Here is a 57,671-nt window from a genome sequence, read left to right as displayed (position 1 = left end):
GAAATGTTTAATATGAGTGAATATACAGAAAATTGGTATAGCAGAACTTCGGGTTTCCCAAAGGAAGCTATTATTCAAGCACCTTTATCCAGACATACCGATCCTAATACAAGTGGAAGAGCTGGACAAGGATGGTTTTTACCCCAATTTGCTGGCGGATGGCTCATTGAAGGGCAACCAACACAGAACGCTGTGGACTGGTTTGAAACAGCTGATGGTTATGATATTAATGACCCAGAAGCAATTTCAAGTGGAAGTTTTGACCCCAACGCTCCATACGATAACCGTGATCCACGTTTAAGAACACTTATATCTGTACATGGAGACGATATGTTTGAAGGTTTACCAAATCCAGGTAATAATAACATTAGAATCTTCGATGCCAGACCTGGCGGATGGCACTACAATTTTGAAGTTAATAAGAATAAATTTTTTACAGGTTACTATCATAAAGGGAAACATAAATGGCCTGGAAACGATAAGTGGAACAGATCCAGAGGTTGGTACAGATATTTTCCTCACATAAGAGTCGCACAATTATACTTAGATTTTGCTGAAGCTGCTAATGAGGCCTATGGGCCAAACGGCGTTGTTCCAGGAAGTTCATTAACTGCCGTACAAGCTTTAAATATTGTACGAAACAGAGCAAATATGCCTAATGTCTTGGCAAAATATGCCACTGACAAGGACGAATTTAGAAAACGGATTTATAATGAAAGAGCTGTAGAGCTTTTCCAAGAATTTCATCGCTGGCACGATTTGAGAAGATGGAAATTATCTAAAGAAATCCTAGGTGAAGGCACCATTTACGGGGCAGACATCAAAGATATTGGAGGACAAACAGTTTATGAAAAAAAGGCCTTACAAGGTGCTGTTCGTGTTTTTGAAGATAAGCACTATTGGTACCCCATCCCAACATCAGTTATGGACATAATGAGTCAATTTGAACAAAATCCTGGTTGGTAAAAAAAATTAAAAACATGAAATACTACATATTATTATTTTTAACAGCCATTGTTAGCGCTGTTTCTGCTCAGCAGGAAAATGATACAATAAAAGTACAAATCGACAACAATAAAGTTATTCTTCCATTCGCAAAAATGAGCAAGGATAAGTTAGTAGGTGCTGTTGATATTATAAAAGGCGAAGCACTTTTGCATTCCTCAGACTATAATGTCGAGTCTATCTTGGCGGGTCAAGCACCAGGGCTTACCATTTTTGAAGGAAGTGGGTCTCCTGGTTTAGATAATACCTGGATGAAAATTAGAGGTTTATCTAGAGGTGGAGACAGTGACGAACCTTTAATCGTGATTGATGGTATAGCCAACAGGTCACTATCTAGTATAGCCATTGACGAAGTTGAAAGTATTCAAATATTAAAAGATGTCACAGCAAAAATGCTATACGGCAGTAAAGCTGCTAATGGTGTTATTATGTTAACAACCAAACGCGGGTATAACGGTAAACGGAAAGTGTCATTTTTTACCGAATATGGGATCAAGACCCCAACACGCCTGCCTGAGTATGTTAACTCTGCACAATATGCTCGTTTATATAATCAGGCCAGAATAAATGATGGTTTAGACCCAATTTATACGCCCGATGACATTAGCAATTACGAAAACAACCCATCTGTATTATACCCTAATGTAGATTTTTATGATGAATTGCTTAAAAAAAGCACGTCGTTTAGAAGATTCAACGCGCAACTCATTGGTGGAGATGAAGAAACTAAGTTTTTTCTAAACTTAGGTTATATTGGGGAAAACGGGTTAGAAAACCTTGGGAAAAACCAAAAATTTAATCGCTTAAACGTTAGAGGTAACTTAGATTATGATGTTAATAATACCGTGTCTATGTTTTTAGACATCGCTGGTAGAATGGATATCTGGGATCGAGCAGATATAACTAATGAAGATTTCTTTGACGCATTATCTTCCCATCGCCCTAATGATTACCCATTATGGGCAGGTGCCATTGGTGATACCGATAATTTGGGATTTAGCCCAAGAGTTGGCACCAACCTGGTTGGTGAATTGGCAAGATCTGGTTATGTAAATACAAAAAATTATTATGCACAAACCAATCTTGGAATTAATTTCAATCTAGAAAAACTTACCAAAGGCCTGTCTTTTGGCGGTTACATTACATTTGATGTATTTAATAACATTGCCATAGGTAAATCTTTAGATTATTCAAGAATACGATTTGATAATCCAGATGACTTGACCCAAACAACCAGAATTGGAACCGATGTTCTTGATGATAACGAAAGTAGAAGAGGTGACAACGTTACCCAAAACCTGGGGCTAGTAGCTAATATAGATTATGAAAGATCATGGAATAATCATGATTTACAAGTTAATTTAGTAAGTGTAAATCAAACTTTAACCAGAAAATCAACATTAGACGGACCAACTACGCAACAAGATGATAAAAATGTAAATTTTGGGGCTAGAATAAACTATACTTTTAAAAATAAGTATACCATAGAAGGGACTGCCTCTTATATGGGGTCTGATAAGTTCACCAAAGAAAACCGTTGGGAATTGTTTGGTGCTGGAGGGTTTGCATGGATCATATCCAATGAGGACTTCCTAAAAAACAGTAAAACCTTTAATTATCTGAAACTAAAAGGATCTTTTGGTGTTATGGGATACGACAGGTCTTTTGACTATCTTTTGTACAGGGACTTTTATATAGCAAACGGTAATTTAAGAACAGGCCCTCAAAATTCTACTCAAGAATTTGGTTGGAGAGCTGGTCAGATAGGCAATCCAGATTTAACTTTTGAAAAATCAAGAGAGTTTAATATTGGTATTGAAGCCAGTTTATTTAACAACAAAGTAGATTTAGAAGTCAACTATTTTAATGAACTTCGATATGATATTCCTGTCGTATTAAATAATGCCTTACCCAATTATACAGGAGATCTAAAACCAATTGGAAACTTCAATGAAATTTCAAACACAGGCGTCGATCTTTCTCTTGTATTCACAGATAACATTGGAGAATTCAATTATTCCTTAGGAACCAATCTAATCTATTCTAAAGCTGTAAACGATGTATTTGATGAAATTAATCAGTATCAACATTTAAATAAAACGGGACAAGTAACCGATGCTATCTGGGGATGGGAAGCCAATGGATTGTATCAAAACGATGCAGACATTGCTAGCCATGGTGTAACGTCTTCTTACGGAGATATCATTCCTGGTGATGTCAAATTAGTTGACATTACAAATGATAGAGGCGACAATATTATTGATCAATTTGATAAAAAAATAATAGGTAACAGCTTTCCGAGGCTTAACTATGCTCTAAATCTTAATTTAGAGTATAAAGGTATAGAACTCTATGTTTTAGGCCAAGGAACCTCAGGTTCAGACAAGTTGTTAAACAATAGATATTATTGGAATGTTGGTGAAAACAAATATTCTGTTCAAGCTTTAGGCTCGGCAGTTCCAGGTTCGGTAGCTAACGCTTCTTCACCGCGTTTAACTTCTCTATCGCAATCGCACAGTTATAGAAATTCAACATATTGGTTAACCAGTGGCGATTTTTTTAAGCTCAGAACAGCAGAGCTAAGCTATTCGTTCTCTCAAAATATTTGTGAAAAGTTTGCGGCAGATGGTTTAAAACTGTTTGTAAGAGGTAACGACCTTTTTACAATATCTAAAATTAAAAACTTAGATCCTGAAAGTCTAAACGCTGGTATAAAGAATTATCCAACGTTTACAACAATTTCATTAGGTTTAAAATTAACTTATTAACGAACGTACAAATGATGCAAAAGTTAAATAAAAGTAAAAACTATGAAACCATAGGAAATTTCAAAAAAAGACATACCATGAAAAATATATTATTCGCTTTAGTGGTTTTATGTATACTTTCTTCTTGTGAAGACTACTTTGACCCTAAGCTAACTAATGAAAGAACTTATGAGCAATTGCTGGAAAACCCAGATTATGTTAGGGGTTTACTAACATATGCTTATAGAGCCATTCCTGCCGCTTATGATACTTACGACGGTGATTTTCTGGATAACGCTACAGACAATTCGCTATCAAATAACCTAACAGGTAATATGAACAAAATGGTAGAAATTGATGGTTTTTGGACACCTGTTACAAATCCAATAAATAACTGGCAAGCCAGATATGACGATTTAAAAAATGTAAACCAGTTTATTGAAGTAGGCTTAGATGGCACCGTACTATATTTCAAATCTAACCCTACCAGAGATGAAGCCTATAGGGAGCGTTTAAAAGGCGAAGCTTATTTTTTAAGAGCATTCATTCATTTCGATTTATTAAAACGTTATGGTGGTGTTGACGAGAATGGTCAGTTAATGGGGATTCCGTTAATAACTTCAACACTAGATATTACAGATGGAGACGACCTTAATTTATCGCGAAATACATATGCTGAATGTATACAACAAATTATTGATGACCTAAATGTAGCCATTTCAGCGGGGTTACCAGAGGCTTACGATAATAGTACTACAGACCCCGATTTTGATTTAACAAATCTGGGTAGACCCACAACTGTTGCTTGTAGAGCACTTAAATCTCGAGTGTTTTTATATGCGGCGAGCCCTGCATTTGGAACTGCATCTTACACAGAAGCTGCACAAGCGGCAAGCGATGTTTTAGATGTTATTGGCAATTCATTACCCGAGGTATATAACATCAATAACATTTCTGATACATTTTATAACAATGATCTTAATGACGAGTTAATTATGCGCCGTGTTAGCGGTAATCAGAATGGAGATAATGGTTTAGAGCAAAGACACTTTCCTCCTGGTGCAAATCTTGAAGGAAATGGAAGGTGCAACCCCACTCAAAATTTAGTTGATGCATTTCCAATGGCCAATGGTTACCCCATAGCCAATGCAACAAGTGGCTACGTAGAAAACGACATGTATCTAAACAGAGACCCTCGATTTTATATGACGGTTATTCATAATAATCAATCGTTTAAGGGCATAACCATTGAAACCTTTCAAGGAGGCGCTCATATGACAGGAGCTCCAAATGTTACTGTTGAAAACTCAACCCGAACAGGATATTATCTACGTAAATGGATAAGCTCTAAAGCAAATCTGGTAGCAGGAAACAATGTTAATGACACACATTACAATGCCTTGTTTCGTAAGGTAGAAATCTTTTTGAATTTTGCAGAAGCCGCCAATGAAGTTAACGGTCCAGATGATGCAACTTATGGTATGTCTGCCAGAGAGGCCATAGCAGAAGTTAGAAGAAGAGCAGGTATAGCATCAGGAGGGTCTGACGATTACTTGGCTTCAATCACATCGAGAGAAGCCATGCGCGAGTTAATTAAAAACGAACGACGTATAGAATTATGTTTTGAAGGGCATCGGTTTTTTGATTTGAGAAGATGGAATGACAACCTGAATGAGGCCATCTCAGGAGTTACTATTACCGATAACGGCAACGGTACTTTTAGTTTTACAAGGAATAACATAACAACTCCTAATTATAGAAGTTATATGAATTATGGCCCACTCCCTTTCGATGAGTTGCTAAAAACACAAAACATAACTCAAAACCAAGGGTGGTAATTAAGTTAAAATTAATTTGAAAATATAAAGATTATGATTAAAAAAATAACGGCACTTATTGTACTTATAGGAACCTTTGTTTCATTACAGGGGTGCTACGATGATTATAAGGAAGATTACACACATACCACGACCTATTTTGCGCGACAGTTTCCTCTGCGTACTTTAGTGGATTCAGATGGCCAAGATATGACATTTGAAATTGGAGCCGTATTGGGCGGGAAGTATTCAAACAACAATAACGAGCAGGTAGATTTTATTGTTGACGATGCATTGTTGAGTGCTTATCCTTCATTAACAAAACTACCGGACAGTTATTATAGCATTAGCAGCAGTAGTATGACCATTCCTAGTGGTGAATTTTTGGGTAAAGCTTCAGTGACACTTAACAAAGAATTATTTATGAACGACCCCTTGGCGGTTGGTAATAATTATGCGCTACCACTTCAAATTGTAGACGCTACTACTGATTTTATTTTAGAGGATAAGCACTACTCTATTATTGTTGTTCGCTATTACAATCAATACCATGGTTGGTATTATGTTAAAGGTGAAGACACAAACACCACAGATAATACCAGTGTGATATATTCTGAAAATGATTTAGTAAACAATGAAGATATGCTACTTGAAACAACTTCTAAAAATGAATTATCAGTTCCTTATGTTGGAAACCCTGATGTTTCTGGTCGCGGAATGACTTTCAGCATTAATGCAGAGACTGTTTCCATTTCTGGAGGGGCTGGTATTACAAATCTTAGTGGTACGGGAACTTATAATCCCAACACAAGAAATTTCACCATAGAATATAATTACACAGATGGTGATGGTGATGCTCACTCAGTAAAAGAAACACTTATTTATAGAAATACAGAACTTATTTTAGAAGAATGGCAATAATCACATCGCTTTTAGGTCAAAAATTGATTAAAAATACAAGTCTTAAAAAACTAATAATGCCTTTTATTGGCATTATGGAAAGCATACCCAAATCAGTAATTTTGGTATTTTAGTTAGTTAGTTTAATTTTGTAAAAAGAGCCTCCTACAGGGCTCTTTTTCGTTTATGTTAAGACACAATGACATGGTTTTAGTACAGCATACTTTGCTATAGTATAGAATGAAAAGATGTATATCAAATTTTTTAAGACATCGTAATGCAAAAACAAACAGGCGTTTTATACGTTAGTGGCAATAAATAATTTCAAATTCATTAAAAATCTATTAGATTTGAAATAAATATATGGAATATAATAGCAATTGCTGTTATAACATTGTTGTATAGCATTGCCAAAAAATGATTTTGAAAACACTTAAAAATATATTCGGAAAGCGAAGAGGCTCATTTTTCAATGCGACAAACTATGAGTTACAAAACTTTTTCTGCGGATTTGGAACTTGTAGAATTAATGAAAATGAAATATCAATAAAAAAATACCCTTTTAAACCTTCTTTGGCTAGTCCTAATATTACTTTAAAAGCTAGAGAAATAAATTCCATTACTTTAAAATCATCGCCACCCCAACTGTTATATAAAAATGATTGGATTTTTATATCAGCTAATAAAATAGATGAATTGACTGAATTTGCAGATCGAAATAATATTATGATTTCTGAGAAAAACTGGACTTGGGATAATATTTTAGAGCCATTTCTTGATACTGAGTTTACAAAAGAAGAAGCTGAAAACACTATAAATTCACTAGTCAAAAACGGAATAAGCAAAGATGTTGTGATAAAGCTTCGAGAAGAAGTTTCTAAGCAAATGTATAAATATAATTTTGACACAATGCTTTGGGAATGGGTTAGTCTTGGGCTTTCTGATGTTTTACAGGCTATGAGAGTTAAATATTCAGACAAAGAATTTCAAGAATTCTATAAGAAGGCAATGTCAATAGAAAATATAAACGCTACACAACACGCTGTATAATTAATACAGCCCTACGGGCTGCACTAACCATACAGCTGTACGTTGGTAGCAATATTGCCCCGTCCTGAATAAAGGCTACATAATTTTAAACATTATGTACAAAAATGACAAAGTAATCAGACGGTATTCAGAACCTTTCAAACTCAAAATTTTAGACGAACTTACAAAAGGAAAATTAAACAAGTATCAATTAGGTAAGGTTTACGGTATTGCTCCAACTACTATTAATGAATGGATTAAAAAGTACTACCGTAAAGACCTTATGAACACCAGAGTAACCGTGAAGACTAAAGACGAAATAACACGTATTAAAGAACTTCAAAAGGAAATTGAGCAACTTAAAAAACTCCTTTTAAAAAAGGATATGGATGCTCTTGTTGATGAATCTTATCTCGAAGTAGCTGCCATGAACTTGGCTATAAATCAGTCCTAGAACTAAAAAAAAAGCTAAATATAAAGCCTTAATCATAGCTAGAGAAAAGTCCAAAGGATTTGTGTCTTTAAAAACTATTACGGCTTGTTTTGGACTCAAACGTAATGCTTACTACAAATACAAACGTAGAGAGAACAAGCGTTTATTAATTGAAAACAAAATTCTAAACATAGTTAAACGAAGACGTAAACCCTTGCCTAGAGAAGGTGTGCGTAAACCCAAAATATCTTTGAAAGACGATTTTGATAAAGCGAATCTTAAAGTAGATAGAGACACCCTATTTAAAATCCTTAGAAAACACAATATGCTTATTCTTAGGAAAAAATATAGTTCAAGAACCACTAACTCAATGCATAGATTCTACAAGTATAAAACATTATTAAAGAGGTTCTAGTCAATAGACCCAACCAAGTCTGGGTAAGTGACATCACCTACATCAAAACTGTAAAAGGGTTTTGTTACTTAGCTCTGCTCCGTCCTGAAATAAGGCTACATAATTACTAAACTGGATGAAAATACTAAGTCTTTATGACAAACTTTTAGCCATTTTGAAAATATAATATCCTTGTGTATAAAATCACTATCGGAACATCGAAATTGAGAAATGATTTTTTTCCAGTTGAACAAGTTCAACTTTTTTGTCATTTTCATTCAAGTAATTTACATTATATAAAATTGTAAATAAAAATGACACATGGATTAGCAAACTCAACCATAAAAAACAAGAAATCCGTTAATTACATTTCTTCTCTTACTCCATTAAGAGGGATCGCTGCTTTGTTAGTTGTACTTTTCCATTTCGATATTTGGTTAATGTTACATGGATTCCCTCGGTTGATTAATACAAAACATTCATCTTTTATAACTAATGGGTATTTATGGGTAGACCTTTTTTTTATACTTAGCGGATTTGTAATTTGTCATGTATACGGTAAGAAATTAGAAAACAGAAATAGAACAGTTGTAAAAAAATATTTATGGGCAAGATTCACACGGCTTTACCCCTTACATGTCTTTATAATGCTACTTTTTGTATTGCAAACAATCGTGTTATTTCAGTTGTTCCCTGAGTATGCAGCCGAGAAATGGAAATGGACTAGATCCTTACCTGATTTCTTTATTCATTTATTTTTTTTACAAACTAGCGGAATTATTGATCGTCCTGTTTGGAACGTTGGGTCGTGGTCAATTGCTGCAGAATGGTGGACATACATTCTTGCAATTGGACTCATTCCCTTGTTAAATAAAAGTAAAAATCTAATAAGTATCATTTCTACAATACTGGCCTTATTAGGTTTCGTTTTTATTGCAAGTCAAAATTCAAAATTTAAACTTGACGAATTTTATGGATTAGGCACACTTCGTTGTGTTTTTGGTTTTACAATTGGTATTGGTGTATATCAAGTATATTCAACACTAGTTAATAAAGAAACAATATGGAGTAAAGATTGGTTATTCTACATAATGCTTTTATGCTCTTTGTCTGTTCTACATTTTAACCTATACGACATAATAGTAATTCCATTTTTTGGAGCTTTTATTCTTTGTACTTCGCTCAACAAAGGTTTGCCTTCTAAATTACTGAATTCAAGACCATTACTTTTTATAGGTAATATTTCTTACTCAATATATTTAATCCATCTATTTTGGATATACCTTTGGTTGATGTGGTTGGATTTATATTTTAAACCTATAAATCCTAATGTTACACCTGGTTTATTAGATAAAATTCTTTGGCTATCGATACTGTTAGTATTAATAATTGCCTCGTCATATTTGACCTATAAATATATTGAAATTCCAGCTCAAAAAAGACTAAGACAATGGCAGAAATTATAATGAAACATATAGAAAACGTAGTGTAACTTTATGACCTGTCCTGAATAAAGACTGCATCAATAAATAGAGGAAATTGGTGATAGGCCAAAATAAATATCCAGAGATAGAGTTATTAATAACATGAAACGATTACTTAAAACATTAAAGATTTTTCTGATTTCAATAGCTGGATTGTTAGGACTTATTTTATCAGGAATTTTTGTCTACAATAACTTTTTCTACGAGCGTGAGATGAATCAGATTAAAGATAATTTGGATAGGATAGAAAATGTCGAAGTTGTAAATATTTGGGGACATAAAGATATTACGCTTGAGGAAATAACTGCAAGACTGAAAATTGATAAAAAGGGAGAAATTGTTTTATATGGACTAAGCAAAGACGTATTCAACTATCCTAAAAGTGTATCTGTTTCTGAAATAGGAGGATATTCATTTACTCGGTTTTCTTGTAATGGTGGTATTAATTTAAATATTAACATTGGTCAAGAAAGTGAAATAGGCAGACAAATAGGAATTCCGTTTAATTCTGCAAGTGATGTCGTTGAAAACTATGACAAGATTCTAAATGTGATTGATCGCTTAAAACAAGCACCTCATTTGAATCATTTTACAAGTGCTAATTCAGAATCATACCTTTTGGTAGAACGTAAAAATTCAAAAGACCAAGATCCTATTTTTAATTTATTAGAAATTGAAAATAAATTCGAATTTGCGAAGACTTTGAAATGGACAAGAGAGGATTGTTATTATAATAATTAGAAAACAAAAAAGATTGTTAACAATGGTAATCGTTTTACAAGACACTAAAAAAACAAACTTAAGATTATAAATTAATTTAGTGTAAAGTCTAATCTTTAACTTGTGTAAACTATATCTCTTAACAAACATTTCAAAATGAGAAAATTTAGGCAAATAATCATATGTTTAATCCTTCTACATATTTTTAGTTGTAACATAAGTTATTCTAAATATGATGCTTTAAAACAGCCACATCATTTGTCTAAGTATTAAACATGAAATCGGAGTACTAACAAACAACAGAAACCCATATTTCTTCAAAATGGAAAAGAATTTCCAGGATAATGTTGAGTTTGACGTTTACGTTATTAATTCAATTAAAAGTATTTTTAATTGAATTAAGCAAAAGTACAAAGATTGGTGAGTCTTAATTAATGATTTAAAAAAAGAACATATGGACTCTAGGTTTTTTGATGCAACTCTCGTTTTTTTGGATATAGAAAAAGAACTAAAAATAAAAACTGATTCGCTTTTTAAGGGTTTAATAAATCGAAATAGTAATAAAAACCAAAGAAAAAGAATTAGCTCAAAATGTTCGAGACCTAACAGCTTGACTGGAAGTAGAAAAAGTTACTTATGAAAAAAAGAAGCTGACTTCCATAATGGAAATGGAATTAAGCAAACCGAAGTAGATTCCATAGTAAAACTGATTAAAAACTAACCCGTCCTGAAAAAAGACTACATAATTTTAAATTATTATGTAAAAAATCATAAAACTTTTTATACATTTGTACTGATTAGTACAGTAAGATGAAAAAACATGATAAAGAATCCGTAATTAAAGTTGGCCAAAACTTATTTAAAACCATAGGTTATTACAATACAGGCACGGAAGAAATATTGAAACAATCAGATTATCCAAGAAGTTCATTCTACTATAATTTTAAGAGTAAAGAAAAATTCGCCGAGCATGTTTTAGAGTATTACGGAAACAATTCTGTTAAATTCTATCGAAGTATCCTTGAAGATCAAAAGGTTAAAAGCCCCATGAAACGATTTGAATTATTTTCAATATTGATGGCAGATATGGCGAGTAAAAATGAGTTCAAATCTGAATGCCTAATTCAAAAATTTTCTGTTGAATGTGCTGGAAATAACGAAAACCTACGAGATATGACTCAAAAGCAACTAAATAAATTACTCCTTGTATTTAAAACATGTATAGATGCAGGTAAAAATGCGGGAGAAGTTAGAACAGATTTAGAATCGATTGAAATGGCTAAATTTTTACATGCTCAGCTTTATGGTGGCTTTTTATTATCTCGGCTACAAAATAATATTTCAATTTTAAAAAATAATATGGCATATGCTTTAGATTTTATGAGGGTATAAAAAATTTTAACAACAACTGTATAGATTGATACATTCAAAATAAAAACTTATGAAAAAAATAATATTAATAACTATTGCTTCTGTGTTACTGCAAAGCTGTATGGCAGACATGAGAACAAAAATGATTAAAAAAGATGGTATTTCAAGTTTAAATGTAGATAAAGGAAAGGCTTTAGTTGAAAGAACCTGGAGAAAACATGGCTTTTCAAAACTATCTAATCACAAAGTATACTCACTTACTGCAAAAGATACTTGGAGAGGACTCATGGGAAAGATGGGGAAACCATGGCCTGAGGCAAAATCCAAACTAAAATTTAAATATGCCATAAACACCTTCGATAGTCAAGTAGCGTTTTTAAATGGTAAGAGAGAAAACACCATTGCTGGTTTACAAAGTTGGCAGTATTATGAACAGGAGCAACAAAAAGATTTAGAATTTACCAAATATGATAAACGCATAGCATTTGGACTTTCTGCATATCAATATTTCTTTGAAATGATAGACCGTTTAAAAAGAGCTCCTATAATTTCTTATGCTGGTGAAAAAAAATTTAATAATATAAAATATGATTTAGTTTTTATTACTTGGGAGCATCCAAAACCCCACATGGAGCATGATCAATATCTTTTATGGATAGATAAAGAAACACAACTATTAAAATATGCCGTATACTCCTTAAGAGATAATTATCTTAAAATGCCAGGCTATAAAGCATTTTATGGTTCTATAAAATTTGATGACTACAAAAGCATTAACGGTATTTTAATTCCATATAAACAAACTATTTTTTTAAACCAACCTAGTAAGAAAGATAAAAGGCACATTCATCAATTAATTGTAGAAGATTTTAAGTTTGATGATTTCGATATAAGCGAATTATACCCAAACCCAGAAATAGAAAAAATTGGAGACAAAAAGATAAAAAAATAATATACGAACATGAATCAAAAAACAGCATTAGTTACAGGTGCCAATTCAGGGGTAGGATTAGAAACTGTAAAACAATTAAGCCAATTAGGTTACACAAAAATCATACTTGTATGCAGAACAATAGAGAAAGGTGAAGTAACGATTAAAAAACTACTGGATGAAGGCTTTAATAATGTTTATAGTGTGCTAGCGGCAAATTTGGCAGACAAAAAATCTTCTCATAATGCACTGAAAGAATTAATAGATAAAAATTATAGGATAAACTTACTCATACTTAATGCATGTATTGTTCCGAAGACTTTAGAGAGAAATGATGATGGCATGGAATTATCCTTTGCCTCGGCATTATTAGGCCACCATATTCTTACCGTGGGATTACTCGATGCTGATTTACTTACTACTGATGCTAGGATTGTCACTGCTGGATCTGAAGCCGCGAGGGGTGACATGCCTATGATGGGGCTTCCTAATATTGATAAAATTATTAATGAAGAATTTAATGGTGATAGTGAAGACACACTAAGATCTTTTATGTTTCCAAGTTCAAATAAAAAGTATCACCCGATGAAAAATTATTCTTTAACAAAATTATATGTGAGCTTATGGACACGTTCACTCGCTAGAAAACTTCCCAATCATATTATTGCAAATAGTATTTCTCCAGGAGCCACGCCTAACACTAATTTTGCTAGGCATCAATCTTGGGTCATGCAAAAAATAATGCTCCCCATAATGAAGACCTTTGGTCCCATGATGGGCATGTCTGGAACCTTAAAAGACGCTGCAAAACGTTATCTTAAAATATTAGATTTTGACGAGACAACAAATGGAAAGTTCTGGGTTTCAAAAAAAGGAAAAATGATTGGCCCTTTAGTCATTTTCTCATCTCCCTATTTAGAAAATGTTAACTTTCAAAATGCCGTTTGGAATGTGATAGAAAATACATCAAGCAATAAAGCTTAAAGCATTCGTTTTACATAAACACATCATTTAAATCGTATATGAAAAGAATTATTTGTTTTTTATCATGTTTGTTTTTTATTTCAGCACTCAGTAATGCTCAAAAAAATGAAAACTTAAAAATCTTAGAAAAAAATGGTAAATATGGACTTGTAAATAAAAATGGTACTGTTGTGGTTCCTATTATCTATGACTGTTTAAGTCCATTTAAAGAAAGCCTGGCGGTAGTATGCCTTAATGGTAAATACGGATTTATAGATAAAAAAGGTACTGCCGTAATCCCTATTATTTATGATAGAGCTTATCTATTTAAAAAAGGCTTGGCTGCAGTTAGTCTTAATGGTAAAATTGGATTTATAAATAAGAAAGGTACTGTTGTAATCCCTATCATCTACAACGAAATTTCTGGTCTTAAAGAAAATATAATACGCCTTGGGTTATACAAAAAAGAGAGCATTTTTGGAAAAGAAGCTATATACGGGCTAATAAATAATGAAGGAAAAACGATTCTTCCTGTTGAATATAATCACTTAGAAATTTTTGGAAGTAACAGTTTTATTCTTGCTAAAGATAAAAAGTACGGAATCATGGGTTTCGAAAACAAAATAACCGTCCCATTAATTTATGATAAAATAATAAAACAAAATAAGAATACTGCTATTATTGAAAAAGATTTGAAGTGGGGTCTTATTGATGACAAAGGACATATTATAACACCTATCCAATACGAAAATAGCCATTTTTCACCTTACTACGAACATAAGTATGATTCCCTTATACCTGTAAAAACAGAAAAGAAATGGGGTTTCATCAACTTAAAAGGCGAAATTACAATACCCTTAAAATATACATCTGTAGATCATTTTGAAAATAAGCGTTTTAAAGTTTCATTAAACGGGAAATATGGACTTATAGATAAATCTGGCGGCATCATTATTCCCATTTCATATGACCATATATATGACTCTGATAAAGGTTTTTATAGAACTGTATTAAATGACAAGTGGCGTTTTTTTAACCAAAAAGGAGAAAATACAATTTCTACTGTTTACGATTACGCAGATAAATTTAAAGATGGCTTGGCAAGAGTTAGTATAAACAATAAATATGGTTTTATAGATACAGTAGGAAAGGAGGTCATTGCCATAAAACATGATTATGCAAAAGAATATAACGACGGTGTAGCCATCGTACAATTAAATAATAAGTGGGGAGCTCTTAATGGTAATGGAGAAGTAATTATTCCGATTATTTATGATGCAGTCATAGCAGAGGCTTATATAAAAGAATCCCCTCTAGCTTTTAAATTAGACGGAAATTGGGGCTTTGTTGATAAAAAAGGCAGCACTGTAATCCCTTTTGAATATGATGATGTATTGAATCCTTTTAGTGGCTCTAAAACAGCCATAGTCATAAAAAATGGAAAGCGTATTAAAATAGATTTACAAGGAAATCAAATATAAATAATTACCTGCTCTGTGCCAATGGCGCCAACTTTCCTGAGCACTGCTAGTGCCCGTTTTCAATTGGTACCGACCACTAGTCAATAATAGATAAACCTGTAAATAGTTTTATATTATAAGTAATTATAAAATGAGTATGAAGGAAAACGATAAAGCTATTGACTTTACATTAGAAGACTATTTGGGAAATGCTATAAGTTTGACTAAATATAAAGGTCAAAAAATCTTATTAAGTTTTTTCAGAGGAGCTAGTTGCCCATTTTGCAACTTAAGAATTCACCAGTTGATTAAAAGGTATCCAGATTTTGAAAACACGGGCATTCAAATAATTACAGTATTTGCTGCAACCAAAAAGGAAATCTTGTCATATGCTGGTCAACAAAACGCCCCTTTTCATATACTAGCTGACCCAACACTGAAATTATACAAAAAGTATGGTATCAAAGAATCTTTATTCGGAATGTTGAAAACAATGATTAGCCCTTTGAAAATGGTAAAGGTGATGTTTAGCGGTTTCTTCAATATGAAATCAATAAAAGACAAGCCAATAGTTCCTGCTGACTTTCTTATTGATGAAAACTTTATGATATTGCAAACATATTATGGAAAAGATTTTGGAGATCATATACCCATTGAAAAGGTTTTAGACTGGAAGTAAACTACTTACTTTTTCATAGATACCATAATGCATGTACTCCAAGAGTTAGCTCTAGATAATACATTAAGCATCCGTAAATAATTTCAAATCCATTAAAAATCCCTTAAATTTGAAATAATATATGGAATATAATAGCAATTAACTATTATAACATTGTTGTGGCTAATTTGAAAACGTACCTCTGAATTATAAAACCAAACACAAAAGCGAATACTGAAACAGAAAAATGATAAAAAATAAAAAAGCCAAATGGATTGTAAGAACACTATTGCTTGCTGGAACCGCAGTTTCATTATTTTTTGTTCCTTGGATTTTAGTAAAGGCTTGGATTTTACCGCTACCAAATACCATTCAAGAACAAGTAGATGAAGCAATAGGTTATGGTTTTGATGGTATGATTGTATATGTTGACCAAGCAGGAAAACCACCACAATATTATTCAGGCGGTTGGAACGACAGAAAAAAGAAAATTCCAGCCGACCTAAAATCATTGTTCAAAATTGCTAGTATTAGTAAGTTATATACTGCTGTAGCAGCTACGAAATTGGTCAAAGAAAAGCGTTTGTCTTTTGAAAAACCTTTAACCGACTATCTTCCAGAACTGAAAGGAAGAATAGAAAATGATGATCAAATTACATTGAAAATGATGATTCAACACCGTTCTGGTATTCCAAATTTCACTGATAATCCAGCGTTTTGGGAAAACGAAGAAGAAAATGGCAAAAATGCCTTAGATTTTGCTTTAGACCTACCAGCTAGCTTTAAACCAGACAAAGGATATGAATATTCAAACACAAATTATTTATTGCTTCGTGAGATTTTGGATAAGGTTTTAGGATACAATCATAACGAGTATATCAAAGAAAAAATTTTGAAACCTCTTGAATTGAAAAATACATATTTTTCGATTAACGATGTTGATTTAGACGATGTAATGAGCGGATATTATGTAGGAATTGAAGAAGATTTTAAAGCCCGTGACTTTGGAATGTTAGCAACCGCGGAGGATGTTGGAATATTTCTAAGAGCTTTGAATGATGGTTCTCTATTTGAAGAAGGAGAACAGGAATTATATCCTTACGAATATAATCACGGTGGTTTAGTCATTGGCTATCAAAGTCTCGCAGAATACCATAAAGATATAGATGCTGTGGTAGTTCAGTTTATAAACACAACAGATTTTGAAGGGTATGAATGGAACTTGTCAGAAATTATAATTAACCGAATTGTGAAAATAATTAGAAAGAAAAACTAGCCACAACACGGTGTATAAGTAATAGCGGTTTAAGTGATAAAACGAAAGTACAAACATAAAACAAAGGTCAGTGCAAAACCGAAAGGTTTGTGAGTAGAAATCCGCTACTACTTATACACAAACCGTTGGCAATAATTATGAATAAACCCCATAAAATACTGATAATCATAGTTTTGATTGGATTTATGTCTTGTAAAAAAAGACAGCAGGAAAAAAAAGCAATTAATCCTGAACTCGAATTTCTTGAAAAAATCAAAAACGTATCGGACAGTATAAGCGTTAAAGGGATAACAATTAAAAATCTGTTTAAAAGTCAAATTTTAGCACATCAAGAAAATGAATTTGATACAATAATGATTACAGAAAGAGTATATCGGCCACACCAGTCTCTTTGGGAAAATTGTTATGGAATGATTTTCGGACAAGAAAACAGCGACAAGTTTACAACAACAAGAGGAATGATTAAATGGAATAGAAAACTCTATCCAGAAAATAAATCATTTTTCGACAAGAGAGCACAAACGCTTATAGATATGAAGCTTGACTCCATACTTGAAAACAATCTTTTGAGATTTAACCAATTAGTTCCTCATAAAGTTGAATCGACAATTAGCATTTTATTTACACCTCTAACAGGAATTTTATTTGGTGGCTGCGATAATGACCAATTTGCTATAGAATTAAATTACAAGGAACAGGATATCCAATACACAATAGAAAAGGGAATACCTCACGAATTAAATCATCTCGCCTACGAGCCTTTTAGGAATAATGATCCCAAAAAGAATACTGCATTAAGGCAGACTATCGATGAGGGATTTGCTTGTTATTTCACTTGGATATTTTTCGATGGAAAAATCTCAAAACACGAAGCTGTTGAGAATATGACCGAGAGCGATTGGAATTGGTATTTGGAACACGAAAAACAATTATTTAAAGAACTAAAACAATATTTTGATGATGAGAGTGGTGATAACCCACTCTTAAGGAATGACAAAATAAAATTATTCGAAAAAGCACCTAAAAGCCTTAATTATTGGCTTGGTTTTCGAATAATCGAAAAGTATGTCGAAGAATATGGAAAAGATCACTGGAAGAACATTTATGAATTAGATGTTGCAGAAGTACTTCACAAAAGCAAATATGAACAATATATAAACGGATTAAAATAACTGTTGCCAACAATGTATCCTATGAAAGGCACCAGCCCAGTTCTTCAAAGTTAATATTTTATTTTTTTAATCTTTACACACTTGGTGAGATACTCCCTAAAATCGTTGCACAAGTCTCTTATTTTATAAAATTTCCTGAACAATACGTTCTTTAGTTGTTTTGAACCTGCTTGTGGTATTGAAAGTAATTAATTCTGTTTCATCTGCTCTTATTCATTTTAATAGCAATGGTTAAACCTGTGCTTTATTTGAATTATGGATTGCGGATTAAAAAACTACTGCTTGCAACATTAGTAATCACTGACGACAATATGAATAAAGTCATCAATGAACAAATGGATGACATTAATTTTTCCCAATATTTACAAATTGTAGAAAATCATCATTCTTTGCCACTATAATAAACTGGCCGTTTTTAGTCTTAATATGTTTCATATCTTTAACATCACCCTGTGTAAAGAAACCACTTTTAGATGATGCAATCGCTTTAAAAGTCCCATTTTTGTTACCTTTTAAAAAGAGGCCGTAACCACCATCATTCCTTGGGGTTTCAACTTCCGAAGAAAATAAGTTTCCAGCTATTAAAGCATCGAGAGCCCCATCCTGGTCGTAGTCATCAACTAAAATTTTATTGATACTGGACATTTGAGCTTCAACAGGTAATTCATGTATTATAAATTTTCCTTCTTTGTTTTCCAGATAGATACTAGCAAAAGATTTTACCTGATAATGCAAGGCAGCTTCCAAAGACTTTTCTTCGTATACATCAACCAAAGTAGCCTCTGAAAAGCTTTCATAGTTCTTAAACTTTTCTTTAATCTGTGGAATTTGCTGCGATGAACATTCGCGCCCTCTCACGGGGTATTGCTTGCCCTCGTTATAATAACTCAACACGATATCTTCTTTATTATCATTATCAAAGTCGTTCACATAAATATCAAAGGTTTCATCTTCGGTCGCTTTGTATTTATAGTTAAGCCCATTGTTACCAACCATATAATCCATATCACCATCACCATCAAAATCGCCCTCATTGATGCTCCACCACCAACCCGTCGTATCCTTTGTAAGGCCAACAGCTTCCGATACTTCTTTAAAACCATGCTTCGTATTTTGAAATACCCGAATAGACATCCATTCGCCAACTATTATAATATCTTGCCACCCATCATTATTAAAATCGGTAATCAAAGCACTTGTTGCCATCCCCAGATTTTCAAATGGGCCGACTAAACTTTTGGTAACGTCTTCAAATGCCACAAGACTATTTTCTGTTTTGTTTTCTAATAAAAAGCTATGCGCTGGAGTAGGGTAATGACCAGGAATTTGTCTTCCTAAAACCAATAGATCCTGTTTCCCATCCTTATTAAAATCAAGATTATAGACTTTAGATCCACTCACTATCATTTCTGGCAAAATACTTTTTGTGAATTTTCCACTTCCATCATTTATATACAATCGATCCTGGAGCATTTTAGATTTTGGCGAAAATTCATAGCCGCCACTCACTACATATAAATCGTTATCTCCATCATTATCCGCATCAAAAATTAAAGCACCTACATCTTCACTCAGTTTATCATATTGAAATATCTCTGGGGTTTGAAGTTCAAATCCGTTATCATTTTGAAAAAACAAACACCCAGCTCTGTTAAATGCTCCTCCAACAAAGTAATCATCTAAGCCATCGCTATTTAAATCACCAACAGCAAGGGCTGGACCAAATGTTGACATTTTATGAGGTAAAAGCACTTGATATTTAAAATCGTCAAAATTATTTTCATCATGTTTATGTTCTGGAAAAGCACCCTTTACAGGAGAAAACAATGTTTTTGTATCGGTTAAAGTAGGTTCTGAATCGTTTTTGGCATCCGAATATTTTAAAACAATGGTTTGATTACTAGGAACATTATTTAATTTTTGAACTTTTCCATCTGTCCAAACAACCTTTATTTCGTTAATAATTTCAGATTTAGACAAGCCGAAATGTATTTCTGGAGCTACCGAAGATTGAAACCCACGTGTTAGCGTAAGCTCTTGCATTTGTGTTTCGCCATTAGAAGTCACAAAAACGCGGTTTCCTAAACCAAAGCCATTATTTGCTGTACCTTCAAATTGTATACTTAAATAATTATTCGTTTCAGAGCTTTTATTTTCAAAAACAGACGCATAATCATCAATGTTATTCGTAATGATTTCTAAATCACCGTCATTATCTAAATCGGCATAAGCCACACCATTTGAGAAACCTTTAAATTCTATTCCCCAATCTTTATTGGCCTGTTTAAAATTTAAATCACCATTATTTTTATAAATGAAATTATCAATTTTTTCAGATGGAATTTCTAAACTCATCTCCAAGGTTTTATCACTATCTATGGAAAAAGCATCATCAATTTGATTGAAAAAGTCTCTATTATTAACTTCACGGCGCGTACCATTAGAAACAAACAAATCTTTTAAGCCATCATTATCAAAATCTGCAAAGAGCGGTCCCCAGCTCCAATCGGTCGATGAAACACCGGTTAATCTAGAAATGTTTGAAAAAAAAGGATTTCCATCTTCAAAAACACCTGTATTCATTTGCAAGCAATTCTGCATGTATTGGTAATGAAACCCTGCATTTACCACGCCCCAAAACAGATCTGGATTCATTCCTGCCATGTTTGCCTTTTTGCGTTTATTGGTTTTGGCATCCATATCTACCTGAAAAATATCCAGATTTCCATCATTATTAAAATCGGAAATATCAACCCCCATACCATAGAAAGCCGTATGTGACATAACATCTTTAACCACCTCTCTAAATGTTCCATCCTGGTTATTCATATATAAATAATCGGGCGATGCAAAATCATTTGATATATATAAATCTGGCCATGAATCATTATTTAGATCACCAACAGTAGCACTTAATGTTAAACCAAAACTTTTAACTCCAGCTTCGTTTGTTACATCTGTAAAAACAGTACCATCATTTCTATACAAATGGTCTGTTTCAATGCTATTTACACGAGCCATTTTTTGCTCGTAGACATAAACCGAAGCATTAAATTTTGTTGGTGGGTAGTTAGCCACATAAACATCAAGATCACCATCTTTGTCATAATCAAAAAATGTAGCTTGTACACTATTTCCAACGTCAGCCAAACCATAATCCTTTGCTCTTTCTGTAAAGGTCCCATCTTGATTATTGATATATAATTGATTTTCTTTAGGCTGAAATTTACCCCCTACAGAACAATAAATATCCAAATAGCCATCGGCATTTATATCTACCATGGTCACACCTGTGTACCACCGTTTATCTCCTGAAACCCCAGCCTTATTTGCAATATCTTCAAATTGAAGATTCCCTTTATTTAGGTATAATTTATTTGAAACTTGATTGCCTGTAAAAAATATGTCCTTTAAACCATCATTATCAATATCGCCAACAGCAACCCCTCCTCCCATGTACAAATAGGAATAAGTAAAATAATTTAGGCTGTCATTTTCGGTAAGATTATTTGAAAAATTGATTCCAGAAATTGATGCATCAAGCGTTTCAAAAATCTTTTTCGATACAATAATTTTTTCTTCCTTTTTACAATTGAAAAAGAGCATTAAAACAAACAAATATGTTCCTAATTTTAATGCTCTATTTTTCATGCTATTAATCAATATTTTATTTAAATTCTTCAGTGTAATACGTTGTTGCATCTTGTAAAAGCAACTTTAAGTTTTCTTTTTCTGAGGTCATACGCTTATCATCCCAACCTAAATAATTTAAGCAATCGTTCGAAATAATCTCCATATATGCTCTTACACTAGGAATATTAAAATAGAGTCTACCTGTACGACGTACAAAGAAATCTGTTAAACTATTGGTCATCTCATAATGAATGCAGTACCACAGTTCTGCTCTAATCAATCGTTCTAAGGCATCTTCATTTTCAAATATTTTTGATTTTTCTATAATGACCTCCGATTGCCTTCCATAGGTAGTACATAAATACCAGGCATGGTAAGTATCTGTAATGCCCAATAAATTTAACTCTTTTTCAAGTTCAGATTGATATTGATTGACTTCTTGAGACGATTTAAGTGCAGGACTTACTAAAGGAATCTTTTCTGTTTCAGATTTCTTCAAGTTTTCTTTATGCTTCTTCTTCATCGTATTTAAAACTGCTTCAATGACACGATGTGCCATTTTACGATAGCCTGTTAGTTTTCCACCTGCAATGGAAATGAGTCCGCTATCTGAAATGAACAATTCATCTTTTCTAGATAATTCTGAGGGGTCTTTATCTTCTTCATGAATTAAAGGTCTTAAACCCGCCCAGTTAGATTCAATGTCATCAATGGTAACATTAACATCTGGAAATGTGCTATTGATAGCATTTAACAGATATTCGGCGTCATCCTTGGTAGCAATAACCCGCTCTAAATTTCCTGAATAATTGGTGTCTGTCGTTCCTACATAAGTGGCGCGACCTCTGGGAATTGCAAAAATCATTCTGCCATCGGGTACATCAAAATAAAGTGGCTGTTTTACTGGCAATTTTTCGTAAGGAAATACAATATGGACACCTTTGGTCAAGTGTAAATATTTATTATTCATAGAATGGTCTTTGGTACGTAAAGTATCTACCCAAGGACCTGCAGCCGAAACATAATTTCGAGCTTTTATTTTGAATGTATTTCCTGTATTGTTGTCTTTACAATTGAGACTCTTAATTTTAGAATCGTCATTATAATTAAACGATTCCATTTCACAATAATTAATGATGGTTGCTCCAAAAGACACTGCTTTCTTTAATATTTCTATGGTTAAACGTGCATCGTCTGTTCTGTATTCGGCATAGAGCCCACTGCCTAAAATCACCTCTTTATTAAGCAAAGATTCTTTTTCTAAGGTCTCTTCTTTATCCAACATCCTACGTCTGTCATCACCCTTAACATCTGCCAAAAAATCGTAAACTTTTAATCCAATGGAAGTCATCATTTTTCCATAGGTGCCTCCTTCTACTAAAGGCAATAGCATTTTTTCTGGAATCACCAGATGTGGTGCAAGTTTATGAACTATGGCGCGTTCTGACCCCGATTCTCTCACCAAGCCAATTTCAAATTGCTTAAGATAACGCAAACCGCCATGTATTAATTTTGTAGATTTATTACTGGTTCCTGATGCAAAATCATTTTTCTCAACAAGGCATACCTTTAAACCCCGTGAAGCAGCATCTAAAGCGATTCCTGCCCCGGTGACACCTCCACCAATTATAGCCAAATCGAATTTTGCAGTCTGTAATTTTTCGATTTGTGCTGTTCTACTTAAAACTGAAAATTCTACATTTTTTTCCATCACTAACATCTTACTTTCTTTTTGTTCGCTTTATTGCTTTTTTCCAGCCTTTATAGTTCTTTTTCCGTGTTTTTTCATCCATTTTCGGATCGAACACCTTATCAACTTCTCTTATTTCGGTGATATTATTTTTCGTCCAAACACCTGCTTTTATACCTGCCAATAATGCGGCTCCAAAAGCCGTAACTTCAATCATTTTTGGTCGATCTACCTCAACATTCAAAAGGTCTGATTGAAACTGCATTAAATAATTATTGGCACTGGCACCTCCATCTACTTTTAATGTGACAATTTTATTATTGCTATCTTTTTCCATAGCACCAATAACGTCTTTAGTTTGATAGGCCAAGGCGTTAACAGTTGCTTTAATAAGTTCTTCTCTTCCTGTATCTAAAGTCATCCCGTACACACTTCCCTTTGCTTTACTATCCCAATGTGGCGCCCCCAAGCCAGCAAAGGCAGGTACTACATATACGTTTTTAAGTGGCGGAAGGTTGTTGCAAATCGCTTCGGTATCACTTGCTTTTTCGATAACCTGCATACGGTCCCTAAGCCATTGAATGGATGCTCCGCCAGCAAAAATGCTTCCTTCTAAAGCATAATTTACTGGTTCGGAGTCCAAACTACATGTTAGAGTAGTCAATAAACCTTTTTTTGATCTTACTTGTTTTTTACCAGTGTTTAATAGAATAAAACATCCTGTACCATAGGTACTTTTTGCAATGCCAGCTTCAAATCCTCCTTGTCCAAATAAAGATGCTTGTTGATCGCCAGCAACACCGTAAATTGGTATTGCCACACCCTCGTAATTTATAAAACCAAAATCTGAAGATGATGTTTGAACCTCAGGCAATACAGACAACGGGATGTTTAATGCTTCTAGTAGTTTTTTATCCCACTCCAATTTTTTAATGTTGTAAATCATGGTACGGGATGCATTGGTATGGTCTGTTACATGTTTTTTGCCATTGGTAAACTTATAAATCAACCAACTATCAATAGTGCCGAACATAAGTTCTCCTGCTTCAGCCTTTTCCTGCGCACCCTCGACATGATTTAAAATCCATTTCAATTTGGTTCCCGAGAAATAAGAGTCGATAACCAAACCTGTGTTCTTTTTAATATAACTCGAAAGTCCTTTTTCTTCTATGTCTTTACAAATATGAGTCGTTCTTTTGTCTAACCAAACGATGGCTTTATGAATGGGGTTTCCTGTTTTTTTATCCCAAACAACGGTTGTTTCTCTTTGGTTGGTAATCCCTACGGCTGCAATATCTTCTGGGTTGATTCCAGAATCTGAAACTGCTTTATTGAATGTTTCTAATTGGTCATTATATATTTCTAAAGCATCGTGTTCTACCCAACCAGATTGTGGATAGTATTGTTTTAATTCCTTTTGAGAAATTGAAACAATAGTCCCTTTTTCGTCAAAAACAATGGTTCGTGTACTTGTAGTTCCCTGATCGAATGCTATGACATATTTTTTGCTCATGTTTTGTACTATTCAATTTAAAAAATAAGATAGGTACTTAAAACCAATATGGTAATAACAATGCCTACTACCTTAGCATATTTCCAAGGTGTTATATCTATTTGCTCAGTAATTTTTGGTGTGTAAACCTTTTTATTTGGGTATAGTTTACCCATTAGCAACATAAATCCGACATTGATTACAAATAAAATACCCATAATATGTAAAAAATGGGGGTACGCTTTTGCTTTTATAATACCCAACTCTTTAGCATCTGTTATCCCATTGGCAGTTGCCTCAGCCAGTGCGGCATCAACAAAATGTGGACTCAATACAAATTGACTAATCAAATACATAAGTACACCAACAGTCAACACTATTTTAGCGCCAATGGCTGGTACGTTTTTGGTAATGATTCCAACAGTTACTACGGCTAGAATAGGCACGCTTAAACTCCCTAGTGATTCTTGGATATATGAAAACAAGCCATCGGGTGCATTGGCAATAAATGGCGAAATAGTCATCGATACAATGGCTAGAAGTAACCCAAATACCTTCCCCGCTTTTACCATTTTAAGCTCGGAAGCATTTTTATCGAAATATTGACGGTATAGGTCAACCCCAAATAGCGTAGAGCTACTATTTAATAAACTATTAAATGAACTCAAAACAGCACCAAAAAGAACCGCTGCAAAGAATCCTAAAAAAGCCCCTGGCAAGACTTTACGAACCAAAGCAGGATATGCTTGATCTGCATTTCCTAAATCATTTCCGAATACATGCCATGCAATAACACCTGGCAAGACTACAATCACAGGAATGAGGAACTTGACAAAACCTGCCAATATCATACCTTTTTGACCTTCTTTTAAACTTTTAGCTCCAAAAACGCGTTGTAAAATAGATTGATTGGTACCCCAATAGTACATTTGTGCTATCATCATTCCTGTAAAAATGGTACCGAATGGAATAAAAGAATCTATCTCACCTTTGGCATTAAACTTTTCTGGATTAGCTTCCCACAACGTACTTAATCCGTTAGATACACTACCATCGCCTATTAGCATTAAGCCAAAAACAGGAATTAACAGACCACCAATTAATAAACCAATAGCATTTACCAAATCGGAAACCGCCACAGCTTTTAAACCTCCGAAAATAGCGTAAATGGAACCAATAATACCTATGGACCAAACACAGATCCATATAACTGTAGATTGCGATACACCTAAGACTTCTGGTAAATTAAACATCGTACTAAACGCCAGAGAGCCTGAATATAAAATAGTTGGCAGCAACACAATACCAAAGGCTACTAAAAACAATAGCGACAATATGGATTTTGTTTGGGCATCGAACCGTTCTTGGATAAACTCCGGAATGGTCGTTATACCAGATCGCATGTATTTAGGCAATAAATAAATGGCCGTTACTATCATTGAAATAGCTGCCAAGGTTTCCCATGCCATAACTAATACGCCTTGTGCAAAAGACTGACCGTTAAGACCTACTATTTGTTCTGCTGAAAGGTTTGTTAACAACAAGGAGCCTGCTATGGTTATATACCCTAAACTTCTACCTCCAAGATAATAACCATCGGCAGATTTTTCATCTGTTTTACGAGTGGCGTACCAAGCTATGAAAGCAACCAATAATGTAAAGCCAATAAAAGAAATGATCGACAACGTATCCATAGTCTTACTACTTGTTTAATGTTAATTGAATTAGGCCACAGGCTGGAATATTTAATTCAGATAATCCCTTTTTGAAGGCTAATTCTTCTTCATTAAGAAGATTTCCTTTGCAATTAAAGATACGGCAATTATAGTTACCTAAATCTTTACTTGTTTTAATAATAATACTTGTTGATAATTTTGCATTTAAAATATCTACGTTTTCAAAAATGTCATCAACCTGAACTATATGGTCGTCATGTAAGCCAATAATGATCTTATTATTCTTAATGACTGTTTGAATGGGATAATTAGCAAGCGGCTTATAAGGTGTAAAAAAACCCGTTGTAATAATTTCTTTGTTGATGTTCCAGTAGTTGGTATAGAACTTTATCATTTCTAAATGGTCTTTAGGAATATCTTTAAGAACTACTGAAATTTGCGGCACCCCAAATAAGGTATTGACCATTTGTAAAGCTGCTACTTCCAGGTCTTCATCATGATGCCATGTAATCATATCGGAATGTACTGCTGTATTCCCTGCCAACATCCTAATATCTGCAATTCTAATACGATTCATAGTAGCGTCGCCAGGGCAATCGAATGCACGGAACATATTACCATATTTGCGCATGGCTGGACCTGTATATTTTTGCCTGAATTCTATAAAAACATCAGGGTTTATATTTTTAAGTGTTGAGATAACATCAGTTAATAATCTATCTACTGCTGCGTTGATAGAAATGAAATCCATATTAGGATTAACTTTTGGTGTGTCGACATACAATCTGAAATCATCAATAAAATCGAGCTTAAACCCGTCTAAATTCCAATCTAATATGGCATTTTTATAGATACTTACTAAGTACTCACGAACTTCAGGATACCGCGGATCGAAAACAGGTGCCCAGCGGTGATTCTCTGTTAGAAACTTACCCTTAAAACGTTTATATGCTTCTGATTTTTTTCCACAAAAAGGCACCGAATACCAAAACCCTATTTTCATGCCTGTAGCATGAATATTTGCTACAAATTCTTTGGTTTTTGAAAGACGCTCAGGTTTCCAGTCTCCTGTAAAATCGTACCCTCTATTGCCATCGTTAGTCTGCCATCCATCATCAACTATAACAGTCTCATAACCTAAGTTATGTGCTTGTTTACATTCTTCAATTAAAACGGTCTCTTCTAAATTTTGATGAAATTGATACCAAGTTGAATAGAGTGGTGTCCATGCAATATCCGGAACAGGTGTTGGTTTTAAGTTATCAAAACCTTCCCACCATTTAGACACTCCTTTTAAAGCTTCGGAAAAATGTTTTTCGTCCTGATCAATCCTTATCTCAACATGATAATCTTTAAGCTTGGACTGCTGCTCTAAAAATAGTGTTATGTGGCAATAGAAACAATCGTCTTCTTCTCTTATCTCGGCATTAAGTTCTAACTTGTTTATAGCATTGGAACAAGCAAAAGTAAGCCGATTGTTATCGTCATGGCCAAACAAACTAATAACTGGCGCATCAATAGAAATTCTAGATTCCATATGATCCTTTTCCCAATCTGCTTGAATTCTTTTCGAGAAATCTGTGGTTGGTTTCCAAACACCTTTAACATTATGAGCAGAAATTTTCCATTTTAATGTTATTGGTTTTGGAATCTCTGGAGATGATATCGCCATCATTTTAAATCCAAATACAGATATATTTGAATATTTAGAAAGGACCGATAATTCTGTTTTGAAATTATTTAAGTCTCCTTCAATTTGGATATCCTTTTCAGAAATTATGTAATTTTTTTTCGTCATGCTACTTTTTATCTATTGGGAGAACTATTAATCTGACTTTTTTCTTTAGCTTTTTCTAAATTTTGAACATGTTTTCAATTGGTTTGGTTAAAAGTCGAGTATATTTTTATAGGGACTCGACTCTTATTCACTCAAAAACCAAACTAAAAATCAAATATCTTTTACTATTAATTATAGCCATCGTTTTGGCCAAGATTAGGATTAGAATCCCTTTCGGAATTTGGAATCCATATAAGCTCATGTTTATTGGTTTGGAACGTACCACCACTTAAAGATTTAGGATGTGCTCCATGTAGGGATGTAGGTCCTAGATAATCGTCTGCTAAATCCCATCTTACCAAGTCAAAGAAACGATGCCCTTCACCAGCTAATTCCATAGCTCGCTCATCTATAATAGCTTGACGCATATCAGCTTGATTAATGCCTGGGTTGGTATCTACTATTAAAGTTAATCCTGCACGCTCTCTAACCATATCTACATATGGTATGGCTTGAGATGTCATACCATCTTCATTTAAAGCTTCTGCTAACATTAATAAGACATCAGCATACCGAATGACTCTCCAATTGTTTCCTACATTTGTTCCCAAGAAATCGACTTGGTCTCTTGTGCCTAAATCCATTCCTGAATATTTTTTAGAAAAAATAGCCTCTACTCCAGCATCAGTGGCAAATGGAATGTCGTCAACAAAGTCTGTATTAAAATCAACGCCACCATAACCTGTTGCTCCTGGGTAATCGTATGCTAATGTTTCATTTCTACGTATAACATCACCATGATCTTCATATAAATCTTTTAACCAAGGGTTCACGACATGGCTTCTATCTGGTGATTTTGCGGGAGGTGCATAATCTATATGAAAATTACCCATGCTTCCCGTTCCTGGGATATCAGACCCCCAAACAAAAGTCTCTTGTCCTAAAAATTGCAATTCGAATACAGATTCGCTGTTATTTTCATTCGTGGTTGAGAAATTGTCTCCAAACTGAGCCCCTGGCAATAAACTGTATCTACCAATTAAGCTATTAAGAGCTGTTGTTGCGGCACCGTATTGTTTCATGTACAAATAGCTTTTTCCTTTTAAAGCTGTTGCGGCACCAGATGTTGCTCTTCCTAAATCTTCACCTGTCCAACTATCTGGGAGCATATTTTCTGCCATTTCTAAATCCGAAATTATTTGTGCCCAAATATCTGCTGTTGGCGCTTTATTAACTAAAAGATTGTCTAAATCTGGTAAATCTGTAATTAAAGGAACACTACCATAAAGGTTTACTAAATGCCAATAATCGAAAGCACGCAAGAAATAAGCTTGTCCAACTAGATTTTCTCTAGTTGTTTGGTCTTGAATACCTGCTTCAGTTGTATTAATAATAATGTTATTACATCTGGCTATAGATTTATAAAGTTCCTGCCATGGCTCGGTAGCCCAACGGTCCCCTGGGTTTCCTAAAAATGTTGACATGGCTGTGTTTGACCCAAACGGAAACACATTGAATTCATCTGAACGCAGCATCGCTCCTGTGTGTATAATTCTGCCCCAGAAAAAGGTTCCTGTAATTGGGTGGAAGGCACCATTGATGGCAGACTTCACCTGATCTACAGAAGTACCAAAGTTTGCTGTAGATGTTGCATTGTTATTTTGTTGATCCAAGATATCATCAGAACAAGCAAACAATACTAATAACGAACATGTTATTATGCCTAATAAGGACTTTATTTTTATTATTTTTTTCATAATGTATTTTTTATTGATTAAAACTTAGCCTGTAAGCCTAACATGAATGTTCTTGCATTAGGATATGCTCTTTGGTCTAGGCCTCTACCTAATAAAGGATTAACGTCTGTTCTTACACCTGGTACTCCAGAGTTAATATTTGCTCTACCACTATTTGTTGATGCTACGTCTGGATCATAACCAGAATAATCCGTTATTACAAAAACGTTTTGAATGTTGAGAGACAGCCTCACACTTTTAATCCAATCAACACCTAATGCGTTTTCTCCAAAATTATAACCAACTTCTAAGTTTTTTAATCTGAAATAAGATCCATTTTCAACAAAGAAGGAAGATGGTTCTTTATTTCCTGCTTCATCATCTACTGTTGCTCTTGGAATATTGGTATCGGTATTTGAAGGCGTCCATGAGTTAAGTACATCGGTTAACTTACCGCCATCTTGCCATAAGATATTGTAATATCTACTTAGGTTATATATTTCGTTACCAGATACGCCATTAAAATTCAGTGAGAAATCAAATTTTTTGTATTCACCCGAAAAATTTAAACCATAAGTAAAATCAGGCGTTGGATCTCCAATAATGGTTTGATCGTCTGAAGTAATTCCAGGAACACCATCAGTATCCACTCTAATAAAATCACCGGTAGCAGGGTCTACTTTATCTTCTACTACCCAACCATAAAATGCACCAACTGGCCCGTTAGCCTCAGTTCTATTTACAACACGTAAATCTTCATCTATTCCTGGTCCTAAAATAGTAGCTGGAATATCTTTAGCTTCGTTTTTAAGGTTAAAAGAGAAATTTGTACCTACACTATAGGTAAAATCTCCTTCAGATTTTTTATAAGTAAGATCAAATTCGAAACCATTATTAATAAGAGTTCCTGCATTTCTAACCACTGGTAAACTAACACCAGCTGTTGAAGGAACGCTAATAGGCACCAATGCATCTTCAACATCTTTAGAATAATAATCGGCAGAAAATGTAATAGCACTGTTTAAGAATGACATATCCACACCTATATCGAAGGTTTTGGTTGTTTCCCATACTAAATTTTGGTCTGCTAATGTTGTTTGAGCTAATCCATTAGCTACGCCTCCTCCAAAACTGGTATTGGATTGATTAGCCAGAAAAACGGCTTGAGTAGGGTAAAATACATCTGGATAAGATCCTAACTCTCCATAAGACATTCTTAGCTTGAAAAAATTAATGGTTTCAGATTTCCAAAACGCTTCATTACTAATATTCCATGCAGCAGAAACTGAGGGGAAGTACCCTTCTTGATTTTCTTTGGCGAATCTAGACGAAGCATCTCTTCTCAAGGTCCCAGAGAAAATATATTTGTCATCGTAGTTGTAATTCAACCTTCCAAAATAAGAAACTAAACCAGCCTTATTGTTTTGACCTAATAATATATTTTGATCACTTGAAGGCAAAGCAGAAACGACTTGTATGCTATTTGCGGGTGTGCCTTGTCCATATATACCACTGGCGTCTTCGGTTTCAATAAAACGTGTATAACCTAATACGGCCGATACTTTATGGACATCATTAAATGTTTTTTTATAAGATATTGTTGGCTCAAATAATAAATTAATAGCATCAATTCTTGCATCTGTAAGATCGTTTAGATCATTTACGTTTCTTACTGGATCCACAAGACTCATAAAATAAGTTGGTGTAAATTGGAACTGTTTCTGATTGGTATAATCAATACCTAAATTAACTCCAGCCGTTAAATCTTCTGTAATATGATAATCTAGCTTTAAGCTCGCAAATAGAGTTCGTGTTGTTACTAAATTGTTTTCTAATGAAGCTAAAGCAAATTGATTTACGCCTCCAGGACCGTGAATATCTGTTGACGGAGCTTCAAAACCACCTTCGTTATTAGCATTTCTTAGTGCAACGGTAGGTGCTGTAGTACCATCAAACCCATACCAGTTATTTCGTTGCAATTTAGCTTCGGTAAGACCTAATGATTGTGTTAGTTTAAATTTTCCGAATTCATGACTGCTATTAAATCGGGCATTCAATCTTTTAAAACCAGAACCTACTAAGATACCATCTTGATAAAAATAGTTGATTGAAGAATAATAAGATGATTTCTCACCTCCACCAGATAATGAAAGTCCGTAATCTTCAATAAGTCCGCTCTGAAGATTTTCTTCTTGCCAATCTGTATTCACACCGTTAAAAGAAACAGTTGTAGAACTACCATCGTTAGCAAATCGCTGATTTAGATAATCGGTATATTGCTGACCATTAATAAAATCTAATTTTTTACTTGGTGTATCGAAACCAATTCTAGAATTAAAAGTAATTTCTAAGCCTTTATTTTTTCTACCATGTTTTGTTTTAATTAAAACGACACCATTGGCTGCTCTGGAACCATAGATTGCGGCGGCGGCAGCATCTTTTAAAACAGAAATATTATCGATATCTAAGGGATTAATATAATTCATGTTATCTACAAATAATCCATCCACTATATAAAGTGGTGATGCATTACTTAAAGAGTTGATCCCTCTAATAAATACGTTACCAGTTCCTCCTGGTTGCCCTCCTGGGTTTTCAACTTGTATTCCAGTAAGTTTTCCTTGTAGCGCTGCAGTTGGATTACCTGCAACTGTGTTTGCTAAATCACCTCCTTTAACAGTTCCAACAGAACCTGTTAATTCACGCTTGTTTGATGTTCCATAACCTACAATAACTACCTCATCTAATGCTGCAGTATCTTCAATTAAGATAACATTAATTGTAGTTTCACTTCCAATTGTAACTTCTTGGGCTTTATACCCAACATAGCTAAAAACAATAATGTCTCCAGGACTCACATCATTAATGGTGAAATTTCCGTCGAAATCTGATGAAGTTCCATTCGTTGTATTTTTTACAACAATGTTAACTCCAGGAAGCGGAAATTCTCCATCTGTAACTGTTCCCGAAACAGTTGATACTTGCGCATTAGCCATAATTCCCAGAAGGGGAAAGACTAAGGCAAATAGCTGTCTTAGTACATTTTTTTTCATAAGTCAATATTTAAGTTAGTTTAATTTGTGCTACAGTATGCTACTTTGTTTATTTTATATTATGATATAGTATGCTACTTTAAAAATTACAAAGTATGATACAGTATGCTACTTTGCAAATATATAAAAAATATTGATACATTTTAAGAATATCGAAAAAAAGCACCTAAAAAACAGACAGTTATATGTGAAATCCTTTAAATTATTGCTATAATGCGTTTTTTAGAATAAATTAAAACAATATTATTTTGTAAGTAAAAGCTTCAAATAATGAATAATTTATACATTGAAACACTTTTTTAAAGTTGCAAAAGTTTCTATATTTAGACAAAAAATAATTGGTGTTACAATGAATTTCTATGAATGAGTTCAGAAGGCATTATTTTACGAGTTGGCTCTCTAAATTTTATAAAATTTGCAGATTCTAAAGCCATTTTTTTAAAATCGGTAGAAATTGTAGTGATCCCACCAAAAATTATTTCTTTAACGGCATTATCGTTATGGGCCAAAACACCTATATCTTCTCCAATGATATAGTTTTTTAACTTACTGTCTCTAAGAATTTCCCATAAATAATTATCACTGATAAAAAAATATAGATTGTTTTTGGCAACACTTCCTTTTTTATATTCTCTTTCTACCTTGGCTTTAATATTGAATTCTTGAATAAATTTATTGAACGCGTTAAAAACACCCAATGGATTATCTGTATCTTCCTTAAAGAATAGGATAAATTTTTTATATTTTTTTATCTCTGGAAGTAGTTTTTTTAATTGGTTATAAGTTGCGTCTTCAAATTCTTGAGCGATATAAGAATAGTCACCAGGCAAAGGGATATGCCTATCTATGACCAATAATTTTTCACTCGGGATATTTTTTAATAACAGCCCAGCTTCCTTTGTTTGAATAGGAGCAACAACATACATGCCATACCTTCCTGAAATTCTTGTTAGGATATCCTTAAAAACATCTATGTTGTTATGATGAAAAAAAACATTAATTATATATTTTTTTCCTAATTCCTTTCTAAAAGTGTTATAGAAGTCTTCTTGAAATGAATGAAAGGCAAAGAGTAAAAGGGCTACTCGCAATTTTGTATTTGTATTTACATCTGCAATGTAATAGCCCTTAAAATTTTTAGATTCTACAATACCTCTCCCTTTTAAATCTTCATAAGCCTTAACTATCGTTTTACGTGCAAAACCAATTTCTGCTACCATTTTGTTAATAGATGGTAAACGATCTCCTCTTTTTAACGCTTTAGATTCTATGGCATTTAATATGGCATTAACTATTTGTTCATGCTTAGTGAATGTTACAATTTCTTTTTGTTTATTTATATTTTCAAATAAAATACTCATACATGGGCTTGGTTACAGATCTTAATTTTCAAAAACCTATAAAATGTAATACATTTATTTTAAATTTTTAGAAAAGTATTAAAAATTAAAAAGAGGCTAAAATATATTGAAGCTTTTTTGATCAATTATCTCAAATACATGCTTCCTTTTTTGGTTAATTAGGAAAACTTATCTTTGGTTGATATGTAAATTAAATATAGAACAGAAAATGAATCGTATGAAATACCATTTAACAATAGTATTCTTTATTACCAATCTTGTATGTTTTTCACAAACTTTAGATTGGGAAAACCCCGAAATCATAGAAATTAATAAAGAAGATCCTCATGCTTATTTCATTTCATACAATTCTGAAGATGATGCTATTAAAGATGAACTGAACACAACACATTACCAATCCTTAAATGGAATTTGGCAATTTAATTGGAGTGAAAATGCGGATAAACGCGACAAAAAGTTTTACGAACTTAATAGTAACGATTTAAAGGAAAGAATACCAGTGCCTTCTAACTGGGAAATGTACGGGTTTGGATATCCTTTTTATGCCAATATTACCTACCCATTCCCTAAAAATAAACCTTTTGTTCCTCATGATTATAATCCTGTTGGTCAATACAAAAGAGTATTTAATATAGATGCTTCATGGGCTGATAAAGAAATTTACATTCATTTTGGAGCGGTAAAATCTGCATTTTATTTGTGGGTAAATGGTCAAAAAGTAGGTTATAGCCAAGGAAGTAAATTACCAGCAGAATTCAATATAACATCATTTATAAAACAGGGCAAAAATGAAGTAGCTGTAGAAGTTTATAAATTTACAGATGCTAATTATATAGAAGATATCGATTTTTGGCGTTTGGCAGGGATCGAAAGAGATGTGTTTCTGCACGCCAGACCAAAATTGATGATCCATGATTTTTTTGCAAAAACCACTTTAGATACATCCTTGGTTAATGGGTTATTAGATCTATCGGTTGATCTTAAGAATGTAGGATCAAGCAATACAGGAAAAGTAGCTGTTAAACTATATGATGGAGATCGTGCTATTTTTAATTCAAGTCAGGATGTTTCTTTACGAAAAGGAAAGAAAAACACCTTGGAATTCAAAACGACTATTAAAAACGTAAAACCTTGGTCTGCAGAAAATCCCAATTTATATACACTAACCATTGCTTTAAAAGATAGTAAGGATGAAATATTAGAATGCACATCACATCAATTAGGGTTTAGAACGGTAGAACTTAAAAATGGGCAATTATTAGTTAATGGCCAGCCCATTTTATTTAAGGGGGTTAACCGTCATGAACATGACCCTAAATTTGGTCATGTGATATCTAAAGACATGATGTTAAAGGATGTTCAACTCATGAAACAATTCAACATTAATGCGGTTAGAACATCTCACTATCCTGATGACCCTTATTGGTACAAACTGTGTAATCAATATGGGATATACGTGATTGACGAAGCTAATATTGAAGCGCATGGGTATGGATGGATTGTAAATGAAGTCGCAAGAGATCCCAGTTACTATGCATCGATCACAGATCGTATTCAGCGTTTGTTTTATAGAGACAAAAACAATCCATCGGTAGTAATATGGTCTATGGGTAATGAGACGGGTACAGGAAAACCGTTTATTGATAGTTACAATTGGTTGAAAGAACAGGACCATACACGTTTAGTTTCTTACGACAGAGCCGAGGTTGATCCAGATTTTGCTCATATTCGTCATACAGATATTATTGGTTATATGTATGCCCTTATCGTAAATATTGAAAAAGAACATTTACCTGCAAACCCTAATCGCCCTTTTATATGGGTAGAGTATGCCCATTCGATGGGCAATAGTACAGGAAACCTTAAAGAATTGTGGGATTTTGTAAGGAAAGAACCAAGAGTTCAAGGTGGTTTTATTTGGGATTGGGTAGACCAAGGAATTACAATAGCTAATGAAAAGGGTCAAGAATATTGGGCTTACGGGGGTGATTTCGAACCTGAGGGGAAACAACATTCTGGAGCCTTTTGCTTAAATGGTTTAATATTTCCAGATAGAACAATTCAACCGGCTCTTTGGGAAGTTAAAAAACAATATCAAAGTATTCATATGAAAATGTTGGACTCGAAAGCATTAACATTCAAAATTTTTAATGAAAACTTTTTCTCCAATTTATCTGATTTCGATTTAGTATGGGAATTGTTCGATAATGGAACTAAGACTAAGCATGGTACTTTGTTAGTAGATGGTGCGCCATTATCAAAGCAAACTATTAGCTTAAAGGAGCAAATACCTGCTATAAATCCCAACCATGAGTATTTAATAAACTTCTATTGGAAAACAAAAATGTCCAAAAATCTTTTGCCCAAAGGACATGAAATAGCGAAAGATCAATTTATTATTCAAAAGGCAGTGTTTACTCATGATGAATCAAACCCTGTTGAAAAAATAAAAGTTCTAGAATCTGACAATCAAATAGCAATTGAGAGTAATGAGGATATTGTTATTAAGTTTGACAAATCAAAAGGAAATCTATCTACATATGAAGTGAATGGCGAAAACTGGATGACTTCTCCACTTATCTTAAATACCTGGAGAGCACCAGTAGATAATGATTTGGGGGCTAAAATGCCTGAAAAATCATTTAAATGGAAGGCTATAGAATCAAAGTTGAAACTTAAAAGGGTGACATGGCAAAAGTTGGCTAATAATAAAATTATGGTGAGCATTCAAAAATCAAATCCAGATATTGCTAACTTCTTTATAAATTATACAATAGATGACAGAGGAAAAATCAAGGTTCAATATGTTTTTGAAAGAACTGGAGGCAAGGGATTGATACCTCGTATGGGCATGAATCTTAAGTTAAATAAAAGCTTAGATAATGTGAGCTATTATGGTAGAGGCCCCCATGAAAACTACCCAGATCGTAAAGAATCGGCTTTTTTAGGACTTTATGAAGCCGAAGCTAAAGATTTTTATGTCCCATACATTAGGCCACAAGAAAATGGCTATAGAACAGACACAAGATGGCTGGAGGTGAAGAATAAAGAAAAACAAGGGCTACGGTTTTCAAGTCAGCAATATCTTAACTTCAACATCAATCATTTTAATAACGACGATTTTGAGCCTACAGGTAAAAACAGACATACTACTGATATTGTACCCCGCGAACATATCAATTTAAATATTGATTACAAACAAATGGGCGTAGGCGGCGATACAAGTTGGGGGCTCTTGCCTTATCAAGCGTATCTTATATATCCTGAACCCATGAAATATACTTTTAGTATCGAGCCTATTTTAGAATAAATATTGTTAATCTGAGTTCATCATCCTAAAAAGGCAGGAATCTAAATTCAATCTTTATGGGTTCCTGCTTTCGTAAGAATGATAAAATAGATTAAAACAATATATTTCTCTTACCTAAATCAACTTTTCGTAATTCTGTTGTTAATAAACCTGATCGTTTCATTAACGGCATCAATTAAATGCATGGGCATGTTTTTTTCCGCCCAAGGGTGTGAAGCTCCAAAAACATGATTGGCGTTTTCTATAATTTTCAGTTTACTGTTTGGATTCCATTTATGAAGTTGTTTGGCTTCATCAACCAAAATATTGACATCATTATTACCATGAATGATTAAATATGGAATTTTTAAATTAGAAACAGCGCGTTTTATAGTTAATCGGTTTTCATTAGCAATAAAGTTTTCATAAAACTGATAATAATGAGGCATTTGTTGTTTTGTTCTTCCATTTAAAACGTATTTAACACCTTCTTTTTTCCAGGATTTCAAGTCACCTATAGTTGCTGTCCTCTTTCCAAAATCGCAAACACCTGCCAGGCTAATCACTTTACTAATTCGGCTGTCTTCGTCTGCTTTTATTGTAACGATGCCTCCAGCTCTGCTATGACCAATTAAATTAATGTTACTTATGTCTATGTCATTCTTTAATTCAGAATGGCTACAAATCCAATCGATTACAGATTCTAAATCATCCAGTTCTTTTGTATAATTATTATTTCCAAAAGCTTCTAAATCTGGAAAGTCTATGGGCTGTTCTACAGTCCCTCCATTATAAGAAAAATTAAATTTTATGAAGAAAAACCCAGCTTCAGCAAAGGTATTTGCCATTAAATTCCATGCGCCCCAATCTTTAAAACCTTTGTACCCGTGGCAAAATATAGCAATAGGTTTCTTTATATTATTTGAAACATAAGCAATATCCATTAAAATGGGTTTTTCATGTTTTCCTTCTATGACAATGTTCTTTTTGTTAATCATTTATGTTTCTTTTTCCGTGAATGGTATATCAGAGTTGCAGATCTCTAAAACAAGTTGTTTTAATTCTTTGTAAAAATTATCAAGAGTTTCTTGGGTAATCAACGTGTCTTTTTTAGCATATGCACCCGCCTTGTCTTTTTTAGAAAATTTTAAAAACCCTTTACCCAAGTTTTTAAATGATATGATCCCTGCTTCAACGGGTAATTGAATTTGATTCGATTTGAACATCATGTAAACATATGTGAGCACTTGAAAACTTTTACTATACTTAGAGTAATCTGTTGTCATAGATTCCCAGTCTATAATTTCTACATGACTTTGTTCTACACTTCCTGTTTTATAATCTATAATTCTAATCACTCCGTTAAATTCATCTACACGATCTACTTTTCCTGTAATAGTAACAGGAAAATCCAGTTCTGGAATTTCAATAACGACATTATTATTAGCCTCTATGGCCATTATTTTTATTTGATTACCTGCTTTCAATTCCTTTATTTCCAAATCTAAAAAGTTTGACACATAGCGTTTAGCTATTTCAAAAATTATTAAATTTTTCCCTCTAGTAACATCACCTTCTTTATATACATCTGTGAAATGACGCGTCACAGTTTTTGCAATATCTGTTTTTAGGTTTTTAATAATCTCTACCGATATTAAAGTCCCAACTAATGGTTTATAAAAGTCTTCTAGCGTATTATGAACTACAGTTCCTAGTGTATTGGCAGCCACCGTTTCCTCTACATTGGTATGCTCTTTGATTTTTAATATTTTTTGATAATAAAAATCAATAGGGTTCCTTATATAATTAGTTAACGATGATGGAGAAAACCCTTTGTGAGCTACTTCTTTTAACTCGGCTAAAATAGAATTCGTTTTTTTTACAACGTTTAATGATGTTTGGATGACTGGAACGTGAGGTGCTATAATTTGATGATTTATTTGATGTACCCCCTCTAACTCCAACTGCGCTATAAACCTACTTTTCTCGCCTCCTGTTAAAATATCGGCTTCTGTATTGTAAAGAATGTATACATTTTTAGCACGCTGTAAAAGCCTGTAAAAATGATACGTATAAACAGCATCTTTTTCTTTATAAGTCGGTAGGTTGTTTTCTATTTTAACATCGAATGGAATGAATGAATTATTGGTTTTCCCAGAAGGAAGAATGCCTTCATTTACAGATGAAATGATAACGGTTTCAAAATCCAAAACACGAGACTCCAACATTCCCATAATTTGAAGCCCTTGTAAAGGCTCTCCTTGAAAATCTAAAGTTTCCGAACTCAGTAACTCTTTAAAGACACTGTACAGTGTAGAAATGTCTTTGATATGGTGGTATTCTGTATTTAAACGAAATACCTCATTAAAAAGTTCGTTAAAACGAAACAGATATTCTAATGACAACAAATTAGAATCTTTTTCATCGTCCAAGTAGTTTTTAATACGTAATATTAATTGCGAACAGTTCTCTAAAGCTTCACGAACAGATTGACTCCAATTTGAAAACAATAAATCAATAAGGTCTTCAGAATTGTTTGCAAGCAATTTTAAGCGTTCTGCGGTTAAATAAACCAAATTATTAGCATCAATAGTCTCGATTATTTTTGTTGCGAAATCGATGCCTTCAATATTAAATAAAGGTCTTATTAATTGATGTGATATGATGTTGATTACATCTTTAAAATAAAATGTATTTGAAGGTGTTTTATGTAAATGAAATAAGGACTCAAACAAAGAGGCTATAGGAATCGATTTTAAAGGAAACCCCATGGTTACATTTAAAGCTTCAATACCTGAAGGGAGTGAATTTAATACTGGAACAAGTAGATTTTCATCGCCTAAAACAACGGCTGTATTCTGCAGTGATTGATTATCTTTTTGCAGGTTATTTAAAAGTGTACCTATATATTTTGCCTGTCCAATATTTTTTGGGATACCAAAAACAGAAATATTTTTCTCTTTTGAATAATTTGTAGTTATCCAGTTAAAAGAATTGTCTTTAAAAAAAGTCCAATTATTTTTATGCTGCCTTGTAAATAAGGCAGCATCATGCTTTTGGTTATTTATAAAAACAGCGTCTATATCCCAATAGATTTTAGCTAAGTCATTTTTAAGCAGTTCCTGTATGATGGTTTCTTCAGAGGTATTTAAAGCATTAAAACCTAAAAAAACATGTTGCCTCTCTGTATTAAACTGAATATACGATTCTAAGTTATTAACGGCTTCCCTATAAATTAACCCTTGATAGCCTATTTTTTTATTTATAAGCTGTTCTGTAAATTGAGTATAGTAATTATGAAGTTTGTTCCAAAAAGACAAATAATTTTTAACAAACTCGGTTTTGTCATTTTCTAAAGACCAGTGATTTAAATCTTGAATAGCACTTAAATAATCGAAGATGTTTTTTTGAGGTATGAGGTACCTATCTATCTCATTAAAGTCCTGAAGCAATATTTGAGCCCATTTTGAAAACGATTCGAAAGTATCTGCTTCGCTTTTTTTAGTTAATTTAATATAGGCTGTATAAAACTCAAAAAGCAGCTCTGTATTGGAGATACTTTTTAACTCCGATAAGTCCTCTACAAACTCCTCAATACTTATTATATGAGGAGAAAAAATGGTTTGTTTAGTAACTTTAGTAAGCTGATGTTTTAGAAATAACCCAGCTCTTTTACTTGGTAAAACAAAGGTTAATTCAGAAAGATTTTCATTGTTGCTCTGTAAATCTTTTAGAACATCAAAAATAAAAGTTGTCATCGAAGTTTAATTGGTAATATATAAAAATAAAAAACGCTTCGGATATCCGAAGCGTTTTTATAAAACTTATTTATTTAAAAACTATTTAATAGTTTCTTATTTTATTAAGTTGATCTCAACTCTTCTGTTGTTAGCTCTACCTTTTCTAGTTTTGTTAGTATCGATAGGCTTAGCTTCACCATGACCAACAGCAGATAATCTTGAAGAGTTAATACCGTTAGCAACTAAGTAATCTTTTACAGAGTTTGCTCTAGACTCAGATAATTTTTGGTTAGTAGATTCTCTACCAACACTATCTGTATGTCCTTCAACAGTAAATGTTGCAGTACTATACTCATTTAAAATTGCGATGATATCTTTTAATACACTTTCAGATTGTGTTTTAATAGTAGATCTTCCAGTATCAAATAAGATTGTTTTTGCGTACTCATTCAAAGTTTTTTGAACTTCTTCAGTGACTTCAGGACAACCATTGTTAGCAACAGTACCAACAACATCTGGACATTTATCATCTTTGTCTAACACACCATCACCATCTGTATCTGGCCAAGGACAACCACTGTTAGCAGCAGGACCTGCAGTATTAGGACATTTATCATCTCTATCAGTTACACCGTCACCGTCAGCATCTGGACAACCAGCTAACGCTTTTAATCCAGCAACTGTAGGACATCTATCATCTTTATCAGCAACACCATCACCGTCTGTATCAGGACATCCGTTAAGCTCTGCTAAACCAGCTTCGTTAGGACAAGAATCTTTACTGTCTTCAATACCATCACCGTCTGTATCAGGACAACCATTGAAAGCTTCTAAACCAGGAACATCTGGACAAGCGTCATCTTTATCATAAATACCATCACCATCAGCATCTGCTCCACCAAATTTGATAGAAAGACCAACTGTATGTTGGAAATGTGTGTTTAAATAATCTTCAAATGCATGTTTGTACGCAGATTGCACGGTTAAACCAATATTTTCGCTAAACCAAAGATTGAAACCTAAAGTTCCGTTTAAAGTTCCAGCTCCAACTTCGTCTACCCAAGTGTAACCTCCACCAACGCCTAAATAAGGCTCGAAAGTTTTCCAATCTAGTGTTTCACCTATACTATACTTAATAGTAGCATCTGCTCCGTAATAAGATAAGTCGTCTACTTTAATAGCATCTCCATTGGCATCTTCTCCCCAGTTTTCTATTTTATTTAGAGAACCAGCAATTCCAAAAGAGAAACCGTCTCCTACATATTTAGATACAGAGATAGTTGACAAAGAAGGTAAAATGTTCCAGTTATCAACATCCACATATTTACTAAAAATAGTCTCACTAAAAGGAGCACCGTCACCAGAAGGGTAAGCATCTACTACGTTAGTCCCAATAGAAATTTGCCATGGATTGTTTTTGTCTTGCGCATTAACATTGCTATAACCAAGTACAAACAACATAGCGAACAATAATCTGCTAAGATTTTTCATATTCAAAAGTTTAATTTTTAAAGTGTTAATTGTAAACAAATGTAAGTTGTTAAATTTTATTAACAAAGACAAATATATAAAAAAATAGTACATTTCGTTTATCCATCGATAGTTCAGAATGATTTTAGATAATTTTTCAAAACCTTACCAACTTCATTAAGCGTATTAATAGCCTTAGCTAAATGCTTCTCTACAGGGCTATTAAAGCTGTACGCCCATTCTTGCTTTTTTTGTAAGAACTAAAGGAAAAAAGAATGGGAAATAATATAATCGTCTTACTTTTAATGGTTATGGTATTTTTTCATAATTTCCTTATTTCTTCATCATTCTTTTATGACTCTTATACTTCTTTTACTTTAATCTCATCATTAACATATATAAGAATTTTGTTAATCACAGCTATTTTCATGTCTTCTAAAATATCTTGATAAGATTGCAATTGCTGCCAATGTTTTTTATCTTCAACACCTGTTTTATAATCGATAATTACAGCTTCATTGTCGGCATTTATAACCAATCTATCTGGTCTCAAAATAATGCCTTCTTTGGTAATAATATCTCTTTCATTATATATCGTATAATCTGAACCATAATAGTTTTCAAGCTTTGGGTGTTTAATAATCTTATTTACTATGTGTGTTAGTTCGGTGGCTTGTTCTTTTGTGATCAAAGAAGCTTTTATAAAACTATTGAAAACCGAATCAACATCATCCTTTGTTTTTATTTGGGACATAATATTATGAATAAGGTTTCCTTTTTCTATAGCCTCTTGTTGACTTGTATCCCAAAGAAGCCCAGATCTGGTTATAACCTTTATATTATGCGTTTCTTTTGCTGTTGAAATAAATTCTTGTTGAATATGAGCTTCTTTTACAATTGTTGAAACTTCGGATGTCTTTTCATGATTACCAAAACTATATTTCAATTGTGAATCATGCCACATCCCTAACTGTTGCAAGTAGCTTATAAATAAACCCGAATATCTTTTCATATTGGGAATTCCTTTTGATGAAATGTCTTTTGTCGAAATGATATATAATTGCTCTACGGCCCTTGTTAAGGTTACGTATAATAAATTGATATTATCTAATTCCTGTTCAGATTGATGCCTATTGTAAATACGCTGCCCCTCTTCTCCATAATTCTCAAAATCTCTATTATAGTTTAATAAAGTATATGTAAAACCAGCATACTTTTCTTTATCTATCTCAAACCACTCTTTTGGATCTAATTCTCTATAAATATCTAAATCGGCATAAGGAAAAATGACCACAGGAAACTCCAAGCCTTTAGATTTATGGATCGTCATTATTTGAACCGCATTTTGTCCTTTTGGGGACACAATACTTAAGCTTTCTTTTTTCTTGTCGAAATATTCTAAAAATCCAGAAATATTTGATCCTTTCTTTTGCGAAAAGTCTAAAACAAGATCTAAGTAAAATTGGATGTAAGCATTGGAAGATTGAACTAAGTTAAAGTCTCTAACTATCGTTTCTGCTAAATCGTAAAGTGGCAACTGTAATAACAAATCACTATTTACAAATATATTGAATGCCTCAAGACTTTTAAATAGATTAAAGACTGATAAATTTATATGCCTTGAGAAAAATTCATGTTTGTTTTCAATATTAAAAAGCGTATTTAAATAATTGAGAATCTCAATTTTTATTTCATTGTTTTTTGGCTGAACTAAAAGTCCTAAAATGTTATTTACAAAAACAACTTCCATTGAATTGTTAACTAGCAATGTTTCTGAAGAGATTATAGGTATGTCATGCTTACCTAAATAATTTGCTACTGCAACGCCTTCATTTTTTTTACGTACCAACACGCAAATATCTTCTAATCTAAAATTATTTTTTAGACAACCATGAATTGTTTTTAAAACATTTTCAGAAAACTGCTCATTTCTATCGGCTTCTTTGTCTAGATCCAAAAAGGACAATTCAACATGGCCCGTATCTTCTAAAAATGTATTTTGATATGCTTTCTCATAAAGATCTTTATAATCTTTGTTACTAAAAACCTGTCCAGATAAATAACTAAAAAAACCATTATTAAAATTTACGACACTTTTAAAACTCCTGTAATTTGTTGGAAGGTTTTCAACATGTTTTTCTACATGAAATGGGTTATCATCATTAAACAATCCGATAAACTGTTCTGCTTTTCCTCCTCGCCAACGGTAAATAGCCTGTTTTGCATCACCAACCAGCATCGCATTTCCTGTTTCGGCAGATAATGAATTTTCTAAAAGTGGAATTAAATTTTCCCATTGCATGACCGAAGTATCTTGAAATTCATCAATAAAATAATGATTGAACTTTTCGCCTATACGCTCATAAATAAAAGGGGTTGGTTGATTTCTTATTTCTTTACTAATAATGGTGTTGAACTCAGAAATAAGCATTTTGTTTTGTTCTTCTTTAAGTACTTTTAGCTCGTTGTTAATCGCATTTAAAACCGATAATGGTGTTATGTTTTTGTAAAAAGCCTTTAAAAATCTCAGATGAAAAACCTTTTGTTTGGTTTCGTAGAAACCAGCAGCTATTTGTGGTTGAATCTGTTCTATTATAGAAGCTATCGTATCTGCAACACGTTTAGGGTATAATGTTTTAGATTCCAGATCTTCTTGCCATTTTGCTTGAAAATTCAAATCAAACTTTTTATTTGCCAGGTTTTTAAAATGCTTTGGCAAATAACTTCCAGAAAAATCATTAAATTCCAAACCAGCCTCTTCAATTAAAGTTATTGCCTTTTGTGCTTTTTCAATAATATGGCTTTCTAAGGCTGTAAAATCTTTACTTAGCTGTGCTTTAAGAGTTTTAAAATCATCTAGGGTCTTGTCTTTTAATGTTTCAATAAAGGGTATATCATTTTCATTAACCAATAGCTTTGCCATTTTATTAAAATCAAAAGAAACGTCCCAGCTTTTGTCGTCATCGGCTTTTTCAATAGCAAAGTCAACTAGTATTTTAGTAAGGATACTATCTGTTCCAGCTTTTTCAATAAGGCGATTAACAGCTTCGTTTAGCAGAGCATCTTGATCCAGTTCTACTTCAAAATTTAAGGGCAATCTTAAATCATATGCAAAAGTTCTAATAAGTTTATGCGTAAAGCCATCAATGGTCGAAATATCAAATGCAGCATAATTATGTATAATGGTATTTAATAATTGCCTTGATTTATTATAAAGCACATTGGGGTCCATTTGTAATTCTTCACAAATTGCACTAAACATACTATTAGGCTTATTTAATATCGCTTTGTTGGAAAATTGCTTGAGTGTTTCAATAATTCGATCTTTCATTTCAGCTACTGCCTTGTTTGTAAACGTAATAGCCAAAATGCGTTTAAACTGCTCAGAATTGCTAGATCTGTACAAAATTTTTAAATATTCTTTTACCAATGTAAATGTTTTTCCACTTCCAGCAGAAGCATTATAAATGGTAAAAGAATGGTTTTTATTCATGAATTATAATTTTGGATACAAGATAAAAACTATCAATGGTTTCATAACAATTAATTATTTTTAATTGACCTGTTTTATATGTAATTTTGAAAGGAATTAAATATTAATATTTTTAAAACAAAAACTATGGCTTTCGAATTACCGAAATTAGGATACGCATATGATGCATTAGAACCTCATATGGATGCTCGCACTATGGAGATACATCATTCTAAACATCATCAAGGATATACAAACAATTTAAATAATGCCATTGCCGGAACAGATTTAGAAGGCAAGTCTATTGAAGATATACTAGGAAATTTAGATATGAATAATGGTGCCGTGAGAAATAATGGTGGTGGTTTTTACAACCACTCATTGTTTTGGGATGTCATGAATCCAGAAGATAGAGGCTATTTATCTGGAGACTTAAAAGATGCTATTGAAGCCGAATATGGGTCTAAAGATGAGTTTATTGCTGCTTTTAGTAAAGCCGCTGCAACACGTTTTGGTTCTGGTTGGGCATGGCTATGTGTACACAAAGGCGGTAAAGTTGAAATATGCTCTACACCAAATCAAGACAACCCCCTAATGCCAGGAGTTAGCTGTGGAGGAACACCTATTTTAGGCCTTGATGTTTGGGAACACGCTTATTATTTAAACTACCAAAACAGACGTCCAGATTATATTAGTGCATTTTTTAATGTTATTAACTGGAATGAAGTTGAAAGACGTTACGCTGAAGCAAAATAAATTTTTGCAGTAGAATACGTTTAATACCTAATAAAAACCGCTTGGTAAATATTTGCCAAGCGGTTTTTTTATACTTCAAATACTTGTTTTCGCTATACAGTACATAGAATCCATATAACTAATAAGAATAAGGGTGTATAAAAATCAACTGCTTTTTTTGATTCTTCACCCCTGTTTTCAGGGTATTCTTTTTCACTGAAAAGGATGTTTCCACAACGTTTATGATGACGCATCTTTGTACCTCAATTTTTTATTAAATACCAAGTAACAAATATTAACCTTTAAAATTTAAAATTATGCAATGGGGAATTACCTTAATCTTACTAAGTATTGTGGCCGTACCATCTTTACTTCTTTCAAAAAAACCAAACGCAAAAGAACTATTAGAAAAAATTGAACCATACCAAGGATGGATTGGATTTATCTTTTTCTGCTGGGGTGTTTGGGGGGTTATTACATCTGTATTAAACCTTCACATGCTTACAACACGCCCAATATGGTGGACCACCTTATTAGCTGGGTGTATCGTTGAAGCTATTTTAGGATTTATGCTAGGCTTTGGCTTGATTAATAAGTTTATCCTATCTAAAAACGAAGCAGCTAAGGAAAAAGCAAATAACTTGAGAGCGAAATTAGCTCCTAAACAAGGAAAATTAGGCGTTGTTGGATTAATTGTTGGGTGCTGGATGATCGTAGCTTCTTTCATATTCTAAAATTATTAATCATCAAAATAATAAATAAATACAAACAAAATGAAAATAAAAAATGTCATTGCAATAGCTTTATTGACTATTGGTAGTATCGTAAATGCAAATGCTCAAAAATTATCGAAATTCGGAGGTTTAACCGAAAAGAAAATAGGTCCCAAAACCATAAAAGTTCCTTATACAGATATGGTGTCTTATTTGGGATACGCATCTCCTGGAAATGAAGATGAAACAAGAGAAAACAAGAAGTTTTATTATATCTATGTATGGATACCAGCTGTAGCTCCAGAATTAGGAATAAGAATGATGTCGCCAGTTGGAAAGGCTAAAATAAAAAATGCTATAAAATCTAAAGCCTACACAGATAATGCCAGTTCAAGTGAGTATTTCGATACGTATATTACCTTAGAGCGTTCGGATATTTTTAGTAAAGATAAAATTAGCGAAACTGCTGTAAGCAATGCCAAATGGACAGTACTAGAACGTAATGACGATAGTAGCGAAATGCCAAAGCAACCAAGCGGTAGCCGATATAATTCATTGTTGAGATATAAAAGCGAAGCTAGTAACCCACAAAAAGCATTAACTGCAGGTTTATATCGTATTGGTTTTACGACTTATAAAACAGGCGAAGTTAAGGGAACATTTTTGGCACAGGTTGCCGCTCCAATAAAGCTTCCAGGGGTAGTTATGGCTAAAACTATTGAAGCCTTAAAGAAAGAATTGTAAAATTTTTTCAAAAAAATAAAAACTCATCCTTTTTTTAAGGGTGAGTTTTTAGTATTATTAAACATTAAAAGCTGTTTTCAATTTAAAGTATTATTTCAAAAAACACTTTTCAACAAAAAATACTGCCTATAAAACACCAATTATGTTAAAGTCATTATACCAATTATTTTTAGCCCTACTACTATTTTCAACGACAATAGCTGCTCAGGTTAATGACTCAAACTCCTCTTTTAAAATAGATATAGCTCCAGAAATAGAGAAAAAAGAAAAGGCAGAAATATATGAAGCTTTTGAAATTTTAAATCGTGGCGACAAAGAAGCTTATACTATTGGACATAAGCTTCGAAAAAAATCGAGAACGCATTATGCCAGAATCAATGCCGTTTTATTATTAGCACATTATTTTAATAATAGACAGCTAGCAGATTCTTCCAACTTCTATGTCGACGAATATATGAAATTGAATACCGTAGGAAACGATTCGTTAATCTCTAGAAGGAAAACTGCAGCTTATAATTTATTAGCTATTAATTATAAAGAAAAAGGTCTGACTGAAGAAAGTAAAAAATGGCATCAAAAAGCCATCATATTAGCAAAAAAATATAATGAAGAGGGAAATTATTTCAAACACCTGCATGGGCTTGCAGTGAGTTACATGGATATAGGGGACTTAAAACAGGCTACGCAACTTTTTAATGAGTGCTTAACGTATAAAAAGAATATTGAAATAACTATGGGCAGTTATATCAATTTAGGTCATATTTATTCAGAAAGTAAAGATTTTGAAACTTCCGATTTTTTTTTAAAAAAAGGACTGAAAATAGCTGAACAAGAACATTATACTTCTGCAATAACATCTACATTAATGAATTTAGCTTCTAATGCCCAAATACAAAATAAAAAAAACGAAGCTTTAGCACTCTATGATAGAGTTATAAAAATAGCAAGTATAAATAAATTTTATAAAGAAAAACTAATGGCTGAAATGAATGTAGGGAGTATTTTGGTCAATGCAAAAAAATACGATACCGCTGAAATGATTTACACGTCTGCCCTCGTAAACTCAATCGAGTTAGGGTATCTAGATCAACAATTAAATATCTATGAAAACTTAAAAACCATAGCACTAAATCAATCTGATTATAAAAAAGCATACTTTTTTTCTTCAAAATACTTTACTGTAAAAGATTCTATCGGTCAACTTCAAAAAAACGAAGAGATCAATGAATTGGAAGTTAAATACCAAACACTACAAAAGGAAAAAGAAATTAGTCTCCTACAGGCTGAAAAAGTCAATCGAGATTTAGAGTTTGCAAATCAAAGAGAGGCCTTTCAAAACTTGGAACTACAAAGAAAAATAGAAAAGAAAGAAAGTGAAAATGACTTGCTGTTTATTCAAAATGCAACAGAAAAAACGATTAATGAAAATAATCTGCTTAAAAAAAATCAAGAAATTAAAGAGGCCCAATTTTTAATTCAACAGGCAGAAACACAAAGACAAAGAAGTATTAAAAATATGGTTCTATATTCCTTTCTTATCTTTTTAATACCTATGATAGGTTTATTGTATACCTACTACCTAAAGTTAAAAGCGCAAAACGAGCTAAACACAAAACAGGAAGAAGTAAACGAACAAAAAATAGCATCTATCTTAAAAGATCAAGAATTAAAATTAGTAAAAGCCTCGATAAAAGGCCAAAATAGTGAACGTGCCCGTATTGCCCAAGAACTACACGATAGTATAGGGGGTAATTTAGCTGGCATCAAATTACGATTAAATAATCTTGACAACAGTAGTAATTTTGATTCTATTAACCTTCAAATAGATGATACTTACAGGCAAGTTCGAGATTTATCACATAATTTAATTCCCAAAAAATTTCGTGAAAACAATTTTTGTAATGTGCTTAGAGAGTATCTTAACAATACATTAGAAGGCAGTTCTATAAGTTCAAATATGGATGCGTATCCTGTCGAAGAAATCGACCTCTTGGATGAGAGACTACAGGCTGAAATCTTTAAAATTATTCAAGAATTAATAACCAATACTATTAAGCATGCTAAAGCAAGTATTATTGATATTCAAATTAATTTGATAGACAATGTTCTTGGTGTTATTTTTGAAGATAATGGCATTGGTTTCGATATTAAAAAACAAACCAATGGAATCGGCTTTAAAAACATGAAAAATCGATTGAAAAAAATATCGGGAGTTCTAAATATTGACTCCAACCCCAGAATAGGTACTATAATAAGTATCGAAATTTCTAACTTGAAACCCACTACCTATGAAGTATAATTTAATTATTGCAGATGATCATAAAATGTTTTTAGATGGTTTGCTAAGTATTTTCGAATCTGAAGAGGCCTATAATATTTTATTAACCGCAAAAAATGGTGCCCAGGTCTCTAAGTATATAGATATTAATAATAATGAACAGATAGATCTTGTTATTACAGATATTACCATGCCAGAAATGGATGGAATTGCATTGACCAAAACTTTGAAAGAAAAAAACAACCATTTAAAAATCCTTGCTGTAAGCATGCATACCAATCCAGATATGATTGATACGCTTATTGAGAGCAACGTAGATGGTTATGTACCAAAAAATGCAGAAAAAAAGGAATTACTAAAGGCTATAGAAACTATTTTAAAAGGAGATAAATATTTTTCAAGAGAGATCACAGATATCTATATGGAAAATAAATTTTCTAAAAAGAAAAAAGAAAACATCAAATTAACACAACGAGAAATTGATGTTATTACTTTAATAGCAAAAGAGTATACCACTCAAGAAATAGCAGATAAATTGTTTTTAAGCAAGCATACTATAGAGAGCTACCGCAAAAATTTAATTGCAAAATTAGAGGTAAGAAACTTAGCAGGACTAACTAAATATGCCATAAAAATGAAGTATTTGGATTAATGCCTCCTTTCCTTTTCGCTATGTTAATTTTTCTGGTTAACATCCATCTTTAAATTATTCTTCATGTCTCTATTTAGTATTTATTCATTTTTACCATCACACTTTGATGGTAGGCTTATTTTAAGATTGGTTTTTCCTAAAACAAAACTCATACAACTTTTTTTTATTTTCTAATACCCTGTTTTCAGGGTATTTTTTTCACTGGAAAAGATGTTTCCTTAATGTTTATGATGATGCATCTTTGTCTTATGAAATTTTATAGAGTGACCAAAACAAATATCATCCTTTTAAAATTTATGATTAGATGAACTACCAGTTACTATACGCGTGTACATTAACATCACATAATTTTTTAAGCATTTTTAGCTGGGTCGGCAAATTACCGACCCAGTCATTAAGAATAACCTGAATCAAAACCCAACCTATGAAAAAAATTAAGCTCCTTAAACGCTCATTTACAGCATCCATATTAAAAGTGATTAGAGGTGATAACTTTTATTTTGCTGTAACATTTTAGACTAAGCAATTTAGTTGTGTTGACTCATTTTGCATCATTACTTAATGCTGTATTTGGAGTTTTATGGATGATAAAAAGTCCGTAATAAAAATATAGCGTTAAAACCCAACCTCATATTTGGCTTATTACTTAAAGACACCAAACCATGACAAAAAATACTCTTACTATTCTACTCATCTTTTTCTGCTATAACCTATTTGGACAGACATTTAATTCTATTTGGGATACAGAACAAACAGATACAGGCACTTCGGCTTCCAATCAAATTATTATCCCCACAAACCCTGGTTATACATACAACTATACCGTAAATTGGGGAGACGGCTTAACAGATTCAAACTTAACTGGAGATGCATCCCATACATACGCCACCCCAGGACGATACACCATACAGATAAGTGGTGATTTCCCTGCTATCTATTTTAATAATAGCGGTGATAAAAACAAAATTATAGAAATACTTGCATGGGGAGATATTCAATGGCAAACCATGGAAAATGCTTTTTATGGTTGTATAAACTTAAATTTTGATGCTATTGATAACCCTGACCTCTCACAAGTAACATCCCTTAGGTATATGTTTAGGGGGGCTAGAGCTTTCAATGGTATTATAAATAATTGGGACACCAGTAACATAACAGATATCTCAGGAATATTTTCAGGTGCTTATACCTTTAACAGACCATTAGACAATTGGAATACAAGTAATGTAACCACTATGTCTGAAACTTTCAACGGAGCTTCATCTTATAATGAACCCTTAGATAATTGGAACACAGCTTTAGTTACCGATATGTTCTCCATGTTTAGGAGTGCAAATTCCTTCAATCAAAATATAAACAATTGGGATGTTAGCCAAGTTACAAACATGGCTGGAATGTTTTCGAGTGCTAGAACTTTTAATCAGCCATTAAATGGCTGGATTGTAAGTAATGTTACAAACATGTCTGACATGTTTAATTCTGCAAGAAGTTTTGATCAAAATATAAACAACTGGGATGTTTCGTCTGTCACTACTATGCTTCGCATGTTTCAAAGAAGTTCCAGTTTTAATCAACCTCTAAATAGTTGGAATGTAAGTAATGTGACCGATATGACCAGTATGTTTGACGGTTATTATTTGACAAACACTTTCAATCAACCATTAAATAGTTGGGACGTCAGTAACGTGACCAGTATGAGCCATATGTTTAGGAACACTCGAAATTTTGATCAGCCACTAAACAACTGGAACGTAACCAATGTGACGAATATGAGGAGCATGTTTGAAGACACAGATAGCTTTAATCAAGATATAAGTATCTGGGATGTAAGTAACGTTACAAATATGAATGGTATGTTTTACCGTGCTGACGTTTTTAACCAAAATATTAGTATTTGGGATGTAAGTAATGTAACCAATATGAGCCAAATGTTCAGACGTACAAGAACGTTTAATCAACCTATTGGAAATTGGAGCGTAAGCAACGTAACAGATATGAGCCAGATGTTCCTAGGAGCAGAGGTGTTTAATCAACCTTTAAACTGGGATGTAAGTAATGTAACAAATATGTACCAGATGTTCAGACAGGCAGAAGCTTTTAACCAACCTTTAAACCATTGGAATACCAGTGCTGTAACTAACATGGCCGCTATGTTTGCCTCCACCACAGCTACTATCGCTTTCAATCAACCCCTAAATAATTGGGATACAAGCGCTGTAACTAATATGTCCCAAATGTTTATTAACACCACGGGGTTTAATCAGGACTTAAGTAGTTGGGATATTACGAGCGTTACAGATATGACCAATATGATTGCCAATTCGGGGCTCTCTCAAACCAACTATGATAATACCTTAATAGGCTGGGCTACACAAGCTGTTAGACATGATGTAAATTTAGGAGCATTCGGTCTAAACTATTGTGATGGTCGAAATGCCCGTCAAGAACTTATAGATAATTTTAATTGGACTATCACTGATGATATTATAAACTGCCCTTTTGTACTATGTACCTCGTTGGTTTCTCCTCAAAATGGAGATAACAACGTACCAGCAAATGCCAATATCATATGGCAGGCCGCACCTGGTGCAACTGGATACCGAGTAAGTGTTAGAAGAGTAAATGGGGGAACTACCCAAATTATTCGTGACAACGAGGATGTCGGGAATGTTATTGGTATTGATTTTACAACAGATTTAACTCCAGGAGATCAGGTCTTTGTTACAGTAGTACCTTATAATGCCACTGGACCTGCAACAGGTTGTACCGAAGAAAGTTTTACGGTAGTTTCGAGCTGGGTAAACGATCCCACTGCCTTTAAGCTTACCTACGACACAAGAATTAATGACCCTTTTACTTCAGCCGAAAATCAGCTGGAAATAAGAACCAGTTCTGGTTTAACATACAATTATTCTATAGATTGGGGTGATGACCAATTTAACAACAATGTTACTGGTTCCATAACTCATACCTACTTAACCCCAGGTATTTATACCATATCTATCATTGGAACTTATCCAGCACACTATTTTTATTATGGCACAGATAGCATAAAACTATTGTCAATAGATCAATGGGGCACACAACAATGGCTGTCTATGCGGAGAGCATTTTTCGATTGTGAAAATTTAGTGGATTATAATGCTACAGATATACCCGATTTATCTCAAGTAACTAATATGTCCCAAATGTTTGACGGAGCTCAGCATTTTAATGGCAATATTGATTCCTGGGATGTAAGCCATGTAACCGATATGTCCCAAATGTTTAATGGAGCCAATGATTTTAACCAGCCTTTAAGTAATTGGGATGTAAGTAGTGTCACAACTATGAATCAAATGTTTGTAGGAGCAAGGAACTTCAATCAAAATATAAATACCTGGAATGTAAGCAATGTAACAAATATGAGGTATATGTTCAGTTCCGCTCAAGTTTTTAACCAACCCTTAAATAATTGGAATACGAGTGCAGTAACCGATATGTCTGGCATGTTTAATTACGCTCGAGATTTTAACCAACCTTTAAACAATTGGAATGTGAGCAACGTTACAGATATGAGCAATATGTTTAGGAACGCCGAAAATTTTAATTACCCTATAAACAGTTGGGATACAAGAGCTGTAACTAATATGTCTGCAATGTTTCAAAATACTAGTGCGTTTAATCAACCTTTAAATGATTGGGAGGTATTATCTGTCACTTTAATGAATTCTATGTTTGAAAACGCCTCAACTTTCAATCAACCTATTGATACATGGGAAGTTACCAATGTAACAAATATGTCTTCCATGTTTAAAAATGCCATAGCTTTCAATCAACCTTTAAATATCTGGGATGTGAACTCGGTTGCGAACATGTCTTCCATGTTCGAAAGTGCTCAGGCATTTAATCAACCTCTTGATGCTTGGGATGTGAGTGCAGTTGCCAATATGTCCTCTATGTTTCAAAATGCCTTATTATTCAATCAGCCATTAAACACTTGGGACGTATCATCTGTTACCTTAATGAATTCCATGTTTGAGGATGCCGAAGTATTTAATAACCCTATCGATAATTGGGATGTCGCTTCTGTAACAACTACGGAGGCTATGTTTAAAGATGCGATAGCATTTAATCAACCATTAGGAAATTGGGACACAGGAGAGGTATTAACCATGGCAGAGATGTTTAATGGCGCTTCTGTTTTTAATCAAAATATAGATAACTGGAATGTTTCTTTTGTCACAACGATGCAGGCTATGTTTAGAAATGCTCAAGCGTTTAATCAACCGTTAAATTCTTGGAATGTGGCATCTGTAAATACCATGCGACAAATGTTCAGTGGAGCTTCTACTTTTAACCAATTGATAGATGGTTGGAATGTTAGAGGTGTTACGACCATGGAACTCATGTTCAATGATGCCACAGCGTTTAATCAAACTATTAATAACTGGAGAATTTCAGGTGTATCAAACATGGATTATATGTTTAGAAATGCTACGGCATTTAATCAATCTTTAGACCGTTGGAATATTGGTACCGTGAGTATGCGTTCTATGTTTGATAATGCAACTGCTTTAGATCAGGAATTTAGCACATGGGATGTGAGCCATGTTTCCGACATGAGAAATATGCTGGACAACACTGCACTAACAAGAGAAAATTACGACACCACATTAATAGCTTGGTCTGAACAAGCACTCACCTCTGGAATCACTTTGGGCTCTCAGGGGCTAATCTATTGCGATGCCTTAGAAGAAAGACAATCTATGATTGATACTTATGGTTGGTCTATTATTGGTGATATGCTAGATTGCCCTATTCCTAGGTGTACGCAACTTGTAGCACCATTAAATACAGCGACCGATGTTCCTGTAAATACCAACTTAAGCTGGGAACCTGCTCTTTATGCAAGGGGCTATAGACTTACGGTTCGTACCAATCCTGGAAATGTAACCATTGTTAATAATGAAATTGTTAATGATACTTCATACGAATTTGCTACCGATTTTTCTGGAGGTGAAACCGTTTTTGTAACATTAATACCATTTAATAGCGAAGGAGATGCTTCTGGTTGTATAGAAGAAAGTTTTGTGATTGTAAGTGGCACTATTCCAACTGTACCTGACTGTACTAACTTAACCACGCCAACCGATAGTGCAACTGGAATACCCGTGGATTCAGATTTAGAATGGCTACCTATAGCTAACGCCGATGGTTATCGTATTACAGCAGGTACAACTTCAGGTAATAATGATATAATAGATAATGTAGATGTCGGTAATATAACCACATACAATATTCTTACAGACTTACCAGAAAACAGAACGATATTCGTAACCATAACGCCGTATAATGCCATAGGAGATGCCACTTCATGTTCTGAAGAAAGTTTCACTACAGAAACTATTCCAAGACCACCAACATGTACAAGTTTAACAAGTCCATTAAATGGGGCTACGGATGTTCCTGTAAATGCAAATCTTAGTTGGAACTCTGTACCTAATGCTACAGGCTACTTGTTAACGGTAGGTATTACTGGAGGTGGTATAGAGGTTCTTAACAATGTTGACGTTGGTGATGTAACAACCTACAATTTACCAGACGATTTAAGAGCTAATAGGCTAATTTTTGTAACTATTATTCCTTACAATAGTGTTGGTGATGCCATAGGTTGTGTTGAAGAAAGTTTTAGAACAGGAAATGCCCCTGCAACTGTACCTGGGTGCACAACACTATCAGCTCCGCTAAACGGCGGTACCGATGTGGCCGTGGGAACGGACATCAGCTGGAACGCAGCCGCAGGTGCCACGGGATACAG

General features: G+C 33.4%; 35 protein-coding genes (1 of these 35 running past the window's edge). 23 read left to right on the top strand and 12 right to left on the bottom strand.

The features are described from left to right. The 16 genes from HHX25_RS16205 to HHX25_RS16130 all read left to right on the top strand — a co-directional run. Window positions 1–966, top strand: partial view of a RagB/SusD family nutrient uptake outer membrane protein gene (locus HHX25_RS16205; protein WP_169675674.1) — the 3' portion only. Its footprint begins 882 nt before the window's first position; only the last 966 of its 1,848 coding nucleotides appear in the window; its start codon lies beyond the left edge, outside the window; it ends in the stop codon at window positions 964–966. Window positions 967–980: 14 nt separating this feature from the next. Beyond that, complete coding sequence (locus tag HHX25_RS16200; protein WP_169675672.1) at window positions 981–3,773, top strand: SusC/RagA family TonB-linked outer membrane protein; 2,793 nt, start codon at window positions 981–983, stop codon at window positions 3,771–3,773. A 77-nt stretch (window positions 3,774–3,850) separates the two neighbouring features. Next, complete coding sequence (locus HHX25_RS16195; protein ID WP_169675670.1) at window positions 3,851–5,590, top strand: RagB/SusD family nutrient uptake outer membrane protein; 1,740 nt, start codon at window positions 3,851–3,853, stop codon at window positions 5,588–5,590. A gap of 33 nt (window positions 5,591–5,623) precedes the next feature. Continuing rightward, on the top strand, window positions 5,624–6,490 hold the full coding sequence (locus tag HHX25_RS16190) for a DUF1735 domain-containing protein (protein ID WP_169675668.1): 867 nt from the start codon (window positions 5,624–5,626) through the stop codon (window positions 6,488–6,490). Between the two features lie 402 nt (window positions 6,491–6,892). After that, complete coding sequence (locus tag HHX25_RS16185) at window positions 6,893–7,519, top strand: hypothetical protein (RefSeq protein ID WP_169675666.1); 627 nt, start codon at window positions 6,893–6,895, stop codon at window positions 7,517–7,519. Between the two features lie 94 nt (window positions 7,520–7,613). Continuing rightward, window positions 7,614–7,952 (top strand): transposase, encoded by a 339-nt coding sequence (locus HHX25_RS16180; protein ID WP_240964557.1) that lies wholly within the window; start codon window positions 7,614–7,616, stop codon window positions 7,950–7,952. A gap of 61 nt (window positions 7,953–8,013) precedes the next feature. After that, complete coding sequence (locus tag HHX25_RS16175; RefSeq protein WP_169675664.1) at window positions 8,014–8,346, top strand: hypothetical protein; 333 nt, start codon at window positions 8,014–8,016, stop codon at window positions 8,344–8,346. 293 nt (window positions 8,347–8,639) lie between these two features. Beyond that, window positions 8,640–9,791 (top strand): acyltransferase family protein, encoded by a 1,152-nt coding sequence (locus HHX25_RS16170; protein ID WP_169675662.1) that lies wholly within the window; start codon window positions 8,640–8,642, stop codon window positions 9,789–9,791. 120 nt (window positions 9,792–9,911) lie between these two features. Next, complete coding sequence (locus HHX25_RS16165; RefSeq protein WP_169675660.1) at window positions 9,912–10,550, top strand: hypothetical protein; 639 nt, start codon at window positions 9,912–9,914, stop codon at window positions 10,548–10,550. Between the two features lie 789 nt (window positions 10,551–11,339). Further along, on the top strand, window positions 11,340–11,921 hold the full coding sequence (locus HHX25_RS16160) for a TetR/AcrR family transcriptional regulator (RefSeq protein ID WP_169675658.1): 582 nt from the start codon (window positions 11,340–11,342) through the stop codon (window positions 11,919–11,921). Window positions 11,922–11,970: 49 nt separating this feature from the next. Then, a complete protein-coding gene (locus tag HHX25_RS16155) occupies window positions 11,971–12,852 on the top strand; it encodes a hypothetical protein (protein ID WP_169675656.1) in 882 nt (293 codons plus the stop codon). 9 nt (window positions 12,853–12,861) lie between these two features. Then, complete coding sequence (locus HHX25_RS16150) at window positions 12,862–13,815, top strand: SDR family NAD(P)-dependent oxidoreductase (RefSeq protein ID WP_169675654.1); 954 nt, start codon at window positions 12,862–12,864, stop codon at window positions 13,813–13,815. 38 nt (window positions 13,816–13,853) lie between these two features. Beyond that, window positions 13,854–15,275 carry a WG repeat-containing protein gene (locus tag HHX25_RS16145; protein WP_169675652.1) on the top strand — a complete coding sequence of 474 codons (1,422 nt, stop codon included), beginning with the start codon at window positions 13,854–13,856 and terminating at the stop codon, window positions 15,273–15,275. Between the two features lie 136 nt (window positions 15,276–15,411). Continuing rightward, window positions 15,412–15,933 carry a peroxiredoxin-like family protein gene (locus tag HHX25_RS16140; RefSeq protein ID WP_169675651.1) on the top strand — a complete coding sequence of 174 codons (522 nt, stop codon included), beginning with the start codon at window positions 15,412–15,414 and terminating at the stop codon, window positions 15,931–15,933. Window positions 15,934–16,159: 226 nt separating this feature from the next. Beyond that, window positions 16,160–17,188, top strand: a complete 1,029-nt coding sequence (locus HHX25_RS16135; protein ID WP_169675649.1) for a serine hydrolase domain-containing protein — start codon at window positions 16,160–16,162, stop codon at window positions 17,186–17,188. Window positions 17,189–17,325: 137 nt separating this feature from the next. After that, complete coding sequence (locus HHX25_RS16130) at window positions 17,326–18,360, top strand: DUF2268 domain-containing putative Zn-dependent protease (RefSeq protein WP_169675646.1); 1,035 nt, start codon at window positions 17,326–17,328, stop codon at window positions 18,358–18,360. Window positions 18,361–18,705: 345 nt separating this feature from the next. On the opposite strand, the gene HHX25_RS16125 is transcribed toward HHX25_RS16130, so the two are convergent. From HHX25_RS16125 to HHX25_RS16090, 8 genes are all read right to left on the bottom strand, one after another. Continuing rightward, entirely contained in the window at window positions 18,706–22,011 is a 3,306-nt protein-coding gene (locus HHX25_RS16125; protein ID WP_169675644.1) for a VCBS repeat-containing protein, read from the bottom strand. A gap of 16 nt (window positions 22,012–22,027) precedes the next feature. Next, window positions 22,028–23,704, bottom strand: a complete 1,677-nt coding sequence (locus tag HHX25_RS16120; protein ID WP_169675642.1) for a glycerol-3-phosphate dehydrogenase/oxidase — start codon at window positions 23,702–23,704, stop codon at window positions 22,028–22,030. A 10-nt stretch (window positions 23,705–23,714) separates the two neighbouring features. Beyond that, complete coding sequence (glpK, locus tag HHX25_RS16115) at window positions 23,715–25,196, bottom strand: glycerol kinase GlpK (protein ID WP_169675640.1); 1,482 nt, start codon at window positions 25,194–25,196, stop codon at window positions 23,715–23,717. Window positions 25,197–25,213: 17 nt separating this feature from the next. After that, window positions 25,214–26,869 (bottom strand): solute:sodium symporter family transporter, encoded by a 1,656-nt coding sequence (locus HHX25_RS16110; RefSeq protein ID WP_205958058.1) that lies wholly within the window; start codon window positions 26,867–26,869, stop codon window positions 25,214–25,216. A gap of 7 nt (window positions 26,870–26,876) precedes the next feature. Next, window positions 26,877–28,649: a glycoside hydrolase family 36 protein gene (locus HHX25_RS16105; RefSeq protein WP_169675638.1), complete on the bottom strand. Its 1,773-nt coding sequence runs from the start codon at window positions 28,647–28,649 to the stop codon at window positions 26,877–26,879. 167 nt (window positions 28,650–28,816) lie between these two features. Further along, window positions 28,817–30,385, bottom strand: coding sequence for a RagB/SusD family nutrient uptake outer membrane protein (locus HHX25_RS16100; RefSeq protein ID WP_169675636.1), 1,569 nt, complete (start codon window positions 30,383–30,385; stop codon window positions 28,817–28,819). Window positions 30,386–30,402: 17 nt separating this feature from the next. Then, window positions 30,403–33,417 carry a SusC/RagA family TonB-linked outer membrane protein gene (locus tag HHX25_RS16095; RefSeq protein WP_169675634.1) on the bottom strand — a complete coding sequence of 1,005 codons (3,015 nt, stop codon included), beginning with the start codon at window positions 33,415–33,417 and terminating at the stop codon, window positions 30,403–30,405. Window positions 33,418–33,761: 344 nt separating this feature from the next. Then, on the bottom strand, window positions 33,762–34,778 hold the full coding sequence (locus HHX25_RS16090; RefSeq protein WP_169675632.1) for a GntR family transcriptional regulator: 1,017 nt from the start codon (window positions 34,776–34,778) through the stop codon (window positions 33,762–33,764). A gap of 217 nt (window positions 34,779–34,995) precedes the next feature. On the opposite strand from HHX25_RS16090, the gene HHX25_RS16085 reads away from it, so the two are divergent. Further along, window positions 34,996–38,088 carry a glycoside hydrolase family 2 TIM barrel-domain containing protein gene (locus HHX25_RS16085; RefSeq protein ID WP_169675630.1) on the top strand — a complete coding sequence of 1,031 codons (3,093 nt, stop codon included), beginning with the start codon at window positions 34,996–34,998 and terminating at the stop codon, window positions 38,086–38,088. Between the two features lie 119 nt (window positions 38,089–38,207). On the opposite strand, the gene HHX25_RS16080 is transcribed toward HHX25_RS16085, so the two are convergent. The 4 genes from HHX25_RS16080 to HHX25_RS16065 form a co-directional block, all read right to left on the bottom strand. Continuing rightward, window positions 38,208–39,065, bottom strand: coding sequence for an alpha/beta hydrolase family protein (locus HHX25_RS16080; RefSeq protein ID WP_169675628.1), 858 nt, complete (start codon window positions 39,063–39,065; stop codon window positions 38,208–38,210). Beyond that, complete coding sequence (locus HHX25_RS16075) at window positions 39,066–41,825, bottom strand: PD-(D/E)XK nuclease family protein (RefSeq protein ID WP_169675625.1); 2,760 nt, start codon at window positions 41,823–41,825, stop codon at window positions 39,066–39,068. A gap of 96 nt (window positions 41,826–41,921) precedes the next feature. After that, window positions 41,922–43,298, bottom strand: coding sequence for an OmpA family protein (locus tag HHX25_RS16070; protein WP_169675623.1), 1,377 nt, complete (start codon window positions 43,296–43,298; stop codon window positions 41,922–41,924). Between the two features lie 340 nt (window positions 43,299–43,638). Further along, window positions 43,639–46,770: a UvrD-helicase domain-containing protein gene (locus HHX25_RS16065; protein ID WP_169675621.1), complete on the bottom strand. Its 3,132-nt coding sequence runs from the start codon at window positions 46,768–46,770 to the stop codon at window positions 43,639–43,641. Window positions 46,771–46,896: 126 nt separating this feature from the next. Between HHX25_RS16065 and HHX25_RS16060 the strand changes: the two genes are divergently transcribed. The 6 genes from HHX25_RS16060 to HHX25_RS16035 form a co-directional block, all read left to right on the top strand. Then, the gene (locus HHX25_RS16060) at window positions 46,897–47,505 is read left to right on the top strand and encodes a superoxide dismutase (RefSeq protein WP_169675618.1); all 609 of its coding nucleotides are present in this window, start codon (window positions 46,897–46,899) and stop codon (window positions 47,503–47,505) included. 296 nt (window positions 47,506–47,801) lie between these two features. Continuing rightward, the gene (locus HHX25_RS16055; RefSeq protein ID WP_169675616.1) at window positions 47,802–48,218 is read left to right on the top strand and encodes a hypothetical protein; all 417 of its coding nucleotides are present in this window, start codon (window positions 47,802–47,804) and stop codon (window positions 48,216–48,218) included. A gap of 39 nt (window positions 48,219–48,257) precedes the next feature. Beyond that, window positions 48,258–48,941: a Lipl32 family lipoprotein gene (locus tag HHX25_RS16050; RefSeq protein ID WP_169675614.1), complete on the top strand. Its 684-nt coding sequence runs from the start codon at window positions 48,258–48,260 to the stop codon at window positions 48,939–48,941. A 142-nt stretch (window positions 48,942–49,083) separates the two neighbouring features. After that, complete coding sequence (locus HHX25_RS16045) at window positions 49,084–51,240, top strand: tetratricopeptide repeat-containing sensor histidine kinase (protein ID WP_169675612.1); 2,157 nt, start codon at window positions 49,084–49,086, stop codon at window positions 51,238–51,240. Further along, window positions 51,230–51,871 (top strand): response regulator transcription factor, encoded by a 642-nt coding sequence (locus HHX25_RS16040; RefSeq protein WP_169675610.1) that lies wholly within the window; start codon window positions 51,230–51,232, stop codon window positions 51,869–51,871. The genes HHX25_RS16045 and HHX25_RS16040 overlap by 11 nt, the downstream gene beginning before the upstream one ends. 662 nt (window positions 51,872–52,533) lie before the next feature. Further along, the coding region (locus tag HHX25_RS16035) for a BspA family leucine-rich repeat surface protein (protein WP_169675608.1) at window positions 52,534–57,671 on the top strand (5,138 nt) is incomplete at its 3' end.

The sequence above is a fragment of the Flavivirga algicola genome (genome assembly GCF_012910715.1).
In the GTDB taxonomy this organism is placed as follows: Bacteria; Bacteroidota; Bacteroidia; order Flavobacteriales; family Flavobacteriaceae; genus Flavivirga; species Flavivirga algicola.
This window is presented reverse-complemented; position numbering and strand designations above follow the sequence as displayed.

What these genes read in the sequence shown, in the direction of transcription:
- HHX25_RS16040 (WP_169675610.1), top strand. Translation starts at nt 51,230, where the DNA reads ATGAAGTATAATTTAATTATTGCAGATGATCATAAAATGTTTTTAGAT.
- HHX25_RS16180 (WP_240964557.1), top strand. Translation starts at nt 7,614, where the DNA reads ATGTACAAAAATGACAAAGTAATCAGACGGTATTCAGAACCTTTCAAA.
- HHX25_RS16200 (WP_169675672.1), top strand. Translation starts at nt 981, where the DNA reads ATGAAATACTACATATTATTATTTTTAACAGCCATTGTTAGCGCTGTT.
- HHX25_RS16100 (WP_169675636.1), bottom strand. Translation starts at nt 30,385, where the DNA reads ATGAAAAAAATAATAAAAATAAAGTCCTTATTAGGCATAATAACATGT.
- HHX25_RS16190 (WP_169675668.1), top strand. Translation starts at nt 5,624, where the DNA reads ATGATTAAAAAAATAACGGCACTTATTGTACTTATAGGAACCTTTGTT.
- HHX25_RS16120 (WP_169675642.1), bottom strand. Translation starts at nt 23,704, where the DNA reads ATGGAAAAAAATGTAGAATTTTCAGTTTTAAGTAGAACAGCACAAATC.
- HHX25_RS16060 (WP_169675618.1), top strand. Translation starts at nt 46,897, where the DNA reads ATGGCTTTCGAATTACCGAAATTAGGATACGCATATGATGCATTAGAA.
- HHX25_RS16055 (WP_169675616.1), top strand. Translation starts at nt 47,802, where the DNA reads ATGCAATGGGGAATTACCTTAATCTTACTAAGTATTGTGGCCGTACCA.
- HHX25_RS16110 (WP_205958058.1), bottom strand. Translation starts at nt 26,869, where the DNA reads ATGGATACGTTGTCGATCATTTCTTTTATTGGCTTTACATTATTGGTT.
- HHX25_RS16140 (WP_169675651.1), top strand. Translation starts at nt 15,412, where the DNA reads ATGAAGGAAAACGATAAAGCTATTGACTTTACATTAGAAGACTATTTG.
- HHX25_RS16195 (WP_169675670.1), top strand. Translation starts at nt 3,851, where the DNA reads ATGAAAAATATATTATTCGCTTTAGTGGTTTTATGTATACTTTCTTCT.
- HHX25_RS16085 (WP_169675630.1), top strand. Translation starts at nt 34,996, where the DNA reads ATGAAATACCATTTAACAATAGTATTCTTTATTACCAATCTTGTATGT.
- HHX25_RS16080 (WP_169675628.1), bottom strand. Translation starts at nt 39,065, where the DNA reads ATGATTAACAAAAAGAACATTGTCATAGAAGGAAAACATGAAAAACCC.
- HHX25_RS16045 (WP_169675612.1), top strand. Translation starts at nt 49,084, where the DNA reads ATGTTAAAGTCATTATACCAATTATTTTTAGCCCTACTACTATTTTCA.
- HHX25_RS16125 (WP_169675644.1), bottom strand. Translation starts at nt 22,011, where the DNA reads ATGAAAAATAGAGCATTAAAATTAGGAACATATTTGTTTGTTTTAATG.
- HHX25_RS16160 (WP_169675658.1), top strand. Translation starts at nt 11,340, where the DNA reads ATGAAAAAACATGATAAAGAATCCGTAATTAAAGTTGGCCAAAACTTA.
- HHX25_RS16170 (WP_169675662.1), top strand. Translation starts at nt 8,640, where the DNA reads ATGACACATGGATTAGCAAACTCAACCATAAAAAACAAGAAATCCGTT.
- HHX25_RS16070 (WP_169675623.1), bottom strand. Translation starts at nt 43,298, where the DNA reads ATGAAAAATCTTAGCAGATTATTGTTCGCTATGTTGTTTGTACTTGGT.
- HHX25_RS16130 (WP_169675646.1), top strand. Translation starts at nt 17,326, where the DNA reads ATGAATAAACCCCATAAAATACTGATAATCATAGTTTTGATTGGATTT.
- glpK (WP_169675640.1), bottom strand. Translation starts at nt 25,196, where the DNA reads ATGAGCAAAAAATATGTCATAGCATTCGATCAGGGAACTACAAGTACA.
- HHX25_RS16105 (WP_169675638.1), bottom strand. Translation starts at nt 28,649, where the DNA reads ATGACGAAAAAAAATTACATAATTTCTGAAAAGGATATCCAAATTGAA.
- HHX25_RS16145 (WP_169675652.1), top strand. Translation starts at nt 13,854, where the DNA reads ATGAAAAGAATTATTTGTTTTTTATCATGTTTGTTTTTTATTTCAGCA.
- HHX25_RS16165 (WP_169675660.1), top strand. Translation starts at nt 9,912, where the DNA reads ATGAAACGATTACTTAAAACATTAAAGATTTTTCTGATTTCAATAGCT.
- HHX25_RS16095 (WP_169675634.1), bottom strand. Translation starts at nt 33,417, where the DNA reads ATGAAAAAAAATGTACTAAGACAGCTATTTGCCTTAGTCTTTCCCCTT.
- HHX25_RS16075 (WP_169675625.1), bottom strand. Translation starts at nt 41,825, where the DNA reads ATGACAACTTTTATTTTTGATGTTCTAAAAGATTTACAGAGCAACAAT.
- HHX25_RS16065 (WP_169675621.1), bottom strand. Translation starts at nt 46,770, where the DNA reads ATGAATAAAAACCATTCTTTTACCATTTATAATGCTTCTGCTGGAAGT.
- HHX25_RS16090 (WP_169675632.1), bottom strand. Translation starts at nt 34,778, where the DNA reads ATGAGTATTTTATTTGAAAATATAAATAAACAAAAAGAAATTGTAACA.
- HHX25_RS16150 (WP_169675654.1), top strand. Translation starts at nt 12,862, where the DNA reads ATGAATCAAAAAACAGCATTAGTTACAGGTGCCAATTCAGGGGTAGGA.
- HHX25_RS16155 (WP_169675656.1), top strand. Translation starts at nt 11,971, where the DNA reads ATGAAAAAAATAATATTAATAACTATTGCTTCTGTGTTACTGCAAAGC.
- HHX25_RS16135 (WP_169675649.1), top strand. Translation starts at nt 16,160, where the DNA reads ATGATAAAAAATAAAAAAGCCAAATGGATTGTAAGAACACTATTGCTT.
- HHX25_RS16050 (WP_169675614.1), top strand. Translation starts at nt 48,258, where the DNA reads ATGAAAATAAAAAATGTCATTGCAATAGCTTTATTGACTATTGGTAGT.